At 59.9% G+C, this 56187-nt stretch carries 56 protein-coding genes and 1 tRNA gene (2 of these 57 running past the window's edge); 28 read left to right on the top strand and 29 right to left on the bottom strand.

Going from position 1 to position 56187, the window contains the following annotated elements; all coding sequences use genetic code 11:
* Nucleotides 1-197: the end of a virginiamycin B lyase family protein gene (locus tag KZO34_RS12015; protein WP_219476718.1), read on the top strand. 1504 nt of this gene lie to the left of the window's left edge; 197 of the gene's 1701 nt are visible here — the last part of the coding sequence; its start codon lies beyond the left edge, outside the window; its stop codon occupies nt 195-197.
* Nucleotides 198-260: 63 nt separating this feature from the next.
* On the opposite strand, the gene KZO34_RS12020 is transcribed toward KZO34_RS12015, so the two are convergent.
* The 7 genes from KZO34_RS12020 to KZO34_RS12050 are packed head-to-tail and all read right to left on the bottom strand — an operon-like array spanning nt 261 to nt 7987.
* A complete protein-coding gene (locus KZO34_RS12020) occupies nt 261-1526 on the bottom strand; it encodes a BatD family protein (RefSeq protein WP_219476720.1) in 1266 nt (421 codons plus the stop codon).
* Nucleotides 1523-3010 (bottom strand): VWA domain-containing protein, encoded by a 1488-nt coding sequence (locus KZO34_RS12025; protein ID WP_219476722.1) that lies wholly within the window; start codon nt 3008-3010, stop codon nt 1523-1525. The genes KZO34_RS12020 and KZO34_RS12025 overlap by 4 nt, the downstream gene beginning before the upstream one ends.
* Nucleotides 3007-4014: a VWA domain-containing protein gene (locus tag KZO34_RS12030; RefSeq protein ID WP_219476724.1), complete on the bottom strand. Its 1008-nt coding sequence runs from the start codon at nt 4012-4014 to the stop codon at nt 3007-3009. The genes KZO34_RS12025 and KZO34_RS12030 overlap by 4 nt, the downstream gene beginning before the upstream one ends.
* Nucleotides 4001-4495 (bottom strand): DUF4381 domain-containing protein, encoded by a 495-nt coding sequence (locus KZO34_RS12035; RefSeq protein ID WP_219476726.1) that lies wholly within the window; start codon nt 4493-4495, stop codon nt 4001-4003. The genes KZO34_RS12030 and KZO34_RS12035 overlap by 14 nt, the downstream gene beginning before the upstream one ends.
* On the bottom strand, nt 4492-5439 hold the full coding sequence (locus KZO34_RS12040; RefSeq protein WP_219476728.1) for a DUF58 domain-containing protein: 948 nt from the start codon (nt 5437-5439) through the stop codon (nt 4492-4494). The genes KZO34_RS12035 and KZO34_RS12040 overlap by 4 nt, the downstream gene beginning before the upstream one ends.
* An 11-nt stretch (nt 5440-5450) precedes the next feature.
* A complete protein-coding gene (locus KZO34_RS12045) occupies nt 5451-6425 on the bottom strand; it encodes an AAA family ATPase (RefSeq protein WP_219476730.1) in 975 nt (324 codons plus the stop codon).
* A gap of 14 nt (nt 6426-6439) precedes the next feature.
* Nucleotides 6440-7987, bottom strand: a complete 1548-nt coding sequence (locus KZO34_RS12050) for an arylsulfatase (RefSeq protein ID WP_219476732.1) — start codon at nt 7985-7987, stop codon at nt 6440-6442.
* A 114-nt stretch (nt 7988-8101) separates the two neighbouring features.
* On the opposite strand from KZO34_RS12050, the gene KZO34_RS12055 reads away from it, so the two are divergent.
* The gene (locus KZO34_RS12055) at nt 8102-8785 is read left to right on the top strand and encodes a Crp/Fnr family transcriptional regulator (protein ID WP_219476734.1); all 684 of its coding nucleotides are present in this window, start codon (nt 8102-8104) and stop codon (nt 8783-8785) included.
* 241 nt (nt 8786-9026) lie between these two features.
* Here KZO34_RS12055 and KZO34_RS12060 read toward each other — a convergent pair whose 3' ends face one another.
* On the bottom strand, nt 9027-10088 hold the full coding sequence (locus KZO34_RS12060) for an AraC family transcriptional regulator (protein ID WP_219476736.1): 1062 nt from the start codon (nt 10086-10088) through the stop codon (nt 9027-9029).
* Nucleotides 10089-10254: 166 nt separating this feature from the next.
* Between KZO34_RS12060 and KZO34_RS12065 the strand changes: the two genes are divergently transcribed.
* The 3 genes from KZO34_RS12065 (at nt 10255) to KZO34_RS12075 (ending at nt 13490) form a co-directional block, all read left to right on the top strand.
* Nucleotides 10255-10785 (top strand): 2,4'-dihydroxyacetophenone dioxygenase family protein, encoded by a 531-nt coding sequence (locus KZO34_RS12065; RefSeq protein ID WP_137437001.1) that lies wholly within the window; start codon nt 10255-10257, stop codon nt 10783-10785.
* A gap of 95 nt (nt 10786-10880) precedes the next feature.
* Nucleotides 10881-12506: an AMP-binding protein gene (locus KZO34_RS12070; RefSeq protein ID WP_219476738.1), complete on the top strand. Its 1626-nt coding sequence runs from the start codon at nt 10881-10883 to the stop codon at nt 12504-12506.
* 12 nt (nt 12507-12518) lie between these two features.
* Nucleotides 12519-13490: a VOC family protein gene (locus KZO34_RS12075; RefSeq protein WP_219476740.1), complete on the top strand. Its 972-nt coding sequence runs from the start codon at nt 12519-12521 to the stop codon at nt 13488-13490.
* A gap of 47 nt (nt 13491-13537) precedes the next feature.
* On the opposite strand, the gene KZO34_RS12080 is transcribed toward KZO34_RS12075, so the two are convergent.
* Nucleotides 13538-14617, bottom strand: coding sequence for a zinc-binding dehydrogenase (locus KZO34_RS12080; RefSeq protein ID WP_219476741.1), 1080 nt, complete (start codon nt 14615-14617; stop codon nt 13538-13540).
* 46 nt (nt 14618-14663) lie between these two features.
* Nucleotides 14664-15716 carry an NAD-dependent epimerase/dehydratase family protein gene (locus KZO34_RS12085; RefSeq protein WP_219476743.1) on the bottom strand — a complete coding sequence of 351 codons (1053 nt, stop codon included), beginning with the start codon at nt 15714-15716 and terminating at the stop codon, nt 14664-14666.
* 205 nt (nt 15717-15921) lie between these two features.
* Between KZO34_RS12085 and KZO34_RS12090 the strand changes: the two genes are divergently transcribed.
* From KZO34_RS12090 to KZO34_RS12120, 7 genes are all read left to right on the top strand, one after another.
* Entirely contained in the window at nt 15922-16929 is a 1008-nt protein-coding gene (locus KZO34_RS12090; protein ID WP_219476745.1) for an alpha/beta hydrolase, read from the top strand.
* Entirely contained in the window at nt 16926-18317 is a 1392-nt protein-coding gene (locus tag KZO34_RS12095; RefSeq protein WP_219476747.1) for a WS/DGAT/MGAT family O-acyltransferase, read from the top strand. The genes KZO34_RS12090 and KZO34_RS12095 overlap by 4 nt, the downstream gene beginning before the upstream one ends.
* The gene (locus KZO34_RS12100; protein WP_219476748.1) at nt 18314-19699 is read left to right on the top strand and encodes a wax ester/triacylglycerol synthase family O-acyltransferase; all 1386 of its coding nucleotides are present in this window, start codon (nt 18314-18316) and stop codon (nt 19697-19699) included. Before KZO34_RS12095 ends, KZO34_RS12100 begins: the two co-directional genes overlap by 4 nt.
* Before the next feature lie 136 nt (nt 19700-19835).
* Complete coding sequence (locus tag KZO34_RS12105) at nt 19836-21686, top strand: DUF1302 domain-containing protein (RefSeq protein ID WP_219476751.1); 1851 nt, start codon at nt 19836-19838, stop codon at nt 21684-21686.
* Nucleotides 21687-21709: 23 nt separating this feature from the next.
* Complete coding sequence (locus tag KZO34_RS12110) at nt 21710-23065, top strand: DUF1329 domain-containing protein (protein WP_219476753.1); 1356 nt, start codon at nt 21710-21712, stop codon at nt 23063-23065.
* 61 nt (nt 23066-23126) lie between these two features.
* Nucleotides 23127-24083 (top strand): YCF48-related protein, encoded by a 957-nt coding sequence (locus tag KZO34_RS12115; RefSeq protein ID WP_219476755.1) that lies wholly within the window; start codon nt 23127-23129, stop codon nt 24081-24083.
* Nucleotides 24084-24086: 3 nt separating this feature from the next.
* On the top strand, nt 24087-26528 hold the full coding sequence (locus KZO34_RS12120) for an efflux RND transporter permease subunit (RefSeq protein ID WP_219476757.1): 2442 nt from the start codon (nt 24087-24089) through the stop codon (nt 26526-26528).
* Between the two features lie 10 nt (nt 26529-26538).
* Here KZO34_RS12120 and KZO34_RS12125 read toward each other — a convergent pair whose 3' ends face one another.
* The 10 genes from KZO34_RS12125 to KZO34_RS12165 form a co-directional block, all read right to left on the bottom strand.
* Complete coding sequence (locus tag KZO34_RS12125; RefSeq protein WP_219476759.1) at nt 26539-27609, bottom strand: helix-turn-helix domain-containing protein; 1071 nt, start codon at nt 27607-27609, stop codon at nt 26539-26541.
* A gap of 140 nt (nt 27610-27749) precedes the next feature.
* Entirely contained in the window at nt 27750-27989 is a 240-nt protein-coding gene (locus KZO34_RS12130) for a sulfurtransferase TusA family protein (RefSeq protein WP_219476761.1), read from the bottom strand.
* Nucleotides 27982-28107 carry a hypothetical protein gene (locus KZO34_RS18705; RefSeq protein WP_257900425.1) on the bottom strand — a complete coding sequence of 42 codons (126 nt, stop codon included), beginning with the start codon at nt 28105-28107 and terminating at the stop codon, nt 27982-27984. The genes KZO34_RS12130 and KZO34_RS18705 overlap by 8 nt, the downstream gene beginning before the upstream one ends.
* Nucleotides 28104-29276, bottom strand: coding sequence for a formate dehydrogenase subunit gamma (locus KZO34_RS12135; protein WP_219476763.1), 1173 nt, complete (start codon nt 29274-29276; stop codon nt 28104-28106). Before KZO34_RS12135 ends, KZO34_RS18705 begins: the two co-directional genes overlap by 4 nt.
* Nucleotides 29277-29361: 85 nt before the next feature.
* Nucleotides 29362-29970 (bottom strand): formate dehydrogenase FDH3 subunit beta, encoded by a 609-nt coding sequence (gene fdh3B / locus KZO34_RS12140; RefSeq protein WP_219476765.1) that lies wholly within the window; start codon nt 29968-29970, stop codon nt 29362-29364.
* Between the two features lie 15 nt (nt 29971-29985).
* Complete coding sequence (locus tag KZO34_RS12145) at nt 29986-32871, bottom strand: formate dehydrogenase subunit alpha (protein WP_257900271.1); 2886 nt, start codon at nt 32869-32871, stop codon at nt 29986-29988.
* Between the two features lie 86 nt (nt 32872-32957).
* Nucleotides 32958-33146 (bottom strand): twin-arginine translocation signal domain-containing protein, encoded by a 189-nt coding sequence (locus KZO34_RS12150; RefSeq protein ID WP_219476767.1) that lies wholly within the window; start codon nt 33144-33146, stop codon nt 32958-32960.
* A gap of 41 nt (nt 33147-33187) precedes the next feature.
* A complete protein-coding gene (locus KZO34_RS12155; protein ID WP_219476769.1) occupies nt 33188-33799 on the bottom strand; it encodes a TorD/DmsD family molecular chaperone in 612 nt (203 codons plus the stop codon).
* A gap of 84 nt (nt 33800-33883) precedes the next feature.
* The gene (locus tag KZO34_RS12160) at nt 33884-34498 is read right to left on the bottom strand and encodes a DUF3306 domain-containing protein (protein WP_219476771.1); all 615 of its coding nucleotides are present in this window, start codon (nt 34496-34498) and stop codon (nt 33884-33886) included.
* Nucleotides 34498-35076, bottom strand: coding sequence for a DUF3305 domain-containing protein (locus KZO34_RS12165; protein ID WP_219476773.1), 579 nt, complete (start codon nt 35074-35076; stop codon nt 34498-34500). Before KZO34_RS12165 ends, KZO34_RS12160 begins: the two co-directional genes overlap by 1 nt.
* 137 nt (nt 35077-35213) lie before the next feature.
* On the opposite strand from KZO34_RS12165, the gene KZO34_RS12170 reads away from it, so the two are divergent.
* The 4 genes from KZO34_RS12170 to KZO34_RS12185 are packed head-to-tail and all read left to right on the top strand — an operon-like array spanning nt 35214 to nt 39232.
* Complete coding sequence (locus KZO34_RS12170; RefSeq protein ID WP_219476775.1) at nt 35214-37193, top strand: 4Fe-4S binding protein; 1980 nt, start codon at nt 35214-35216, stop codon at nt 37191-37193.
* Nucleotides 37194-37212: 19 nt separating this feature from the next.
* Nucleotides 37213-38058, top strand: coding sequence for an Mrp/NBP35 family ATP-binding protein (locus tag KZO34_RS12175; protein ID WP_219476777.1), 846 nt, complete (start codon nt 37213-37215; stop codon nt 38056-38058).
* The gene (locus tag KZO34_RS12180) at nt 38055-38759 is read left to right on the top strand and encodes a biotin/lipoate--protein ligase family protein (RefSeq protein ID WP_219476778.1); all 705 of its coding nucleotides are present in this window, start codon (nt 38055-38057) and stop codon (nt 38757-38759) included. The genes KZO34_RS12175 and KZO34_RS12180 overlap by 4 nt, the downstream gene beginning before the upstream one ends.
* Nucleotides 38756-39232 carry a DUF6505 family protein gene (locus tag KZO34_RS12185; RefSeq protein ID WP_219476780.1) on the top strand — a complete coding sequence of 159 codons (477 nt, stop codon included), beginning with the start codon at nt 38756-38758 and terminating at the stop codon, nt 39230-39232. Before KZO34_RS12180 ends, KZO34_RS12185 begins: the two co-directional genes overlap by 4 nt.
* Here the strand turns inward: KZO34_RS12185 and KZO34_RS12190 are convergent, their stop codons facing one another.
* The 7 genes from KZO34_RS12190 to KZO34_RS12220 are packed head-to-tail and all read right to left on the bottom strand — an operon-like array spanning nt 39233 to nt 44734.
* On the bottom strand, nt 39233-40480 hold the full coding sequence (locus KZO34_RS12190) for a molybdopterin-binding protein (protein WP_219476782.1): 1248 nt from the start codon (nt 40478-40480) through the stop codon (nt 39233-39235).
* Nucleotides 40477-40968, bottom strand: a complete 492-nt coding sequence (gene mobB, locus KZO34_RS12195) for a molybdopterin-guanine dinucleotide biosynthesis protein B (RefSeq protein ID WP_219476786.1) — start codon at nt 40966-40968, stop codon at nt 40477-40479. The genes KZO34_RS12190 and mobB overlap by 4 nt, the downstream gene beginning before the upstream one ends.
* Entirely contained in the window at nt 40965-41552 is a 588-nt protein-coding gene (gene mobA / locus KZO34_RS12200; RefSeq protein WP_219476788.1) for a molybdenum cofactor guanylyltransferase MobA, read from the bottom strand. Before mobA ends, mobB begins: the two co-directional genes overlap by 4 nt.
* A gap of 30 nt (nt 41553-41582) precedes the next feature.
* Nucleotides 41583-42452 carry a formate dehydrogenase accessory sulfurtransferase FdhD gene (locus KZO34_RS12205; RefSeq protein WP_219476790.1) on the bottom strand — a complete coding sequence of 290 codons (870 nt, stop codon included), beginning with the start codon at nt 42450-42452 and terminating at the stop codon, nt 41583-41585.
* A gap of 48 nt (nt 42453-42500) precedes the next feature.
* Complete coding sequence (locus KZO34_RS12210; RefSeq protein ID WP_219476792.1) at nt 42501-43298, bottom strand: ABC transporter substrate-binding protein; 798 nt, start codon at nt 43296-43298, stop codon at nt 42501-42503.
* A gap of 37 nt (nt 43299-43335) precedes the next feature.
* A complete protein-coding gene (locus tag KZO34_RS12215) occupies nt 43336-44046 on the bottom strand; it encodes an ATP-binding cassette domain-containing protein (RefSeq protein WP_219476794.1) in 711 nt (236 codons plus the stop codon).
* Nucleotides 44039-44734: an ABC transporter permease gene (locus KZO34_RS12220; RefSeq protein ID WP_219476797.1), complete on the bottom strand. Its 696-nt coding sequence runs from the start codon at nt 44732-44734 to the stop codon at nt 44039-44041. The genes KZO34_RS12215 and KZO34_RS12220 overlap by 8 nt, the downstream gene beginning before the upstream one ends.
* 284 nt (nt 44735-45018) lie before the next feature.
* On the opposite strand from KZO34_RS12220, the gene KZO34_RS12225 reads away from it, so the two are divergent.
* The gene (locus tag KZO34_RS12225) at nt 45019-45411 is read left to right on the top strand and encodes a glutaredoxin family protein (protein ID WP_219476799.1); all 393 of its coding nucleotides are present in this window, start codon (nt 45019-45021) and stop codon (nt 45409-45411) included.
* Nucleotides 45412-45538: 127 nt separating this feature from the next.
* On the opposite strand, the gene KZO34_RS12230 is transcribed toward KZO34_RS12225, so the two are convergent.
* A tRNA-Arg gene (locus KZO34_RS12230) sits at nt 45539-45615 on the bottom strand.
* Between the two features lie 98 nt (nt 45616-45713).
* A complete protein-coding gene (locus tag KZO34_RS12235) occupies nt 45714-46256 on the bottom strand; it encodes a YaeQ family protein (protein ID WP_219476801.1) in 543 nt (180 codons plus the stop codon).
* Nucleotides 46257-46331: 75 nt separating this feature from the next.
* On the opposite strand from KZO34_RS12235, the gene KZO34_RS12240 reads away from it, so the two are divergent.
* The 11 genes from KZO34_RS12240 to bfr all read left to right on the top strand — a co-directional run.
* Nucleotides 46332-46697 carry a CidA/LrgA family protein gene (locus KZO34_RS12240; protein WP_219476803.1) on the top strand — a complete coding sequence of 122 codons (366 nt, stop codon included), beginning with the start codon at nt 46332-46334 and terminating at the stop codon, nt 46695-46697.
* A complete protein-coding gene (locus KZO34_RS12245) occupies nt 46690-47403 on the top strand; it encodes an LrgB family protein (protein ID WP_219476805.1) in 714 nt (237 codons plus the stop codon). The genes KZO34_RS12240 and KZO34_RS12245 overlap by 8 nt, the downstream gene beginning before the upstream one ends.
* Before the next feature lie 156 nt (nt 47404-47559).
* Nucleotides 47560-49122 (top strand): ABC transporter substrate-binding protein, encoded by a 1563-nt coding sequence (locus KZO34_RS12250; protein ID WP_219476807.1) that lies wholly within the window; start codon nt 47560-47562, stop codon nt 49120-49122.
* A gap of 75 nt (nt 49123-49197) precedes the next feature.
* Nucleotides 49198-50247 (top strand): ABC transporter permease, encoded by a 1050-nt coding sequence (locus tag KZO34_RS12255; protein ID WP_219476809.1) that lies wholly within the window; start codon nt 49198-49200, stop codon nt 50245-50247.
* The gene (locus tag KZO34_RS12260; RefSeq protein WP_219476811.1) at nt 50244-51176 is read left to right on the top strand and encodes an ABC transporter permease; all 933 of its coding nucleotides are present in this window, start codon (nt 50244-50246) and stop codon (nt 51174-51176) included. Before KZO34_RS12255 ends, KZO34_RS12260 begins: the two co-directional genes overlap by 4 nt.
* Before the next feature lie 4 nt (nt 51177-51180).
* A complete protein-coding gene (locus tag KZO34_RS12265) occupies nt 51181-52179 on the top strand; it encodes an ABC transporter ATP-binding protein (RefSeq protein WP_219476813.1) in 999 nt (332 codons plus the stop codon).
* Entirely contained in the window at nt 52176-53195 is a 1020-nt protein-coding gene (locus KZO34_RS12270) for an ABC transporter ATP-binding protein (protein WP_219476816.1), read from the top strand. The genes KZO34_RS12265 and KZO34_RS12270 overlap by 4 nt, the downstream gene beginning before the upstream one ends.
* Nucleotides 53196-53252: 57 nt before the next feature.
* Nucleotides 53253-54167 (top strand): LysR family transcriptional regulator, encoded by a 915-nt coding sequence (locus tag KZO34_RS12275; RefSeq protein WP_219476818.1) that lies wholly within the window; start codon nt 53253-53255, stop codon nt 54165-54167.
* A complete protein-coding gene (gene pepQ / locus KZO34_RS12280; RefSeq protein ID WP_219476820.1) occupies nt 54160-55452 on the top strand; it encodes a Xaa-Pro dipeptidase in 1293 nt (430 codons plus the stop codon). Before KZO34_RS12275 ends, pepQ begins: the two co-directional genes overlap by 8 nt.
* Before the next feature lie 98 nt (nt 55453-55550).
* Nucleotides 55551-55757: a bacterioferritin-associated ferredoxin gene (locus tag KZO34_RS12285; protein ID WP_219476821.1), complete on the top strand. Its 207-nt coding sequence runs from the start codon at nt 55551-55553 to the stop codon at nt 55755-55757.
* Between the two features lie 144 nt (nt 55758-55901).
* On the top strand, nt 55902-56187 hold the 5' portion of the coding sequence (gene bfr / locus KZO34_RS12290; protein ID WP_219476823.1) for a bacterioferritin. The gene runs 191 nt beyond the window's last position; only the first 286 of its 477 coding nucleotides appear in the window; the start codon lies at nt 55902-55904; its stop codon lies beyond the right edge, outside the window.

Raw genomic sequence — 56187 nt, forward strand, 5'->3', positions numbered from 1 at the left:
CTGACCATATTTACCGGTTTGATCCTGAGCAGGAGAGATTCATCGCCTACCCGGCGCCCCTGCGTGGCACCTACACCCGGGACGTCACGTTCACGAAAGCGGGTTGGGCCTGCATGACCAACAACCCGATTCCGGTCCAGGCCCTGGAAGAATTTACCGGTGTGCTGATGTGTCTGGATCCGAACTACCGCCGTTGAATCAGAAGTTCCCCCTTGTTGTTGTGCTCCATGTTTCGCCCGGGCCGATTGGTCCGGGCTTTTTTATCTCTGACGGGCGTTCAGAGGAGGGAGTTGCGCGGGGTGTGGGCCACGGTCGGTCCGGGGGGCGCCTTTAATCTTTCGTATCAGAGGGATCAGTCTGCGGGTGCTCGTTTCCGGTTCCGGGTGGGTGGCATAGTAGCCGGCAATGCCTGCGAGCAGGGCCTCCCGCTGCCGGGAGTTCAAGGGACTGTGGCGCAGTGAATGCGTGCCGGTCCGTTTGTCCGTGAGCCGGTAAAGCCCCGTCAGTTCTCTGGGCGTTCCCCTGATCTGCTGGATGGCGGCCTGCTTTCGTCCAGGCACGGAATTCTGCCACCGGCTGCAGACCCGGTTGATAAAGAACCTTGTGCGTGAGCGGATTGCCCGCCGGTAGCCTGCCAGGATCGCCATCGATGCCCCGGCGGCCAGCATGAAAAGGAACCACCTTGTCTGACCCCGGCTTCCCGATGGGCCGGCTCCGGGCAGGACCGCGATCGGCAAAGCGGGTAATGTCGACTGCCGGATCCTTTCATCGTCAATATCCCACCAGGTGATTGAGAGGGCGGGCAGGCGATAAGTCCCTGGCTGGTCCGGGCTATAGCGGATGCGCTCGATGCGCTCCCCGCCCGTGACCCAGCCGCCCTCGTTGGTGACCGGCCGGATGTCTGCCGGTAGTCGCGTGCCCGCTACAGCACCGGTTGAGGACGGAATCAGGGGAGGGATCGACAGGGCCAGGGCCTGGTGGGCCTGTACCCGAATTTCCCGAACGATAGGGTGGCCGGCGACGATGCTGGCACCGGCCGTGCTGAGGCTCTGGCTCAATCGGACGTCCGCGGCCAGAAGGGAAATGGCGGAGGACTCGACGCCCGGGAGTGGCTGAACGGCAAACGATCGCTCCGGTGTAGACACGGCAACCGGGGCATCTTCCTGACCCACCGGGGCCTCAATGCGAAATGACGGCAGGGTCCTGACGCCCGGTTCCAGGGGAATCAGGCGGTAGCTGTAAGTGACTCCGAAATACCGCTTGCCCTTGATCGTTCGCTGAATGCTCCGGCCCTGGCTGCCCTCGAAAAACACCAGGGCGCCCGCGACCTCCAGAGGCCGGAATTCCGGGGTACCGGTCAGCCAGGTGTCGGTCAGGACATCCACTTCGTAGGAGACCGTCTGGCCTGAGCGGATGTCGGCGTCCGGAACCAGTCGGGTCTGGATCCTCACTTCCGCGGCCAGAGTCTGACCTGCCAGGCCGGAAAGGAACAGGGCGGCGAGAACCGGTCTTCCCGCCCATCTCATGGTTGTTCTCCGGCCTGCTTGCGCTGCTCGGCAGCAAACCTGCGTTTCAGAAAGTCTGTGGTCGAGGTATTCAGGTTTTCCAGCCAGACCGCGTCGGTGACAGCCTGCTGCTCCCGGATTCTGGTGCTGATTCCCTCCCTGGCCTCCTTGTCGAATCGGAGGTCATCGGCGCCGATGTCCGGAGCTTTCTCCCGGCCCTCATCGAGGTTTTCCGACAGGCGTTCTACCAGCGTCAGGTTCGTCCTCGCGGCTTCCAGCCCGGGATCTCTCTTCAGCGCCGTTTCAAAAGCGATCCGCGATTTTCCCAGTTCCAGTTGCCGGGCGTAACTGTTGCCAAGGTAAAACCAGGCCCGGGCGGTATCCAGCTGCCTGAAACTGTCAACGGCGGCCTCAAAATCGGCAGCGCGGTAGGCCGCCAGGCCCCGCAGGTACGGATCATGGAAACGTTGCGCAGCGTCTGCGTAGTCCCCGGCTTCGAAGGCCAGGCGCCCCTGCTGGTCTGGCGTCAGAAACGCATTGGCCAGAGCGCCCGCGTTGGCTTGTGGCGTTGGAGCCATCAGTACTGCCAGCGCAACCAGGCAGCCCTGGAGGTTCCATCCCTTGCGAATGGATACCAGGGCCAGCAGCAGGGCAGGCCAGACCAGCCAGTAACCGTAGTCGTGCCACTTGAGCGCCTCATCAAGGCTTTGCTGTCGCTGGAAATGCGACTGGACTTGGCTTTCAAGCCATTGGACATCCGCTTTCGTGGTCGTGAACGGTCGGGCTTCGGCAGAGAGTGTGCTCAGAACAGAGTGGGTTGCACTGGACGACACCGTCGCTGGCGGCAGCAGTGCCAGCACGTTCAGCCCGTCTCGATTGCTCCATGACGTTGGGAGTTGCGCAGAGGCCAGGTTGTCCGAAAACAGAAGGACTGTTTGCGGGCCACTCTCATCCAGCGCCGCCATGGCGAGATTCAGTGCGGCTGCCAGGTTGCGTCCCTGGCCCGGAATCATGCCCGCCTCAAGGGAGTTGAGATACAGGCTGAGCAGCTGCCTGTCCCGGCTATGGGGCAACACGCGATGGGCGCTTTGGGCGTATCCAGTCAGAGCTATGTGCCAGCCGGGCCGGCGTTCCGCGAGTGACTGAATACGGTCCTGGGCCAGTGCCAGCGCACCGGTGTCGGTCATGGATTCGGACAGGTCGAGGACGACGGTTACCCGGGTCTGGTCGTCGACATAGGGCGGCAGCAGTCGGTCCCAGGTGGGCCCGGCAACCGACAGCCCGGCCACCACCAGCAGCAGGCTGAAACCATGGACGGGCCGGAAACGTGTCTGGCTTTTGCTGTTCAGCGCGAGGTGTGGCAGCAGGTGCGGTGCAATCATCCGGCTGAGCGCATCCCGGCGGCGACTGGTCATGTGCCATGCTGGCAGCAATGCAAGGCCCGCGAGCACGATCAGCAGGCCCCAGGGGCGCAGAAAATGAAACTGGGCGATCGCTTCGGTCATGGTTCGTGCCTCTCCACTTCTCGCCAGCGGGCCGGGCGCTGTCCCAGCGATGGCATTAGGCCAGCCAGAACCTGCAGAAGCAGTAGCCCCGAAGCCATCAGCACGGGAATCCAGAACAACTCCCTGCGGGGGCGGGCTCTCAGTTCTTCCGCGTTATGCGGTGTCACGGCATCGATGGTCCTGTAGACCCGCTCCAGCGCCGTCCGGTCTGTCGCGAGAAATGACTGGCCACCGGTGATCCCTGCGATGCGCTCCAGCGTTGGTGCATCCACGGCTTCGTCAGTTCCTGTGTCGGTCCGGCCAAAGCCAATAGTGTGGACGGTCAGGCCCCGGTTGTTGGCGATACGCGCGGCCTGCAAAGGGTCGAGCCGGCTGCGGTTGTCGTTGCCGTCGGTGAGCAGGATCAGGAGTTTGTCGGGTCGGTCGCTTTGCTCCAGCAGTTTCAGGGTGACGCCAATGGCGTCGCCGAGCGCGGTGTTGGCGCCGGCCATGCCACTCTCGGTCATTGCGAGGATTTGCTGCAGGGAATCGTGTTCCCGGGACGGAGGTGCCAGGGGAAAGGCCCGGTCCCCGAAACCTACCAGTCCGATGCGGTCATTCGTGCGCCGGTTAATGAACTGGCTGGCGGCCCGCTTGACCGCATCCAGCCGGGTGGTGTCAGCTCCGTCCGAGGCGGTGACATCGGGTTCGGACATGGATTGGGACAGGTCGATGGCGAGAATGAGGTCCCGCCGGGGTTCAATATGCGTTATCGGTGGCTCGAGGTAGGCCGGCCGCGCGGCCGCTGTCAGCAGCAGGGCCCAGATCATCCCGCGCAGGGCGAGGCCGGCCCGGGAGATTCCCGCGGTTAATGGGCTGGCCCTCTGCTCCACCCGACCCTTGAAGGCGACCGTGAACGGCACCCGGAGTTTCCGATGGGGTGGCCGGTAGGTGGGCAACCAGCGGTACGCCAACAGGGGCAGCGGCAGCAGCAGCCAGAGCCAGGGGTAGTCAAACTGGATCATGATGGGTCTCCAGCCACTGCCGGCACTCGGCAATCAGGGCTGCTGCATCCAGGCGTCCCAGGGTCTCGTCACTGGCGTAAGCCAAATCGGCCAGGCACTCGGCAAAGGTTTCGGAAAGTGGGATGTCGGCCATGCGTTGCAGTTCGCGTTGCCAGATCGGGCCAGTCATGCGCGCCACCTCGGGGGATGGGACTCCCGGTCCGTTGAGCACCGTGCGCTTGAGCAGTCCGGGCAGATCCCTCAGGGGCGCCGGATTGACTGGGTTCCGGCGCCAACGTGCTTCCAGGACGTCGAGTTCCGCCAGGGCGGCCCGCCGATAGGCGTTGGTTCTCCAGTGCAGTCTCCAGCGAAGCAGGGCGACAGCGACCATGATCAACAGCAGGGTCAGCACCAGGGCCCAGCCCCAGGTCTGTGGCCACAGTGAAGGCATGGGCGGGGAGGGGAGTTCCCGAAGCTGTTCCAGGTCGTTGACCAGACTCATCGGCGCTGTGCCTCCACCAGTCCCAGAGCCCGCCGAAGCTGCGGCACAGTGGCTTCGCCTGTGCTGATTTTCAGATGCGGAACCCGGCTGCGCCTGAGATGTTCGTCGACGACTCGGAACCGTTCGCCGAGAAAATCCGCGAGGCTGTTTCGGACGCCGGCACGGCCAAGGTCGAGGGTCATCTCCACCTGGTCTTCGGCGACGGTCACCACCCCGGCGTCGGGTAGTCTCATAGCCAGCGGGTCATAGACTTGAATGGCAAGCACGTCATTGTGAAAGGAAAGTTGTTGCAGCAGCCCCAGGGTGCGCTCCGTTAGGCCGGCAAAATCGCTGACGATACAGACGGTCTGGTCATGGTCGGCATTCGCAAGACAGCCCGAGATGACCTTGTCCAGCTGTCCGACATTGCGCGGAGCGTCGTCATCTGCACGCAGGGCCCGGTTTTGACGGGCTATCCGGGCGAGTAGATCGGCGACCCGCCGCCGGCTTCGGTGTGGCGTGACCGTGTCCAGGCGCTGATCGTTGAAGACAATGCCACCGACCCGGTCACCGGCATGGAAGGCGATCCACGCGGCCAATGCCGCCACTTCTGCCGCCGCCGTTGCTTTCAGCAGGAGCGACGAACCGAAAAGCATGTCCATGCGTTGATCGCACAGGATCATGGTCGGACGGTCGCGTTCCTCGGTAAAGCTGCGAACCAAAGGGGTTCCGGCCCTGCAGGTGGCGCGCCAGTCCAGGTGGCGGATATCGTCACCCCGGGTATAACGCCGTAATTCGTCGAAGTCGAGCCCGCGTCCGCGCATCCTTGAGCCGTGTTGCCCCGCCAGCAGGCTGTTTGAGCGCTGGCGGCCATGGAAGTCGGGGAGCCGGCCTTCCGGCTCGAGCGCCATCAGCCGATCTGTCGTGGTGAAGACGCCGGTGTTGTCTGTGCGGCTTTTGATCATGGTGGCTCCCCTCAGGCGGGAATCGCAACCTGGTCGAGCAGTCGATCAACGATCTGATCCTCGGTGACCCCATCCGCGATGGCATCGTAGCTGAGCCTCAAGCGGTGACGCAGAACCGGTAGGGCGACGGCACGCACGTTGTCCGGGGTGACGTGGGGCTGCTGGTGGAGCCAGGCGTGAGCCCGAGCGGCCCGGTCCAGGGCAATGGCCCCTCTTGGACTGGCTCCGGTATCGATCCAGTCACGGAGGGTTGCGTCGGGCGCCAATTCCGGTCGCGTCGACTGGACCAGACTGACGACGTACTGATCGATTTTCGGGGAGACAAACAGCCGGGCGATTTCCCGGCGGGCGGCCAGCAAAATATCGGCCTGAAAGTGAGGTTCCGACATCGGGTGGGCCGATTCGTTGTCCTGCTCGGACCGGACCAGTCTCAGAATATCGCATTCGTGCTCGTGACTCGGATAATCCAGCACCAGTTTCATGAGAAAGCGATCCATCTGCGCCTCGGGCAGGGGATAGGTGCCTTCCTGCTCAATGGGATTCTGAGTAGCCAGCACCATGAACAGATCGTCCATCCGGTGGGTCTCACCGGAAACGGTAATCTGGCGCTCCTCCATGACCTCGAGCAGGGCAGACTGGACCTTGGCCGGAGCCCGATTGATCTCGTCCGCCAGTATCAGGTTGCCAAACAGCGGGCCGGGCTCGAACGCCAGGGATTGCACGCCGTTGGTGTAGTGCAGCACCTCCGATCCGGTGAGGTCGGAGGGCAGCAGATCCGGAGTGAACTGGATACGGCGCATTTGCGCCTCCAGGTGGTGGGCCAGTCGTTTTACCGTACGGGTCTTGGCCAGCCCGGGCATACTCTCGATCAGCACATGGCCATCCGAGAGCAGCGCGAGAACCAGCTGTTCGATCAGCTGTTCCTGACCAAGGACATCGGACGCTAGTCGATCGATCAGGCTGACCACCGAATCGTGAGTATTCATAACGTCCCCGATTCTCACTGCTGGTAGTTGAGGAACCGTTCCATCATCTGATCAATGGTAAAGGTCGCCGGTCTCTGGCGGGGTGGGTACTCCTTGAAGGTGTTCAGGAATTGTTTGACCTTGATCAGCGTCGCCATGCCGCGGGCCTGGATCTTCCGGTCCCACCAGACCTGGTAGGAGTTGGCGTCGATATCGGCACGCTCGAATGGATCCTGGCGCAGGTTGAATACCTTCGGAATGCGCAGTTTCACGAAAGGCTCGGACCAGACGTTAAACTTGTGCGCGCGCTGTTCGGCAAAGACCAGCTTCCAGGGGCCATCCCGCAAGGCCAGGATATCGCCACCGTCACTGGCGTAGATGAACTCGTTGCGAGGACCTTCCTCGACCTTGCCGGTGAGGTAGGGCAGGAAGTTATAGCCATCGAGATGCACATTGTAGGTTTTGCCGTTGGCCTCATGGCTTTCCAGCAGTTCCTGCTTGATGTCGGGAACGCCCGCTGCGGCCATCAGTGTCGGCACCCAGTCCAGGTGGGACATGATGTCGTTGGAAATGCTGTTGGAATCAATTTTGCCCGGCCAGCGGACCAGGGCCGGCACCCGGAAGCCGCCTTCCCAGTTGGTGTTCTTCTCGCCCCGGAAAGGGGTGATACCGGCATCGGGCCAGTGGTTGTAATGAACGCCGTTGTCCGTGGTGTACAGAACAATGGTGTTATCCGCGACCCCGAGCTCATCCAGTTTGGAGAGCAAGGCGCCAACGTGGTTGTCGTGCTCGACCATGCCATCGTTGTAGAAACCCTGGCCGGACAGGCCTCGAGTCTCGTCCTTGAGGTGGGTGTAGTAATGCATGCGCGTTGAATTGAACCAGACGAAGAAGGGCTCTTCCTGGTTGTGGGCTTTCTCCATGAAGTTCAGGGACGCCTGCAGGAATTCTTCGTCGATGGTTTCCATCCGTTTGGTGTTCAGCGGGCCGAGATCCTCGACCTTACCGTCGGCGGTGGAGCGGATGACCCCCCGTGGGGTAATCATCTGGGCAAGCTGAGGATCGTCGGGCCAGGCCGGGTCTTCCGGTGCTTCTTCGGCGTTCAGGTGGTACAGGTTGCCGAAGAATTCATCGAAGCCGTGGTTGGTGGGCAGGAACTCGTCCCGGTCACCCAGGTGGTTCTTGCCAAACTGGCCGGTGGCGTACCCCAGGGGTTTCAGCAGCTCTGCCAGGGTGGGGTCTTCCGGCTGAATGCCAATCGGGGCGCCCGGAATGCCGACCTTGGTCAGCCCGGTCCGGATCGGATGTTGACCGGTGATAAAGGCGGACCGGCCGGCGGTGCAACTTTGTTCCCCGTAGTAATCCGTGAACATCATGCCTTCATTGGCGATGCGGTCGATGTTCGGCGTCTGGTATCCCATCATGCCATGGCTGTACTTGCTGATATTGGTAATACCGATATCATCACCCATGATGACAAGAATATTCGGGCGTTCTGCGGCGGCGGTCGCCATATGGAGGCTGAGCAGGCCAACGCCCAGGATCAGGCGGGTGGCACTCCGGTAGAGGCTTCCGGTATTCATTTTGTTCTCCTGTCGAAGCTTGCAAGCGTTATTGTCAGAGGTTGGCTTTTTTCGCTTGCTTCGAGTCTACGGCAGGAGCCTCGGGCAACACTGTAACCAGAGTAACAATCCAATATGACCAATGTTCCCGACACGCTTGGAAACTGTGACCTTCTGGCCGGGCTGCCACCGGAGGGGATTGCCGAGGCCGCGCGCCTGGCGACGGTGCGGAACTTTTCCGAGGGACAGACCATTTATCGGAAGGGCAGCTCCCAGAAGACCCTGGCGGTGATTGAATCCGGGTCGGTCCGGGTGAACGCCATCAGCGGCGCCGGCAAGGAGCTGACCCTGATGATTTGCGGGCCGGGAAACTGGTTCGGCGACGGCGTGTTCTGGGCAGATACGCCGCGGCTGTATGGGGCCGTCGCCCATGAGCCCACCAAGCTGATTGAGTTCACCTCCAATACCTTCGCCGGACTACTGGAAGCCTTTCCTGAGTGCTATCCAGTGATTATCAGGGAATTGGGGCAACGGCTGCGGGCGGCTCTGATGGTCATTGAGGATGATGCACTGCGAGGAATTCCGGCCCGGCTGGCCAGACGACTGTTGTTTATTGCCACCTTTCAGCATGGCAATCCCGAGCCGCCTGTGTCGCTTCGACTGACCCAGGAGCAACTTGGCAGCATGCTGGGCATTTCCCGGCAGGCAGCATACCGGGCTCTCCAGGTATTGCTCGGCGAAGACCTGATCGAGTTTCGGTACGGCGTTATCCATCTGAAGGACCGGGAAGGTCTGGAAGCCTTCATTGCACGCGAGTAACGGCCGCGCTCCGAATGTCCCGGTTAATACTTAAAAGGTTAAGTTGTTGGCGGTTGAAGTTAAATAACCGGTCAGGCGGGTTTGTATAGTGCGAGCAGGTGAGGAGAGGGTTGCTCCGGCAATCCCGCAGGCGGAAGTTCCTACCCTTGCTGTTTGTGCCGTCTGCGCACTTCGCACCGGGCCGTTTCGGCCCAAAACTGTGTCCCTTTCAGCCCCTTCGCCCCGAAGGGGTCTTTTTCGCTCAGCGAAGCCAGCCGGGTGCTTTTTTCCGCATGGATAGCAGTCGCGGGGACGACTGGATCCCCTGATTTTTTCGCCATTGCCGCGGACTGACACCGTACCAGCGCTGGAAGGCTCGGGAGAAAGCTGCCAGGTCGGAGTAGCCGAGAATCCCGGAAAGCTGGGTCAGGCTGATCCCCGATTCCTGGAGGTAGCGTTCAGCCATGGTCTTCCGGGTTTCGTCCAGCAGCTTCTGGAACGACGTGCCCTCTTCGGTGAGGTAGCGTTGAAGTGAGCGGGAACTGAGCATCATGTAGTCGGCCACAAGATCAATGGTAACCCGACCGTTGGGGAGGAAGTTCTTCATGAGGTGCTGGACATAGGCTGGCAATTCCTGGACCGACAGTTCGTCCATTTTTTCCAGATGCTCGCGCATCAGGGCATGCAGCTTCGGATCGGAATCGCTCAGGGGCAGGTCCAGCAGGCGGGCTTCAAACACCCAGCCATTGATGGTGCTGTCGAACTGGGGAGGCAGGCCAAGCAGCCGGCTGTAGGCCTGCGGCGAACTGCTGGGCCCGTGTCGGAAATGCACGCCACTGGGTCGCCACTGGGTCCCAAGCAGCATTTTCAGCAGGGCCTTGCCCACCCCGATGGCCAGTTCCACGGCCTGCTTGCTGGCGACCCCCTCGCTCAACAAGGGTTCGTAGCTGAGAATGGCCATCTTGTCCTCGATGGTCGCCGTCACCAGTCCGCTGGAGGAATGCAGATGATAATACTGCATCAGTTCGTTCAGCGAATCGCCCACGGTCTGGGCGTTTTTGAACAGATAGAGCAAGCGGCCAAAGATGGTGGTGCCCTGGAAGATTCCGTATTCCAGGCCGAACAAGGGGTGCTCTGTCCGGTTGGCGCAGTTTTCGAGCAGTGTTGCCATCCGGGAATAGGAAATCAGGCTTTCGGGATGTTCGAGAACGTCCTCGGGCAACCTGGCTTCACGGAGCATCGCCCGGTAATCCAGGCCGTATTTGGCGCAAAACTCGTCCAGTCGTGCCAGGGACGAGGCTCTGGTGAGATCGGTTGTAACCATAATGACGTGTAATTGTTGTTCACGATTGTAACGGGTAACGCTAGCTGCATTGGCGGGAAATAACAAGAAAACGGCATTTTCTATCATGTGCCGTCATCGGAATCGGGTGACCATGAAATCTGGCAGGTATTGCCAACGGCAAAACAATCTACAAGAGAGGTCGACCATGACGACGCCAAACCAGGTTTTTGAGCACCACGAACTGCTTTATGTGAATTCCAAGAATCAGCCTGTTTATGAAGACGCCATGCCAGGCGTGCCAGGCATTGATGTACAACCGCTTTTCCTTGATCCGCATAACGGTGTCTGGGTGCTGAAAGTCTGGTTCCATCCGGGCGTGACTCTGCCCCGTCACTACCACACGGGCACGGTGCACCTGTTCACGATTTCGGGTCATTGGGAATACAAGGAATACCCCAACGATCCCCAGACCGACGGTTGCTACCTGTACGAGCCGGGCGGTTCTATTCACCAGTTCACCACACCGGCGACCAACACCGGGCCGACAGAGACCCTGATGGTGGTGCACGGCGCCAACGTCAATTTCGACGACGATGGCAACTACCTGGGCATCATGGATGCCAGCGACATCATGATCATGCTGGACAACCTGATCCGGGAACGGGGCCTGGAGCCGGCGAACTACATTACGCCGCCCCAGCCGGACCACAACGCCCGGGTCCGTAACGTCAAGTAAGACAGCCAGTGCAGAAGCGCCCTCCCGGCCAAAACAGGTTTTCCCGGGTAGGGCGTTTCTTTGTATCCGAACAGTCAATAAAGGTAGAGAAAACCATGAAACCCTGGCTTGATTCATACCCCGCGGATGTTCCCCCCACGATTGACCCTGACACCCACGCCTCCGTTACCAGCTTGTTTAATGACGCCATCAAGCGTTTCCCGGAGCACGCCGCGCTGGAGTGCTTTGGTCACACCATGACGTATGGCCAGCTTGATGAAGCCTCGGATGCCCTGGCCTGCGCCCTGCAGCAGCAATACGGGGTGAAGAAGGGCGACCGGGTCGCGGTCATGTTGCCGAATATCTTTGCCTATCCGGTGGCCATGTTGGCGATTCTCAAGGTGGGCGCCATCCAGGTGAACGTGAACCCCCTGTACACGCCGAGGGAACTTGAACACCAGCTGAATGATTCCGGCGCCGAAACGATGTTCATCTACTCGGGCTCCTTGGCGTCGCTGACCCCGATCCGTGACGCCACGCCCGTATCTCAGGTGATTGTGGTCAATCCCGGTGATGGTGCCGGCCTCCCGATTCCTGGTAGCGACATTCCCGCCGAACTGGGCGAGTTTACCGGCATGGCGGACCTGTTGGCGCACAACGCGGGTAATAAACCCACTGAAGTACCGGTGTCCGGCGATGATGTCCTGTTTCTGCAATACACCGGTGGAACCACAGGCCCCTCCAAGGGCGCGACACTGACTCACCGTAACCTGGTTGCCAACAGCCTTCAGTTCCGGAGCTTCATACCCGAGGCGAACGAACCTGGGGAGGAGGTGCTGGTGCTGGCACTGCCGATGTATCACATCTTTGGCCTGATGATTTTCGTGGCCTACGCGGCCATCGGAGCCAAAGCCATCCTGATTCCCAATCCTCGTGACATGGACGCCTACCTGAAGGCCATCAAGGATTCCGGGTTCACCGTTATTGGTGGCGTCAATACCCTGTACGCGGGCATGACCCAGCATCCCCTGTTCAAGGACGTGGACCTGTCCCGTTACAAAGTGGCATTTGGGGGTGGCTCCAAGATCTTCCCGAGCACCTCCAAGGCCTGGAAGTCTTTCACCGGGGCTCACATCCTGGAAGGCTTCGGTTTGTCCGAAACCTCGCCGATCCTCACCCTGAACCTGATGGGGCAGGAAGCATTCAGCGGCACGGTGGGCTATCCGGTACCGTCCACTGAGGTCAAGATCATCGATGAGCAAGGTAACGCACTGCCTGCCGGAACGCCGGGCGAACTCTGTGCCCGCGGACCCCAGGTCATGAAGGGGTACTGGAACCGGGAGCAGGCAACGGCCGATACCTTCACCGAGGATGGCTTTTTCAAAACCGGTGATGTCGCGGTCATGCACCCGGACGGTCAGTTCGAGATTGTTGATCGCAAGAAAGACATGATCATTGTCTCGGGTTTCAACGTTTACCCCAACGAGGTGGAAGCCGTTGCCAGTGAGTTGCCCGAGGTTGCTGAATCGGCCTGTATCGGTGTGCCGGACGAGAAAACCGGTGAGCGCATCCGCCTGTTCGTGGCGCCGACCGAGGGATCCGCGATCGACAAGGACGCGGTGATGGCACATTGCCGGCAGAGTCTCGCCGCCTACAAGGTTCCGAAGGAAATCGAGGTGCTGCAGGAGCTGCCCAAGTCAAACGTTGGCAAGATCCTGAGGAAGGATCTGCGCGTTGTCTGAGGTGGGATTCCGATGAGCACATACTGCAGTCAGATTGCCTTCGTGTGTCAGGATGCCAAGGCCCTCCGGTCCTGGTACGGCACCCTGTTCGGTTTTGTGTCGTCGGGGCGGACCATCTATGCGGGCAAGCTGTCTACCCGGGTGATGGGAATCGACGGCGTAAATACACGCTGCTATTGGTCCCTCGATGGCAATGCCGACATGTTCCAGCTGGAGTTCTTCGACTTCCGGTCGCCGGAAATGCGGCCCCGCCCGGAACACTGGAGCCCGGCGATGCCGGGTTATGCCTGTATCGGAATCTATAGCCAACGGTTCCAGTGTTGCGTTGATGCCCTGTCGGCCCAGCAGCGTCTGGAAGCCGTGGAGGGAGAGACCGGTGGCCGGGTGGCCTACGCCAGTGACCCCGAGGGTAACGCGCTGGAAATCTATGAGCGGGATCCCCTGCCGGACGCTGGCTGGAATGGCCGGAAGCAACCGTCCGCAGTGCGGCTGATCCGGCTCAATTCCCACGATGCCGAAGGCGTGGCGCGTGCCTGGTCTGGCTCACTTGGCGTCACGCCGGTGCAGATGCCCGAGGGGTGGGCTCAGCGTCTCTCCGTGGTGAAGCAGGGTCTGTCAGAACCTAGGTACCTGCGTGGCGGCGGCGTTGTGGTGGAAATCTGTCGCACCCCTGAGCCGTTTCCAGGGGGGCAGCGTCCGGCGTTGTACCAGCACGGTTTCATGAACTTTGCCCTTAACACCCAGTCCCGGATTGAATGGGACGAGGTGTATGCCCAAGCGCTCTGGTCGGGGTTTCGGGCCAATGGAAAGGCTCTGGAGGCGGGCATATTCAAAGTCATGTATATCAATGACCCGGACGGCAATAGCATAGAGCTTCTGTACCCCCGAAAATTTGCCTACCGGGTGACCGGCTTTCGCCCCAGCCTTCGCCTGGGTGCACCCCTTCGGTGGCTGCGCCGATGGCTGGCCCGGCGCGGGCAATAACCAAAAAAGCCGCTGTTTCCAGCGGCTTTTTTGTCGTATTCGACGGCTTATTCTGACGGTTTTACCAGAATCTTGACGTCGTTTTCAGGCGTGCCCAGGCGGTCGAAGGCGGATTCGATATCACTCAGGCCCACCGTGTCGGAAATCAGCCCACCGGCATCGAGCTCGCCGTTGGCAAGGTGGTTCAGGGTCGCGCCGAATTCCTCACCGCTGTAGAAACTGACAAAGCGGAGATCGATTTCTTTCATGACCGGGTAGGACGGCATCATCGCGTCCTTTTCCATGCACAGACCCACCACCACGACCCGGGCCCCGTAGGGTGCGCCGGTACAGACATTCTGGATCAGGCCAGGTACACCCACACATTCAAAAATCAGCGAGGGTCTCAGGTCGGCGCCTCCGAACAGGGGTGAGATCGGGCCGGCCTCTTCCGGATTCGCAGTCTGGGCTGCTTCTTTCCAGCTTTCATAGGGTGAATGCTCTGCCGGGTTGACCACGACATCCGCGCCCATTTTTCTGGCAAGGTCGCGACGCGCTCTCGAGAAATCCGACGCCACGATGGGGCCAATCTTCATCATTTTCAGCACGGCAATAACGGCAAGACCGATCGGGCCGCAGCCGATGACCAGGGGTACGTGGTTCCGGGTTGGCTCGCCCCGGTTAACCGCGTGCAGGGCAACGGCCATGGGCTCAGTCAGAGCCGCCATTTCCGGGCTCAGGCCATTGGGGACTTTCATGGTGAGCCGGCTGTCGACCAGCATCTGCTCGGAAAAGCCCCCGGGAACGTCGGCGGAACTGAAGCCAATCATGGCAAGACCCTCTTCCCGCATCAGGAAGGGCAGGGAGACAACCTGGTCGCCAGCCTTGAACGTCGAGCCTTGCCGGGTCTCCAGGACTTCCCCGACAAACTCGTGGCCCATCAGGATGGGTTTGTCGGCGTCGATGATGGAACTACCCACGACCTCGCGGGAGCTCTCGGCCAGTTCATGGGTGTGGTGCCGGCAATGCAGGTCGGACCCGCAGATGCCGCAAACCAGAGATTTGATGAGGAGCTCGTTCTCACGTGGTTTGGGTTCCGGCAAATCCACGATCTTCAGGTTGTTGTCTTCAACGATGGCACTTCGCATCGGGGGTCTCCTTGGTGTGTGTTGTTGGCAAAGTCAGAGGCCCGCGTCAGGTGCGGGCCTCCTGGTCAAAGGACGGACTGTCGGTTCGGCTCAGTTCTCCGATCTCTCTGAGCCATGCTTCGGAGCGTTTCATGCCCTCTTCTAGGTTGACCTTGGGTTCGAAGCCGAGGTGCTTTCGTGCGTTTTCGATGGAGAATCCGCCCTTGCGCGCGAACATCAGCATCGCGTCCGGCGTGACCTCGTTGGGGCGCTTGAGCTTGCGGTTCAGCCACCAGATGCCCTGGGTGAGTTTCAGGGCAGCAGCCAGAGGCATGCTCGGTGGGAAACCCTTGTTGCTGGCCCAGCGCCAGTGATTCATGAAGAATTCCCGGCAGGTCACGGGCTCGTCGCTCCAGAGGATAAAAATGCGGCCGCTGCCGGAGGGCAGGCCGGCGGCGAGCAAGGTGCCGTCGACCAGGTCATCGATGTACACCGGGGTGAAGATGCCCTTGCCCCGGTTGGGCAGGATCAGTTGGCCGGCCCGGGCCATCTTCAGGGGCTCCAGCAACCAGGGGCGGGAGCCCGGACCGTAGACGTCGCCCGGGCGGATGATGGTGCAGTCGATCTCGCCGGCAGCGTGGGCTGCCAGGACGGTATGCTCCGATGCGCCCTTGGCCACGCCGTAGCGGTAGTGTTCACCAATCACCACGGGCGCCGTCTCGTCCGCTCCCGGCTCGTAGTCATAGCCCATGGCTGCGATGGATGAATAATGCACGAAGCGCTGTGCGCCGCCGGCAATGGCAACGTCCAGGGCGTTGCGAACGCCGACCAGCGAGGTGGTGGTATAGGTCTCCCAGTCGGCAGCCAGAGACACCACCGCCGCAGTGTTGATAAAGAGGTCGCAGTCTTTGGCGTGATCACGCCAGCCTGACGGCTCGGTGAGGTCTCCCGCTATGACGTTGCGCTCTTCATCGGCGTGCAGATCCATACCACGGACGTCACAGCCCAGTTCGCGGTAACGGCGGTGAAGGGTGCGCCCGATGAAGCCGTTGGCGCCCGTGATGAAGACTTTTGCGGGGAGGGACGGTTTTTGCCCGTCCCGACCGGTTGGGAGAGACATGGGGGGCTCCTGTTCTGTTTATTGTGTTGCTCCTATCGTGCTCAGTTTTCAGTGCCGTTATTTTTCAATTCACGACAAATTACAGGTAAAACACGCCACGCATTCCGTGGCGTGAAATGACAAGCTGTTGACGTTGTTAGCCAAGGAGTAACTACGACTAATTGGTCATAGTGTGGGCAGAAATCACCCAACGGATTGGCTTTCCATGAATTCAGGCTCTGACCCCACCCGGTATGTAACGCGCCCGCTCGACCTCTCCTTCACGACTTGGTGCAAACTCCTTTTGCTGCGTTGGCTGCTGCGGCCAATGATGGCCTACCTGCTGCGGGGGCACCCCCGACGCGTCGCCAGGGCGCAGATTGGCATCGCCGGTCGCTGGGCAAGTGCCCGTCAGAAGGAGCGGTTTCACTATGACTACCACCGGGGCGAGGGCGGGGCGGTAGCCGGCCACTCGCTGGGTACCCCTTTCTCCCATACCGGCCATCCTGTACTTCTTTGGTTGCATGGCGGCGCCTTTGTGCTGCCGGCGATGCCCAGGGGGCATCTATCCTTCGCCGAGCGCCTCTGTGATCCCCTGGCTGCCAACGCCTTCGTTCCGGATTACCGGCTGGCGCCCGCCAACCCCTTTCCGGCCGCCCTCGACGATTGCGAAGCCGCCTACCGTCTGCTGCTCGATTCCGGGATTCCCGCTGAACGGATTGTGCTGGGCGGTGAGTCCGCGGGGGGCAACCTGCTGGTGTCGCTGCTGTACCGAATCCGGGATCGCGGAATGCCGATGCCGGCGTGTGCCATCGCGGTCTCGCCCGCCCTTGACCTTGCCCGGCTGCATGGTTCGCCTTCCCGGTTCGCCAATGCCGGTCGGGACGCCATGCTTCCGGTTGCCTCGCTGGCGCAAGCCCTGGACTGGTACCTGGACGGCGCTGACAGCGCCAACCCGGAAATATCGCCCCTGCTGGGTGAGTGCCGGGGCTTGCCACCGACCCTGATCGTCGCCAGTGAGGCGGAACTGCTGCGCGATGACAGTGTGCTATTTGCCCGCCGACTCGCCGCGGCCGGCGTCCCGACCGAACTGGCCCTGTGGCCCCATCTCCCGCACGCCTTCCCGCTGCTGGAGGACTGGCTCCCGGAAGCTGCCGGTGCCAGAGAACAAATAACAACGTTTATGAGAGAGCAGCTCCAGAGAGTAACTGGACGCTCGGGAGAGAGAGGATGACAAACTACAAGAAACTGACCCCACTGGACGCGGCCTTTGTCCAGCTGGAAAATCCCAGTGCGCCCATGCACGTTGCCGGTTTGATGATCTTCGAACTGCCGGCGAAAGCCGGCGCGGATTTCGTCACCAGGCTGGTCGAGGACTGGCGTAGTGAAACCCGGATCAAGGCCCCCTGGAACCAGAAACTGGTGTCTCCGTCCCGTTGGCAGCTGGCGCCAAGACTCAAGACCTGCCACGACCCGGATCTTGAGTACCATGTCCGTCATCTGTTTTTGCCCAAGCCGGGCGGTCAGAGGGAGTTGGGGCAGCTGGTGGCCCGTCTGCACAGTCAGCCCATGGACCTCAGAAAACTGTTGTGGGAATGCTTTATCATTGAGGGTCTGGCGGACAACCGCTTCGCCATCTACATGAAGTTCCACCACTCGATGGTCGATGGCATCAGCGCGAATATCCTGCTGATGAAGGGGCTTTCCGAGCGCCGCGCCGACAGGAAAACGGCGCCGTTCTGGGTTCACTCGGCACCGGAAAAGCCATTCCAGCCCGGTCCTTTTCGCATTCCGTCTGCCCAGGCGCTGATGAGTACTGCGGCAAACGTCCTCAAGCTCTTCGGCAAAGACGATGACCTGACCACCTTTCGTTCGGCGCCCTACACCCCATTGAATGGCCCGATTGCAGCCCAGCGGCGTTTCGCCACCCAGAGCTTTTCGATGGATCGGATCAAGGCGGTGGCCCGACGGGCGGAGGTCAGCCTCAACGACGTGCTGCTCTGCCTGGTTGGCGGTACGCTCCGCCGATACCTGCAGCGAATTACGGCGCTTCCGGGCGATAGCCTGACCGCCGCTATCCCGATATCCCTGCGCGCCGAGGGCGACCAGAGTTGCGGTAACGCCGTGGGCATGATTTTCAGTATCCTCGGCACCAACATTGCGGATCCGGTGGTGCGCCTGCAGAAAATTCATCAGTCCACCGACCTGGCCAAACAGCAGGTGCTCGGTCTGCCCACGGAAATGCGGGTGCCCTATTCCCTTCTCAGCATGATGCCTTCGGTGCTCCGGATGCTCACGGGTGTCACCGGGAAAACCCGCCCGCTGTTCAACACGGTGGTGTCCAACGTGCCGGGAGGCTCTGAGGAAAAGTACCTGAGGGGCGCGCGTCTGGTGAATTTGTATCCGGCGAACATTGTGTTCCCGGGCATGGCGGCGAGCTTCACCTGCTACAGCCATGCGGGAACCCTCAACGTGGGGATCACAGCCTGCCGGGACACCGTGCCGAACATGCAGAAACTGGCGCTCGGCATGGAGGAGGCGTTCAGAGAACTTGAGGAAAAACTGGGCGTTGTTGAGCCTGCGCAAGCAGCGGTGGTAAACGCTGTCGAGGAGGCGGTATGACCCTGAGAAAAATGCCGTTGCTGGATGCCGCGTCGCTGCAGCTGGAGGGTAAGAAGATGCCCATGCACATTGCGGCGCTGATGACCTTTTCCTATCCCGCCTCGTTGACCGATCACGAACGCAAAACGTTCGTCAGTGGCCTGGTCGCGCGCTGGCGAGAGGAAACCCGGGTTGTCTATCCGTGGAATCAGGTGCTCACGCGTCCTACCCGTTGGCAGCTCAGGCCCACGACCCGGGAAGTCTACGATCTGGACCTGGAATACCACCTCAGGCAGTGGTCCCTGCCAGCGCCCGGCGGTGAGAAGGAGCTGGGCCACATGATCGCCTGGATTCACGAATTGCCGATGGATCTGGAAAAGCCGCTGTGGGAGTGTCATTTCATCGAAGGGCTCTCCGAAAACCGATTTGCCCTCTACGTCAATATCCATCACGCGCTTGTCGATGGCATCAGTGGCACCCGTCTGGTGGTAGGCAGTCTGTCCACGGACGCGGACTCATTGAGTGCCCCCATGTGGGCAAAGGCCCAGGCCCAGGCGGAGGCGGGCACGGGCGAAGTCAAAGAGCCGGAAAGGGGCGCATTGCCACGCCTCGCTGACCTGAAGGCGGGTGCCGCAGCGTCCCTGAAGCTACGGACAAAAAACGAGACACTGACGACGTTCAGATCCACACCCGAGACCATCCTGAATGGCCCGATTGGCTCCCATCGCCGGGTTGCCACCCAGCACTTCGAATTGGCCAGGCTCAAGACGCTGGCAAAGACGACGGGTGCCACGGTTAATGATGTGGTGATGGCGATTGTGGGGGGCGCCTTGCGTGAGTACCTGATTGAGGCAAATGCCTTGCCCGAGGACTCGCTCACGGCGGCGCTGCCGGTTTCCACACGAAAACCCGGTGACGTCAGCATTGGCAATCAGGTAAGCCTGCTGTTCGGAAGCCTGGGAACCAATATTGCCGATCCGGCCCTTCGTCTGGAACACGTTAAACGGTCCACTCAGGCTGGTAAGGCCATGCTGAATGGTCTCCCTGCCCATGCCGTCAACGTCTACTCACTGCTTTCGACAGGTCCCTTTCTGTCGTCCGTGGTTCTGGGGCTCGGAAGGACAGGGCGCCAGCTGTTCAATACCACAGTCTCCAATGTCCCCGGACAGCGCGAGGCGCGCTACCTGGATGGCGCCGAATTGCTGCACGTCTACCCGGTAAGCCTGATCATGCCGGGCATTCCACTGAACTTCACTTGCGTCAGTCAGGGCGATTTCCTGAATTTCGGCATGGTGGCCTGCAGAGACCGGGTGCCTCATGTGCAGCGGCTGGCTGGGCTAATGGCCGAGGCCTTGGCCGAACTCGAAAAGAACCTCCTGCAACGCGGGGAGCGGTCGTCCTGATTGGCGCCAAAAGCCAAATTTGTGGCATTGAAGAGCAAACGCGCATAGGTATTTCTACGGAATACTGACGCTCGCACGAAAACACAAAAACAACATTCCATGCATCCCAGAGGGTGTGTGGCGGAGTGATCAAACCATGAATGATGCTAAGTCCTTCCGGGTCAACCGACTCAGTGCGGGTATTGTGATGGCGCTGACCCTCGGTGGTGCCAACACGGCCACCGCCTTTAATTTCGATGCGGGCGAGTGGGATGGCGGCCTTAACACCACCGTTTCGTTCGGATCGAGCTGGCGTATGCAGGACCCGGATCCTGCCCTGTACAGCGCACAGAATGCTGCCCTGGTTGGCGAAGAGCCGGGTACCGGTGGCAAGTCCGACGGCGGCAACCTGAACTACGACCAGGGCGACCGGTTTTCCACGGTGGCCAAGTTCCTGACCGAATTCTCCCTCGAAAAAGACTACATGGGCGCACTCGTCCGGGTGAAGGGCTGGTACGACCAGGCCCTGGAAGACGAGGATGTCCGCTTCGGCAACCAGGCCAATGGCTACCAGCGAGGGGAACCGCTGTCGGACCGCGGCTATCAGAATCTCCAGAAGTTCTCTGGCGTCCAGCTCATGGACGCGTTTGTCTACAACACCTGGGATATCAACTACAAACCTCTCCAGATCCGTCTCGGTCGCCAGGTGGTGAACTGGGGCGAGAGCCTGTTTATCCAGGGCGTGAACCAGGGCATCAACCCGATTGACGTGCCCGCGTTCCGCCGTCCCGGCACAGAACTGCGAGAGGTACTGCTTCCCACGAACATGCTCTACGCGAACATGGGGCTTGGCAGTGGCGTTTCAGTTGAAGCCTACTACCAGTTCGAATGGCAGAATTCCCCGATTGAAGGCTGTGGCCATTACTGGGCGGTCACCGAGAACCTGATCTCGCCTGACCTCAGTGGCTGCGTGAGCGCCGTGGGCGTGGGGCCGGGCAGTTCCCCGGATGACCTGCAGGGTGGCACCTATTATCCCCAGGCCGCTCGAAACGATACCAGTGACCAGGGGCAGTTCGGTCTGGCCTTGCGCTTTCCCGCCGATGCCATCGGCACGGAATTCGGTCTGTACGCCATCAACTACCACTCCAAGATGCCGGTGCTGGGCATCAATACCGGCAGTGGTCCCGGCACTGGCGTCGCGACCCTGATTCCCATGCAGCTGGATTCCCAGTTCGGCACCACGCCGGGGGATGTCTCCTGGGTCTACCCGGAAGACATTCAGCTCTACGGCATCAGCGCGGCCGCCAACATTGCCAGCTGGTCGGTGGGCGCGGAACTGACTCATTCCCGGAACTTCCCGGTGATCCTCAACGGTGCAGACCTGGTCGTTGGCGCGGCTCAGGGTGTCGGGCCACTGGGCGAAACCTTCGCCACCGCCGAAGCCAATGAGAGCGTCGACGGGTTCCGGCGCTACAACAAGACCCAGTTCCAGATCAACGGCCTGAACCTCTGGTCCAACATTCTGGGCGCCCAGACAGCCCTGCTGATTGCCGAGGTGGGTTTCCAGTACGGCGATGTGCCTGACACCTATACCGGTGTCCGTCATGGGCGCGGGTTTACCTTCGGCTTCGGCCAGCACGAGGACTTTTTCGATGGTGCCGATCCGTGCGCGGTGGGCGCCAACACCTCCCCGGCGGGCTGCAAGAACGAAGGCTACGTTACCGACTTCTCCTGGGGCTACCGGGTGCGCGGCTCCCTGGATTACCAGAACCCCTTTGGTCTGGGGCTCCTGGTGCAGCCGTCCCTGTTCGTCGGTCACGACGTCAAGGGTAACTCTCTTGATGGCCAGTTCCAGGAAGGCCGGATCTCGACCACCCTGGCGACCGACTTCACCTACCTGAAGCGACACAAGTTTGGCGCAAGCTACGTGCACTTCGCGGACTCCGCCGATTACAACGATCTGCGGGACCGTGACTATGCCTCCGTCAATTACAGCTACACCTTCTAAAACAAAAATCCGAGGATACTGACATGCAATTTTCCAGAAACAGACTGTATCGGGCGCTGGCGGTTTCTGCCGCCTTCGCCGTCACCGCTCCGGCCATGGCCGAGCTGTCCCCTGAGGAAGTGGCAAAGCTGGGAACCGAATTGACGCCGGTGGGTGCCAACCCGAACGCCAACGACGAGGGCACCATCCCGGCATGGACCGGGGGGCTGACTTCGCCCCCGGAAGGCTGGGATCCGGAGCAGGGTTACATCGACCCCTTCCCCCAGGACGAAGTGAAGTTCACCATCACCGGGGACAACCTGGACCAGTACCGCGACAAGCTGAGTGCCGGCCAGATTGCCCTGCTCGAGAAGTACGACAACTTCCGGATGCCGGTGTATGAAACCCGCCGCACCGCGGCCTTGCCCCAGAAGGTGTACGACACCATCAAGGCCGAGGCGCCGGACGTAACGCTTGAGGGTTTTGGCATCAAGAACCTGGATGGCGCCAACGTGCCGTTCCCGATTCCGGAAAACGGACTGGAAGCGATCTGGAACCACAACGTCCGTTACCTGGGTGGCGGCGTTGAGCGTCAGTACCACTGGTTCCCGGTGCAGGGCGACGGTGATTTCTACAAGGTGGGCTTCCTGGAGAAGCGGATTTTTGATGAGAACATGGACCGTCAGTCCGAGAACCGCCTGTTGAACTACACCGCCAAGTACACCTCGCCACCGACGCTGGAGGGCACGGTCCAGCTGGTTCACGAGCCAATTGACCAGGTTGAGGAAGTACGGTCGGCCTGGATTTACAACGTCGGGCAGCGCCGGGTGCGACGCGCTCCGGATCTGGCCTACGACAACGCCAACGACGGTACCGAGGGGATTCGCGTCACCGACCAGTTCGATGCCTACAACGGGGCGCCCGATCGCTACAACTGGAAACTGGTGGGCAAAAAGGAAATCTACGTTCCCTACAACGCCTATAAGCTGAGCGATAAGTCCCTGAACTACGAGAAGGACATTCTTCGCACCAACACCATCAATTCGGATCTGATGCGCTATGAGCTGCACCGGTTGTGGGTGGTCGAGGCGACGCTGCGTGAGGACAGTAGCCACATCTATGGCAAGCGTACTTTCTACCTCGATGAGGACTCCTGGAGTGTCCTGATGGAAGACGCCTACGATACCCGTGGCGATCTGTGGCGCGTGGCCATCCATCCGGTTATCCAGTTCTATGACGTGCTGGTGCCCTGGTACCGGGCCAATATCTACCACGACCTGAACAACGGCTCTTACCTGGTATCAAACCTGGCAAACGAGATTGATGATCCCTGGGAGTTCGGTGTCAAAGGTCGTTACATCGAATTCCAGCCGGACGCGCTTCGCCGCAGCGGGCGCTAATTGACCAAAGCGGGGGCCCCGGCTCCCGCTCTCCAATCTTTTCCGATCAGGTATACCTCTCATGGTTATTTCAAACTTTCGGGCCGGAGCCGTGGCGCTGGCTCTGGGGACGTGTGCGCCTGCCGTTTGGGCTGACAAGCCGCCCCTGTCCTACGACATCTCCGCCGACCGGGTGGCCATCTTCGACCTCGCGAGCAATGGCCAGGTCTATTACGCCGTTGGTGAGCGGGGCGTGCTGCTGACCAGTCCAGGGCCTGTGCCGGATGCGTGGCACAGCAAGCGCCTGCCTGCGACCGAATCGGTGATGAGTATCGCTTTCGGGCAGGATGGTCGGGGTGTCGTGGTCGGTCACGGCAGTATGATTCTGCACACCGCTGACCATGGCACCACCTGGGCGCCGGTGGATGTGTCCGAGCATGGGCGGGGGGATCCGTTCATGGATGTCGCCTACCTGGGAAACGGGCGGTTCCTGGCGGTGGGTGCCTTCGGGCTGGTCATGGAATCGGTCGATGGCGGGGAGACCTGGCAGCCTGCGAGCATTTCCGAGGACTACTTCGACCGGCATCTGTACAGCATCGCCCGGGCGGGTGATGACTGGCTGCTGATCGGCGAGAGCGGTTCGCTGTTTGTCAGCGCCGATGGCGGCGAGCAGTGGGAAAAACTGACCTCGCCCTATGAGGGCTCCTTCTTCGGTGGGATGCAGACACCGGACGGCGCCTGGCTGCTTTACGGAATGCGTGGGCAAATCTGGCGTACCGAAGACCGCGGTGCGACCTGGCAGAGAGCGAAGGTGGACATCGCCACCGCCATCAATGCCCATGAAACCGGGCCCGAAGGCCAGGTCTTCCTGTTCGGCAATGGCGGACAGGTGCTGGTGAGCGAAGACGACGGCCGTCATTTCTTGCCCGCTTCACGCAGTGGGTTGCCGGGCGATATTACCGCCGCGACCAGAATCAACGGCGAATGGCTGGTGGCCGGCACCGCGGGCGTTCGTCTTTGGAATGGTCAGGGAGAATAAGTCATGAGTTCAGAGCAGAAGAAAACGGGCTTGACCCGAGTACTGGCCCGCGGGGTGTTCCGATTCCGTATTACCTTGTTGGTGGTCATGGCCGCCATGACGCTGGCCCTTGGCTACTCCGCCAGTCAGTTGCGCGTGGACGCGGGCTTTATGAAGATGATCCCGCTCAGTCACGAGTACATGGGCACCTTCCTGGACTACCAGGGCGAGTTTGTGGGCGCGAACCGGATCATGGTGTCCCTGCGTAACGAAGATGGCACGGTGTTCGACAAGGAATTCCTGGCCTCATTAAAGCAGGCGACCGAATCCGTGTTCTACCTGGAAGGCGTTGAGCGAAGCTCTGTGACGTCGATGTTCACACCGAATGTGCGCTATTCGGAGGTCGTTGAGGAGGGCTTTGTCGGGGGTAACCTGATTGAAGCCGACTATTCCGGTACCGAGGCGGAACTGAAAGAAATCCGGGAGCGGACTCTGAAATCCAGCTGGGTTGGCCAGATTGTCGCCAATGACCTGCGATCGGCGATGGTTGTCGCAACCCTTCAGGAAGTGAATCCTGACACAGGTGAGAAGATTGACCTGCAAGCCGTTGCCAACAAGCTTGAGGACATCCGTTCCGAGCTTGAGAGCGAGTCCCTTGAAGTGAACATCATCGGTTTCTCCAAGGCCATTGGCGATATCGCCAACGGCGCCCGTGGTGTGCTCGTGTTCTTTGCCGTTGCGGTCGTTATTATCGCGGTGTTGCTGTACTGGTACACTCGCTCGAAGCGTCTGACGCTGCTCACCCTGGTCACCGCATCGCTGCCGGTTGTCTGGCTATTGGGCCTGTTGCCCCTGCTGGGGCTCAGCCTGGACCCGATGTCGATTCTGGTGCCCTTCCTGATCTTTGCCATCGCCGTATCGCACGCAGTGCAGATGTGCAATTCCTGGAAACTTGATGTGCTGGCCGGTGCCAATATCCGCACGGCGGCTGAAGACAGCCTGGCCGATCTGGTGGTTCCCAGTGTGGTCGCGTTGGCGGCCAACGTACTGGGTTTCCTGGTCATCGCATTTGTCGATATCCAGATGGTGCATGAGCTGGCCGTCACCGCGACCCTGGGGGTCGGTGTCATGATTCTCACCAACTCGTTGGTGCTGCCGCCTCTCCTGTCGTTTACCAAGATGGATCAGCACGCACTGGACCGACTGACCGGTAAAGGTTCCCACTACTGGTTCTGGGAGAAGCTCAGCATCCTGGCCACCACACCGAAGGCGTGGGTGCCCATTGCCTGTGCTCTGGGGCTAACCGGCTATGGCATCTACCAGGCGGACCAGATGCACGTGGGGGATCTCGGGGACGGCGTGCCGGAGCTGCGTGATGACGCCCGCTACAACCAGGACGTCAGGGCGGTCACCTCGCAGTATTCCGTCGGTGTTGACGTACTGCAGGTGGTGGTGGAAGCCGAGGGCGACAATATGCCCTGTGTGCAGCCTGAGCTGATGCAGCAGCTGGAAGAATTTGAACTGTTCCTTCGCCAGCAGCCGGGCGTGGCTTCCGTCGGTGCACTGCCGGGGTTCGTGAAAGGCGTTACCCAGAACTACGCAGAGACCAACCCGAAATGGCACGTGGTGCCGGGCAACCGGGCCCAGGTTGCCCAAGGTGTTGCATTCGCCACCCGCAACGGCAGCACGCTCATGAACACCGACTGTGACGCGATGGCGATTTCAGTGTTCCTGAGTGACCACAAGGCCGACACGATTTCCGGCATTGTCGCGGCCATCAAGGAGTTTAAGTCCGTCTATGACAACGACACCCTGACCTATCGTCTGGCATCCGGCAACGTCGGGGTGATGGCGGCCACCAACGAAGCGGTGACCGCGGCGAATCCGTGGGTTAACGGCGCGCTGTTTGTCTCGGTGACCCTGCTGTGTCTGGCCATGTTCCGTAGCCTCAGAATCAGCCTGTGCATCATCCTGCCCCTGGCGCTGGTGACACTGCTGTGCAACGCCTTCATGTCGTTGCTGGGCATCGGCCTGAAGGTGAACACGCTGCCTGTCATCGCCCTGGGCGTTGGTAGCGGTATCGACTACGGCATTTACCTGTTCGAGCGCATGAAGCACGAGCTGGATGCCCGCGACTGCAGCATTCAGGAGGCGTTTTTCGAAGCCCTGAAACAGCGTGGCACCGCGTCGGCGTTCACGGCGTTGACCATGACTGTCTCGGTGGCGACCTGGTACTTCTCGGACCTGAAGTTCCAGGCCGATATGGGCATCCTGCTGGCGTTCATGTTCCTGGTGAATCTGTTCGGGGCGATTCTGCTGCTGCCGGCAATCGCGGCGGTACTCTTTCGCGACCGATCATTTGCCAAGCAACCAGGTGAACCGGAATGTCCTGTTCAGAGCGAGCGTAAGGAAACCTCGACGGCTCAGGATGGTTTCTCGGGGGCCGGCGTCTATTCCAGAAGCTGACCTGGAGAACTTATCTCTGACCTTTGCCACCCCTCTCGGGGTGGCTTTTTTTATCTGGGCGGTTGTCCTGACGAAACTCAGTCGGCGTGGTCTCCATGATGTCGCGGAAGGCCCGATTAAACGAGCTCAGGGTCCGATAACCGACATCCAGGGAAATGTTCAGAATCGGTGTTTCCGGTTCCCGGACCAGTCGCATGGCCGCCTCTTCGACCCTCAGGTGGTTGATGTAATCATTGAAGTTGCGATAGCCCAACGTCTGGTTGATGGTTTTGCGTACCCGGTACTCGGGAATCTCGAGGGACTCGGCCAGTCGCTTCAGCGTCAGCTTCTCGGTGGTGTAGAAGCCGTCGTTCATCAGCCTGTTCAAGGCGACCAAATCCTGGTTGTTCTCATAATCGGAAATCGGTATCGAAGCGGGATCATCGGCTGGTCTGGATGTCAGGGGCTGTGCAGTCTGGGTCTCGGGCGACAGTTCGAGAATACCTTCGCGCGCGGACACGAAACACAGCAGGGTGGCCAGGGCTGCGAAGCTGACGATGATGCCCCGTGAATACTCGTGATACAGGCCAAAGTTCAGACTGACCGTGGCGATACCGACAGAGCCACCGACGATCAGCAGGAACGCGAGTCGGGCCCGTCGGCGGGACTCCACCAGATCCGCTCGCCAGTGCCGGATGACGTGCAGGAGTCCGTGCAGCACCACCACGTATTCGAACCACCGCCCCAGTTCCCAACCAAAGAAGACCGCCAGATCGGATGATTCGCCTGCTATGACATAGGGTCTTGCCAGGGCCGGGACGATAAAGCTGTATAACGCCATGAAGCCCCAGACCGATCGGAATCGGGGGCGTGACGCGAAAATAAGCTGGCAGACGACCCAGAACAGACCGGGCATGGCGGTTTGCAGATCGGAGGCAATCCATCGCCAGTCCTGCGGAACCAGTGGTGCAACGAGATAGGCCGTGGCAGAGGTAAGGATCAGCAGAAAAACCTGGCCCACCAGCTGGTACCGAAAATCCCGGAGAATAATGAGGAACAGGCAAGCCAGACAACCGAGACCAAATCCTGTCAGGATGAGCACAACGTTTTCCTCTGATACTGCTTTTCTTTTTGTGTCCGTCGAGCTTAATGGAAGACGTCGAATTTTACAGCATTGGTTTGGAAGAAAGCGTTGAATCTGGAGAAAAAACGAAAGGACTTCTTACTGCGGATGCCAGTCAACTAGGCCAAACAGATTCTGTAACGGAGGACACCGGCGTCCTCCTCCCGAACCCATTCAATTCGGTGGCCGGTTATCTCGCACAAGGCCTGTAAATCCCGGCGGCCGCTGGGGTCATCGGCCAGAAACTCGACCTCTGTCCCGCTGGGCAAGCCCCGGGTACGTTTTTTAAACCGCAGGATAGGGAGAGGGCACACCAGACCGACAGCATCGATTTGGTGTACCTCGCATTGGTCAGTCAAGGCGCACGCTCTCGCTGCTGGTCTGGTCGGCTGAGGACCAGCCGAACTGGTCCAGGGCAACCGGGGCGACGGCGGCAATGACCAGGGCTGCGACAAACGCGGCAATCATGACCTTCACGATGACTCTCCTTTGCCTTGTTTGGCCTCGACCTCGGCCACCCAGAGATCGTGGTGCTGACGCGCCCACTCTATATCAACCTCGCCGTTACCCATGGCATCGAACGCTCCTTCCATACCGACCGAGCCGATATAGATGTGGGCGATGATGGCCACCATCATCACGAACGCCACAATCGAGTGCCAGATGTTGGCGTATTGCATTTCCTCGTGCGGGGCCAACGCCGTTGGCAGGTCGGTTCCCAGAACGCTATTGATGACCCCGAAGGTGTCGGAGAACATGGGCATCTGGAAAGGGAATAACAGTGACAGGCCGGACAGTGAGACGGAAAAGCCCAGTACCATCACCGTCCAGAAAATGATCTTCTGGCCTGCGTTGAACTTCTTCGCGGAAGGGTGGCCCTTGGTGAAAATGCCGCCGCCTGCCTTCAGCCACTGCCAGTCGAGTTTGTTGGGGATGTTATGCGCGACCCACATCACGAACGTCATCACCAGCCCCAGCATAAAGGCCCACGCAACGTTGTTGTGAAGCCATTTGGAACCAGCGGCCAACGTCGCAAAGGCGTCAGGCCCCAAAACCGGGATCAGGAACGTACGCCCCATCAGGGTGATCAGGCCCGTCAGAGCCAGTGCGATAAACGAGCCGGCCAGCAACCAGTGCCCGAATCGTTCGATGGCTTTGAAGCGTTCAATTGTGGTGCCGGCAGGGCCTCCATCAATCTTGATTCTGCCGCGGACAAAATAAAACACGGCCAACAAAGCGATAATGCCGAGTATGGCACCGCCGCCATAGGTTATGACCGGTCCTTCCCGCAGCTTGTACCAGGCTATGCCTTCGCCCTGGATCATGACGCCGTTGGCAGGTCCAGGTGACTGAACCGTGGGATCTATCTTGTTATAGCGGACAGAACGCCAGACGTCAGCATCAGAGCGCCCCCCCAGCGTACCCAGCTGGCCACTGGTCGGTGCCGCATTGTCGGGATTACCCAGGTTTTCAGAGCGGAAGGACTCGTCGATTTTCAACTGCTCCTGACGGGCCATGATGTCTTCGAGGGTCTGGGCGCCCCCGGTAGACGTCCGATCAACCGCCGGGGCCTCTTCGGCCAGAGCCGGGTTGCAAAGCAGTGTCGCCATCGCAAGTACGGCGGCACCCAGTAATTTTATGTTCATCAGAGCACTCCAACGGAATCAACAAGAAGACTTCGGTGCCTCAATGAATTCCGGGGCCCGAGGGCCCCGGAACTATCGGGCTGGCTTAAGCGCCCTTCTTCTCGTAAGCCGTGCCCCATCCCCAGGCACCTGAACCGAAACCACGGTTCACCACGCGCTGGCGATAGATGTCCGCCACCTCGTTGCCATCACCGGCCAACAGGGCTTTGGTCGAGCACATTTCCGCACAGAGGGGTAACTTACCCTCGGCAATACGGTTGCGCCCGTACTTGGAGAACTCGGCGGTTGAATTGTCTTCTTCAGGACCACCAGCACAGAAGGTGCATTTGTCCATCTTGCCACGGCTTCCGAAGTTGCCCGCTTGCGGGAACTGGGGCGCGCCGAAGGGGCAGGCATAAAAACAATACCCACAACCGATACACAGATCCTTGGAGTGCAGCACCACACCGTCCTCAGTCTGGTAGAAGCAGTCCACCGGACAGACGGCCATACAGGGCGCATCTGAACAGTGCATGCAAGCTACCGAGATTGAGCGCTCGCCGGGTTTACCATCTTCGATGGTGACCACGCGGCGACGGTTGATGCCCCAGGGTACTTCGTTCTCATTCTTACAGGCCGTTACGCAGGCATTGCATTCGATGCAGCGTTCGGCGTCGCAAAGGAATTTTGCGCGTGCTTGTCCTTCAAGTGCCATGATCTACACCTCTCATCATGCCGGCATAATCGAACACAGGGTGGCCTTGGTCTCTTGCATCTGCGTGACCGAGTCATACCCGTATGTTTGAACTACGTTGGTGGATTCGCCCAAGACAATGGGGTCGGCTCCTTCGGGATACTTGTCCCTCAGGCTCTTACCCTCCAGCTCTCCGCCGAAGTGGAAGGGCATGAAGGCTACGCCCTCGCCAACACGTTCAGTTACCATCGCCTTGACTTTGATGCGCCCGCCTTCCGGGCCGGAAACCCAAACGTCATTGCCGTCACGGATGTTCAGGTTATTCGCATCGCGCGGATTCACCTCGATGAACATCTCCTGCTGCAGTTCCGCCAGCCAGGGGTTGGAGCGCGTCTCGTCACCACCACCTTCGTACTCGACCAGGCGGCCGGAGGTGAGAATGATGGGGAAGTCCTTGCTGAAGTCCTTCTGTTGAATGGATTCGTACAACGTCGGAACCCGCCAGAAGGTCTTGTCGGCGTAGGTCGGGTAATCCTCGACCAGGTCACGACGGGTCGTGTACAGCGGCTCGCGGTGAATCGGCACAGGGTCCGGGAAGTTCCAGACCACGGCGCGCGCCTTGGCATTACCAAAGGGGGCGCACTCGTGCTTGATGGCAACGCGCTGGATGCCGCCGGACAGATCGGTTTTCCAATTGGTCTCGGGACCGGCAACGGCCTCGATGCTGGCGCGCTCTTCCTCCGTGAGGTCGCCATCCCAGCCAAGATCCATCAGCATCTGCATGGTGAACTCCGGATAGCCATCCTTGATGTCGGAGTTTTTCGAGTAGACGCCCTCGGCAAGCAGATTATCGCCGTCGCGTTCCACGCCGAAACGGGCGCGGAAGGTAAGGCCGCCCTCGGAGACCGGCATCGACATGTCGTACAGGTTCGGTGTGCCCGGGTGGTTCATCTCAGCCGTTCCCCAGGATGGCCAGGGTAGACCGTAGACATCACCATCGCAGGGTCCGCCATTTGCACGCAGGGTGGTCTTGTCGAAGTGGTGCTGGTACTTCATGTGCTTTTTGAGACGCTCGGGGGACTGACCGGTATAGCCGATGGTCCACATGCCACGATTGAACTCGCGAGTAATGTCCTCAATCGAGGGTTCGTCGCCGTCAATCGCAATGTTGCGGAACATGCGATCGGTGAAACCGAACTTGTCCGCAAACAGCTTCATGATTTCGTGGTCGACCTTGGAGTCAAACAGCGGCTCGACGACCTTTTCCCGCCACTGGAGCGAACGATTCGACGCAGTGACTGAACCGTAGGTCTCAAACTGGGTGGTGGTCGGCAGCAGGTAAGCGCCGTCTTTGCGATCGTGCAGCACTGCTGACACGGTGGGGAAGGGATCCACTACGACCAGCAGGTCCAGCTTTTCCATGGCTTCCTTCATCTCGAGCATCCGGGTCTGCGAGTTGGGGGCATGGCCCCACAGAACCATGGCTCGGGTGTTGTCAGGCTGCTCCAGGTTTTCCTTGGCTTCCAGAACACCATCAATCCAACGAGACACGGGAATGCCCTTCTCGTTCATCATGGCTTTGGACTTGCCGTTCTTGTCCCACACGGCAAACCGACCTTTCAGCCAGTCCAGGTCCTCCTCCCAGACCCGCGCCCAATGAGCCCAGGAACCCGCAGCCAGGCCGTAGTAGCCGGGCAGGGTGTCGGCCAGAACCCCCAGATCGGTGGCGCCCTGAACATTATCGTGACCACGGAAGATGTTGGTGCCTCCGCCCGCGACGCCCATGTTACCCAGCGCCAGTTGCAGAATGCAGTAGGCTCGGGTGTTGTTGTTGCCGTTGGTGTGCTGAGTCCCACCCATGCACCAGATGACTGTGCCCGGGCGGTTGTTGGCCAGGGTGCGGGCGACGCGCTCGAGCTGGGCCGCCGGGGCGCCGGTGACCCGCTCGACTTCTTCCGGGTTCCAGCGCTTCACCTCGTTACGGATTTCGTCCATTCCCCACACCCGGGTGCGGATAAACTCCTTGTCTTCCCAGCCGTTCTCGAAGATGTGCCAGAGGATTCCCCAGACCAATGCCACGTCTGAACCCGGCCGGAAGCGTACGAACTCATCGGCATGGGCGGCCGTGCGCGTGAAACGAGGGTCGCACACGATGAGCGGCGCGTTGTTTTCTTCCTTGGCTTTCAGGATGTGCAGCAGTGATACCGGGTGCGCTTCTGCCGGGTTGCCCCCGATCAGGAAGATCGCCTGGGATTTGTGGATGTCGTTGTAGGAGTTCGTCATCGCCCCGTAGCCCCAGGTGTTGGCTACGCCCGCGACCGTGGTTGAGTGACAGATCCGGGCCTGGTGATCGACATTGTTGGTGCCCCAGTAGCCAGCAAATTTACGGAAGAGATATGCCTGTTCGTTGTTGAACTTGGCGCTGCCTAACCAATAGACCGAGTCAGGGCCGCTCTCTTCACGGATTTGCAGCATCTTGTCGCCGATCTCGTTGATGGCGGTTTCCCACGAGATCTTCTGCCACTGGCCATCGACCATTTTCATCGGGGTCTTGAGACGACGTTCGCCGTGCGCGTGCTCGCGCACCGAGGCCCCTTTTGCACAGTGAGCGCCGAGGTTGAAGGGGCTGTCCCACCCCGGTTCCTGGCCGGTCCAAACGCCATTTTTCACTTCGGCCTCGACCGTGCACCCGACCGAGCAATGCGTACACACCGATTTCTTGTGAACGACTTCCCCGCCTTCCGTCGACGGAGTTTCGGCCCGAACCCGGGTGGACGTCAGTGATAGAGCGGCCAGACCACCCACAGTGACACCGGAGGCCGCGAGAAATCCCCGCCGGTCCAGGGTTTTTGCGGCGAGGGATGAAAGTAAAGATCCCGCACGGGAGCCTTTCGCTACCCCGTTGGTTTTCTTCCTTAACATGTCAGTTACCTCTGTTTTTTGTTCTCGTTTTTCCGGAGGTGTGATCATCCAGGAGCATCACGCAATCCTGAATGACGCACGCTTCCTCAAAAGCGAGCCGATTCGAAGTATTTCCTTGTGTGCTCAGTGTCACGCAGACCGCGGCTTTTCGGGACTTCGTTAGCGACTTCGGCTACGGCGTTCGGTGCAACTGCCATGGCAACGGCAGCTGGTGCTGCGGTTGCTGCCAACTGCAAGAAACGGCGACGGCTGTGTTCATGCTTGGGGTTGTCCATTGGACACCTCCACCTGAGTTATGGGATCGGGCAGATCCCGGTTACTGAATTGCAAAAGCATCAGCTTCCACGGTCATAAAGGCCCGACCGAGCGAGCCCACAGGAGCGAAGAAGACTGCGCTTTGCGCTTCTTCCAAATCGGTAAAAAACAACGCCGCCCACTTTGCCAGGTGGGCGTCAAAAAAGGCTTTTTGTGAAGACAAACCGCTGTCGCACGGGAACTCGCCCGTGATGATGCCGGCCATGATTTCGCACAGTGTGCTGATGTGGTCTTCGGGCTCTTTAACGTCATCGCGGGATTTGATGCCCCTGACCATCAGATCGCTGCGCAAGTCTGCAAGGGGTTTTTCGTTCAGAAAACCGGTGAGGTAGTAACTGGCATAAGGCAGTAGTTCACCACGGCCGACGCCCACGAAAAGGTTGTTGAACTCTCGTTCGGCGTCATGAGGATTGGTGCGTTCGGCAAGAGCAGCGAGGTTCTTTGAAGCAGCCCCCAGTGGTGTGTCATCCCCCTTCAGCAATGCCAATCCGGCAAGTAGCTCTCTGGAGGGTGGCTCTCCCAGCAAGGCACCCAGCAACTGATACATTTGGGCTCGGGCACGATCTTCGTCGTTGATCGAGCGGGGGCACTGAACTTCTACAGCGTTGGCCAAGTTTTCTCTCTCTTGTTGTTGTTTAAATTTTCATCACTGTTTTATAGACCCGATTCAGCTCGGGAGCAACTCCGGCTCTTGGCGCTAATGGTCAAAGCGCATCCTGGGACGATAGCGAGGTGTCGTTTCCAACTCTGGCTCGGGAGCCAGAGGTTCAGAATGCCGGGCATCGATGAGGGGCTCCGCAGGGATGTCGGATTCTGAATGCCGGGCGATCTCTTCGGTGTCCTCTGCAAATGAAATCGGTTCTGGACCATCGGCCAGTTCCCGAACCGGATTCTCGGCTTGCTCGTCCTTCCTTGCACTTTTATCGATTAACCCCTGTCCAACCTTGTACAGGGTTTGCACGACGTTGCCTGCAGTAGCGGCGTCGGTGAAATCTTCATCGTAGTCATTGAGCCCGTCCAGCACCGCCAGAACGGGGTTGGATTTCCAGAGCGCGCGCAGCGCCTTACGTCGGAGGAATTCGGGAATTTCTTTTCCCATGAATCCGGTAATGTCGGTGCCCAGCACAATGGTGTCCGGGGCGGGCAGGCTGTACTTCTCGAGGATCTCATGCTCGGGCAAGGTCTCGTTGATGGCGAGTTCTTGCGCTTCACGCGATGGTTCGGGTTCGGTTGGCGAGGGCGGGGCGACCTCCGCCTCTTTGCGAGCTTCGGCTTTTTGACGCGACCAGCGCTGCAGGCGTGATTCGGCCATCAGTGCACCCTCGGTTTTTTGAGGTTGGAGGGAGCACGGTAGACGTCGCTTTGCTGGCGGATACGTGGATCGCCTTTACCTTCCTCGACAACGTCAACACGGACCTCATCGCGGCGGCGTTTCTTGAACGGCTCCTCGATGTAATGCATGTCGATAAACTCTTTGATCCAGGCCGCAAGGGACTCGGGAATCGGAACGGCTTCGACAATGCTCTCACCACTGTCCAGGGCATCCAACGCCTCATGGGCACTGGCGGTGATCGTGCTGACCATCCACCCGGAGGGAGAACGACGGGTCTGGTCTTTATCCATGATGATCCAGACGGAGGGAACGGTCATGTTCAGGGACACAAGGTAACCTTCCACATCGGCGCGAAACAGTTCCATGGTTACGGTGCCTGCGTGAAAATCGACCACCTCGCCCTCGCGAACCAGCTCTTTCCAGAACGCCTCAGGTGCGCCCGGTATAACGGCGACGGGCTTCCAGATATCGCGCGCCCACCGGGTTACGCCGGGGGAACGGCGAACGACGGCACCCACTTGTATCTCGCGTTTCCAATGCTCTGTGCGACTGCTCATGACTACATCTCTTTTTTTAAAAAGCTAGCAGAGCCGAAACAATTATCCAGTTGTCCAAAAAGAAAAGGCTGTGCCATGCTCTAGTGGAGGCATGCACACGTATACGTATAACAACAACGAAAAGAGTCAATTTCCTGATGACGGCATCCAAGACTTTACTGTTATGCACTTGCGATAAATCACAGTCTCTTGATCAAAAGGCCCTGCAAACGGCAGCGGCCGCTGAGCAGGTGATCGTGGTGGATCAACTGTGCGGCACCGATATGAAAACGGCCGCAGAGTATTTAAGTGGCAACAGTGACGTGCTCATCGCCTGTGGCCAACAGGCCGCGCTATTCGAGCGTCTGAGCGAGGACATAGAAGCTGAAACCCAGCATTCCGCTCCGCTGGGCACCATCGATATTCGGGACCGCGCGGGCTGGAGCGCACCAGACGCGAGTCCGAAGCGCCTACACGCCAAACAGGCAGCCTTGATCGCTGCCTCGCAATTACCGGCCCCCATGGCGCCGGTGAAAACCATTCAGTCCAGCGGGGTGTGTTGCATTGTCGGTCCTACCGAGCAGGCCATCAGGATGGCTGAACTGGTTCAGGACGAGCTGGGGGTGACGTGTGTTGTCAATGATTCGGGGCCGATCCAGCTACCCTCCGCTGGCTACGACGTGGCGAGAGGGCAATTGACGGCCGCCCAGGGCGCGTTGGGCAACTTCCAGCTGGAATTTGCCCAGCTGCAGACACTGAATCCCGCGGGTCGTGGCGCCCTGGGTTTTGGCGAGATCAAAGCCACTGCCCGCAGTGAGTGCGACGTTTTTATTGATCTGCGCGGTGTGGGCCCCGCGTTTCCCAGTCATCAAAAGCGCAATGGCTACTTCTGGGCCGACCCGGCGAAAACCGGAGAGCTGGAACGGATCGCCTTGACCGCCAGGGATCGGGTCGGTGAGTTTGAGAAAACCGTGTTTTTCAGATTGGAGGAATCGCTGTGTGCCCATTCCCGGGCAAACAAGACCGGTTGCACCCGGTGTCTCGACGTCTGCCCGACTGAGGCCATTTTTTCAGCGGGCGATCACATACAGATTGACTCGGATATTTGCGCCGGCTGTGGATCCTGTGCGGCGGTCTGTCCGACGTCGGCCGTGACCATGAACGAAACACCGTTCGAGGCGGTGACGCAGGCGGTGGAAACCATGGCCAGGGTCTACCGGGAGCATACCAACGAATCCCCGCGTCTGGTTTTCCACACGTTGGGCGCGGGTGCCGATGCCATTGCCTATCTGGCTCGATATGACGATGGGCTGGCGGATGATCTCATCCCGCTGGGGCTGGAGCATGTGGATCGCATCGGCCATGCCGAGATCATGGCAGCATTCGGCGCAGGCTACGCAGAAGTCCTGATCCTGGCGGACAACGAGATCGACCGCCGGGCGGTCACGGCGGAAGTTGAACTGGCCCAGGCCATGCTCAAAGGCACCCATAACTCACCCAGCCGGGTCCGGGTGATCGAAGCCAAAGAACTCTGTGCCGCCGGTGACAACGACGGGCGAGTGAGTGAGCCGGTTTTGCTGGTTGGCGGGCGGCGTGACATCACCCGGGTCACCGTTGCCGCGATGGCGGACAAGATCGAAGCGCCGATCCCTCTGCCCGCGGGCGCACCCTACGGGGCGATCGAGATTGATTCCGACAAGTGCACGCTTTGCCTGGCCTGCGTGTCCCTCTGTCCCACCGGCGCCCTCGGCGACCATCCGGATCGTCCGGAGGTCCAGTTTACGGAGAATGCCTGCGTGCAATGTGGGGTCTGTGACAGCACCTGCCCGGAGACAGCCATTGCTCTGAAGCCTCAACTGGATGTGTCCAAGGATGCCCTGAGTGCCCGGGCACTGCACGGCGAGGAACCGTTCGAATGCATCAGTTGTGGGGCTCCGTTTGGCGTCGCCAGCACCATTAACCGGATCGTTGAAAAACTGGAAAACCAGCATTGGATGTATACCAACGCTGACAACGTCCAGCTCATCAAGATGTGTGATGACTGTCGGGTGAAATCCCAGTTCCATGGGCAGAACTCACCGATGGCAGGGGGCGAACGTCCTCGAGTTCGCACCAGTGACGACTACCTGGACAGCTAACAACAAAGCAGGACACAACATGGTTCAATACGTTGACGCGGGACAATCCAACCTGATCGGCACTGACGCGCCCCGGCCACAGGACAAAAACCCGAAGGGGATTGATCGCATCATTGCCATCGCCTCGGGGAAGGGGGGCGTGGGCAAGTCCACCGTGTCGTCCAACCTGGCGGTGGCGCTGGCCTCGAAAGGGCTGAAGGTGGGCCTGTTGGACGCCGACGTCTACGGACCCAGCCAGCCCCGCATGCTGGGTGTATCCGGTCGCCCGTCCAGTCCGGACGGGCATACCATTCTGCCGCTGCGCAATCATGGCGTGACCCTGATGTCCCTGGGCCTGATGGCCCCGGACGATGAAGCCATTGTCTGGCGCGGGCCGATGCTGATGGGCGCCCTGCAACAGATGATGAACCAGGTCGATTGGGGCAGGCTGGATGTCTTGCTGGTGGATCTGCCGCCGGGCACCGGTGATGTCCAGATGACCCTGAGTCAGAAATTCTTTGTGGCCGGCGCTGTGGTGGTCTCGACACCCCAGGACATTGCTCTGATGGATGCGCGCAAAGGCATCGACATGTTCAACCGGATGGAGGTGCCGCTCTTCGGCCTGATCGAAAACATGGCCTCGTTTGTCTGTGACGGCTGCGGTAAAGAGCACCACCCGTTTGGATCCGGCGGCGCCCGGGCCGAGGCACAAAAGCTGGGCGCGCCCTTCCTCGGTGAGATTCCGCTCGACCTGGATATCCGTGTTGGGTCGGATGGCGGCGTTCCGATTGTGGTGTCGAAGCCGGACAGTCCGCAGGCGCAGGCCTTCCAGCGCATTGCCGATGAGATCGTCACCTCTGATGTCTACGCCCGGGCCATCCAATGATCGAGTCACCTCAGTTTCCGCCGTTACTGACGGGTGAAATGGTGCCCAAACACACAGATCCCTTTGACAAGGCCGTGAGCCGGGCCATCGCGGGGGTCGATTCAGGCACGATTTTTTACTCCGAGACGGTCGACAATCTGCGCGCTGCCCTGGTGCTGGCGCCGGAAACGTCCCTGGAAGAGGCGATTCAAGCCGTTTACGTGGCCCAGATAGGCTTGGCCGAGAGTCTGGGCGCACTGGCCCCGCCGGAAGTGCCTGTGCACTTTCAATGGCCCGATCGCATAAAGGTCAATGGTGCGGTCTGCGGGTCCGTCCGTTTTGCAGCGGATGTGTCTGATCCGAAGGCGCAGCCAAACTGGCTGATCATCGGGATCGATGTACCCTTTATGCATCTGACAGATGAGCCGGGTAAAACCCCGAATCAAACCTGTCTGCATGAGGAGGGCTGTGTCGAGATCACCCCCATGGCGCTGCTGGAAAGCTGGTCCAAACATACCCTGCTGTGGCTGACCTACTTCATGGACGGTGGGTTCGAGCGTGTACACAACGAGTGGCGCCCCCGTTGTGACACGCTGGGTAAAAGGATTGACCGGCCGAAGTCCGGAGTCTTTGTTGGGCTGGATGAGAAGGGCCGGATGTTATTGCGCCAAGACGTCATGACCGAGACAGTGAGCTTGATCGAATTCGCGGAGCACCTATGAAACTGGCCCGAACCCTGAGACTGGATGTATCTGATGAAAACGTCTACGAGGTGCCTGCCCCCAGTGGCGAATGGGCCATCTCCGGCGGATTTGAATTTTCCAATTGGACCGAAGCGGATATGAAAGGCAAGGCCCGTCAGGCCTTCAGTAACGGTTGGTACAGCATAGAATCGGGTGGCCGCGCCAGTTTTGTCGGTGTTTGCGACATCACCGAAGCCGAACTGGAAACGTTGCGAAAGACCCTGGCGCAAACCTTTGTCGAGCTCTACGGCGCCCCGGATATGGATGCTGCCTACCCCGTCGCCTGCGAAGAAATCGACCAGATGCGCAATATGTGTGAGGACTTCGAAGACAACAGCTTGTTGATGGTCAGCCGCACCCTGACCGAATTGGGGGTTGAGGAAACCTTCCGCTCCCGGGCTCCACAGGATGCCTCGCTGGAAGCCTTTGCCGTGCATGGCAGCGTCGAGTGATTACAGCCCGAAGCTGCCGTAGGGAATGAATCGCACCGGGGTTCCCGGCTCGATCTGCTGAGCGCTCTCATCCAACTCTACCAGACCCTCGGACCAGGCCAGGCCTGTCACCCGGCCCGAGCCTTCCGAGCCGAACACTTCAACCTGCCCATTGCGGACCCGGGCGCGCAGCATCTCGCTGCGCCCAGGCTTTTTGTTCTTGGAAAAATTCGCGGGCACGAGATAGCCCTGGGGTTCGAACCACTCCCCCCCTGCCAATAGCGCCATCGCGGGCGCGCCAAAGCGCAATGCGCAGACCCACGCGGCCACCGGATTGCCCGGCAAGCCGACCACGGGCGTACCCCGGAACATGGCCAGCGCCAGCGGGCGGCCCGGCTTGATGGCGATGCGCCAGTTGCTGATGTCGCCGTGGGCTTTCAACGTTTTCGATACATGATCCTCGTCGCCTGCAGAAACACCGCCGCTGGTCAGGATCAGGTCACACGCCTCCGCGCCTCGTTCCAGCACCGCTTCCACGTCTTCGGCCCGGTCCTGGACATGGCCCAGGTCCACCAGTTCGTAGCCAAGCTGCGTCACCAGGGCGCTCAGCATTGGGCGGTTGGCATCGTAAATTTGCCAGTCGGTGACCGATGAACCGACGGGCTTCACTTCATCACCCGTGGACAGAATGCCGACCCGCAGTCGCTGAAACACATCGACCGACGCCACACCGACACTGGCCAGCACGGAAATCTGGGTTGGCGTCAGGCGGCTTGCTGCGGTGAGGATCCGGTCCTGTGCGTTGATGTCCTCTCCGGCTTGGCGCCGGTTGGCTCCTACCTTCAACGTGCCGTTCAGATGGAGCTGGCCATCGATGACTTCGCAGTCCTCCTCCAGAACGATCGTATCAACGCCCGTTGGCATCACCGCGCCGGTCAGGATCCGGATCGCGTGGCCCTCGGGTACCTGACCGGTGTATGGCTCCCCGGCGGCGCTTCGGCCGTCGACCAGGGGCAGGGTGCAGGGCACTTGAGTCAGGGGGCCCGCGAACGCATAGCCGTCGACCGCAGAATTGCTGCTGGGGGGGTGAGCGCGAGGTGCAAAAACATCGCTCGCCAGTATCCGGCCATTTACCTGGGCCAGAGGGACGGCGCGTTCCACTTCCACCACCGGACGCAACCGTGAACGCAACCGCTCCAGGGCCTCGTCGACCGGCGTCCAGTTCACCCCGGGGGGCAGGGCAAAACAGTCATTACGAAGCGGCTTCATAATTCTCCTGTGCTCAGAATAAAATCGGCAATTCCGGGTACATCGTTCACATCAAAGCAGGGGCCCGAAAACTCCGGAGCATAGTCCGTCGCCACTGCGATGATGCTGGGGTCTTCCGGGTACAGGGGCGCACGGGAGCTCTCCTGTCTGTGCACTTCAATCTTGGGGTGGGCATGGGATTTGAATCCCTCGACCACGACCCAATCGCAAGGGCCCAGCCGGGCCAGCAACTCTTCCATGGTTGGCTCGTCGGCGCCACGCAGTTCGTGCATGATGGCGAACCGCTGTCCTCCCGCCAGAATGACTTCCTGGGCGCCCGCCTCGCGGTGCTGGTAACTATCGGTTCCGGGCTGGTCCACGTCGACGCCATGATGGGCGTGCTTGATCGAGTTAACCGTTAACCCCCTGTTCGACAGTTCGCGAATCAGCGCGCTGGCCAGAGTGGTTTTTCCGCTGTTCTTCCAGCCGACAATCCCAATAACGTTCACTGCAACTGCTGCTCCGCCCGGGCCAGATCCTCCGGCGTGTTAATGTTGAAAAAGTCGTCCTCACCAAAAATCACCAGTGTCTCGCCCTGGGCCTGCGTCCACTGGCGAATCTTGCGTACACCGTCGTTCAGGGCGGCCCTCAAATCGTGCCGCAACGCCACCTGCCAGCGGCCAAATGTCGGCTGTGGCACCCGGCCACGTTCCGGATCCGGCGTGGCCGCCAGCACCACCGGGGTATCATGCCCGGCCAATCGTTCAGCCAGATCCAGCGGAAACGACGGGGTGTCCGCAGCGACACTGATCAGCCACTCATGCCCATGCTGGGCAGCCCAATCCATACCTGCCAGCACACCCGCCAGAGGGCCCGAAAACTCACCGATCGAGTCGGCCACCACGGGCAATCCCAGATCATCAAAGCGGCTCAAATCGCCATTGGCGTTCAGCACCACGGCATCGACCTGCGGCGTGATTCGATCGATGACACGATGGATCAATGACTGATCGCCCAGCATCAATCGTCCTTTGTCACCACCACCCATTCGGTTTGCCTGGCCACCCGCCAGAATTACTGCGCAAACGCTCATGCTGCCCCTCTTTCAGTCATGGTGAGATTCTCAGTCATGCTGCGCGCCCTTGCGACGCATTTTCTTGTCGTCGTCCGGAACCTGCGACAGGTCCTGATCGTACACCAGTCGGTGCTGGCCACTGAGGCAGGTGAACTTCTTACCTCGCATCCGTCCGATCAGGGTCAACCCGACCTGTCGGGCAATATCGACGCCCCAGGCGGTGAAACCGGACCGGCTGATCAGGGTCGGGATGCCCATCAGGGATGTCTTGATCACCATCTCGGACGTCAGGCGGCCCGTAGTGTAGAGGACTTTATTGTCGGCCGGAATGTTGTTCAGGTGCATCCAGCCAGCGATCTTGTCGACCGCGTTGTGGCGCCCGACATCCTCCATGTAGGCCAGAACCTGACGGTCCTGACACAGGGCGGTGCCATGAATGGCACCGGTTTCCATATACAGACTGGGGGTATGGTTGATCTGGTAGGAGAGGTCGTAAAAGGTGCTGGTATGCACCGGTGTGTCCGGCAGTGACAACCCTTCGAGCCCCGCCATCATGTCACCAAATACGGTGCCCACGGCACAGCCGGACGTACGGGTTTTCTTTTCCAGCTTGTCTTCGACATCGGTAATGCCAGCGGTACGAACCACGGCGACTTCCAGCTCCTCGTCGAAATCGATCTTCGTGACCTGATCGGTCTCTTTCAGCATACCCTGGTTCAGTAGAAACCCGAGGGCCAGGTACTCCGGATGATCGCCGATGGTCATGGCCGTGACGATCTCCTGGCTGTTCAGATAGATGGTCAGGGGGCGCTCCTCGATCACGCTGATCGACTTCGCCTGACCCGTTTCATCAACGCCCTCAACCTTGCGGGACAGCCGAGGATCAGAGGGGTTGGGTAGAAGGGGTGTACTCGTCATTATGGTTGTAGCCCGGTTAGGAAATTCACTGGCTCGGGTCCGGACGGCCTAGTGGGCGTTCGGGAAAAACAGCTGTTTACCGTCGACCTGATAGGCGCCAATAGCGGCCTGTCCGGTTTCCGACAGCAACCACTGTGCAAAGGCTTCCGCCGCCTCCCGATTCACGTTGGGGCACTTTTTCGTACTGACCGGAATCACACCGTACTGGTTGAACAGGGCGGGATTTCCCTCAAATACGATGGTGGCGTCCTGTTTGTTGGTAAAGGCGATCCAGGTAGCTCTGTCTGTTAACACGTAGGCACCGAGGCTCACGCCGGTGTTCAGGGTTGCGCCCATGCCGCTGCCGGTTTCCAGGTACCATTGACCGGAACCGGTGTCGGGGTCGATACCGGCCTCGCGCCACAGGGAACGTTCTTTCTTGTGTGTCCCCGAATCATCACCCCGTGAGGCAAATTTAGCGCCGGTCTGCTGGATGCGCTGCAAAGCCTCGGTGGCGTTCTCAGCGCCTGCCAGATTGGCAGGATCCGCTTGAGGGCCAATGATCACAAAGTCGTTGTACATCAGGTCGCGGCGGTATTCGCCAAAGCCGTCAGCAATGAACTGTTCTTCGGCCGACTTGGCGTGAACCAGGAGCACATCGCCATCGCAGCGCCTGGCATTCTTGATCGCCTGTCCCGTGCCCACAGCGACCACGTTAACCTTATTGCCGGTTTCCTTTTCCAGTATCGGTAACAGGTAGTCATACAGGCCACTGTTCTGGGTCGAGGTGGTGGACTGGACAATGATGGTGTCGGCCAGAGCGGGAGTGCTCAGGGCTAAGGCGATGGCAATGGCAAAGTTTTTCATGGCTGTCCTCTGTTTTGTTTTTGTTGTTGTTCTTTTCTTAAAACAGGATTTCTCCTGCCAGATAGGCTTTAGCGACCCGGGTTTGGGGTGCGGCAAAGAATTGATCCGCGGGCCCCTGCTCGGCTACCTGCCCGTTCGATATAAATACGACTTCATCGGCCAAACGTCGAGCCTGGCCCTGATCGTGACTAACCAGAATAACCTTGGCCCCCCGGGCGCTATGCGCTTTGACCAGCGATTCAATTAATAGCACCGATGCAGGATCCAGGCTAGCCGTCGCCTCATCCAGCAACAATAGCCCAGGCTCACTCAACAGTGCTCGTGCCAGGGCAAGTCGTTGTTGCTCGCCGCCCGAAAGCATACGTGCGGGCTGGTCGGCCCGATCAGCCAGGTGTACAGACTCCAACGCTTTAATTAATCGCTGGGGGGCGGTTTTAGCGATCCTGGGGGCCGCAAACGCTAAATTCTGTATCACGGTTCGGCGCAGCAGTACCGGTTGCTGAAAGACCATGGCCTGTTGGTCATGGCTGTCGCTCACCGTCAGAGAGCCAAGCGTGATACTCCCCTGATCCGGAGTGATCAAACCGTGCAAAGAGCGCAGGAGCAGGCTTTTACCCGCGCCGTTAGAGCCCATGATCACAGTAATGCCGGGCTCATCAATGACGAGGTTCACGCCTCCCAGCACGGCTCGATCGCCTTTGGTCAGGCGCAGATCGCTGATGTGTATGGGCAGGAGTGAACTAGGCATATTGACGCCTCGCGGCATATTCACGGACACCAATCACCAGGGCGTTGACCAGCAACGACAGCGTCAGCAGTATGGCACCCAGGCCCAAGGCCAGGGTCAGGTTGCCTTTCGAGGTTTCCAACGCGATGGTGGTCGTCATCACGCGGGTCAGATGATCAATATTGCCGCCGACGATGATGACGGCGCCAACCTCGGCGATGGCCCGGCCGAAACCCGCGAGAATGCAGGTGGTCAGTGCGTAACGCGCATCCACCAGGTAGGCCACCACCGCACGGCGTCCGGTGACACCCATCGAGTGAAACGTATCGCTGTATTCCTGATGAAGGTGCTCGATCACCTGATTCGCCAGGGCCGCAATAATCGGGGTGATCAGCACCACTTGCGCGATGATCATGGCGGTGGGTGTGTACAGCAGCCCCATCCAGCCGAGCGGCCCGGACCGTGACAGGAACAGATATACAATCAGCCCTACGACCACTGGGGGCATGCCCATGAGGGCGTTAAGCAAAAGGATGCAGAACTTGCGTCCGGGAAACGTCGTGATCGCCAGCCAGGTTCCCAGGGGGAGGCTGATGAGTGCGGAGATGGCCAATGCGGTCACACTGACACGAATGGAGAGCCAGAGAATTTCGAAGAGATCTGCATCCAGCGTGACGATCAGTCGGAAGGCTTCTGCCAAAGCGTCCATTTATAATTGTTGTCCTGCAGTGGTGACTCGAAGATTGCACGCGCTTTTAATCAGATTCGCAAGGGGTGCGGGCGGAGTCAACCCGGGCGAAAGGAATCGAACCTCTCGCCGTCAGAATGGCGGTGATTTTGTGCCCGAAGGGGCTTTATACGGGGGCGGGTCCCGGTTGGTACCTGATTAACCGGATGAAGTGATACCCTTACGCACCGCTACCAATCACGCAAATCCAACCTGAATGCCGACACCCGGCATGCCATCTTCAATCCGGAGTTTGAGCCTTACCCATGAGAGTTATTATTCGTTATTTTTTCCGCACCCTGCGCCTGGTCCTGACACCGTTCATGCTGCTCACCGAAAAGCTCAGCACGCCAAAAAGCGTGGCCCGCACCGCTGAAGAGCAGGCCCGCGTCGACGAGGCCAGTAAACATCTCGCTCTTTACCAGTTCAGAGCCTGCCCGTTCTGCATCAAGGTACGCAAGGAAATCGCCCGACTTGGCCTGAACATTGAAACCCGCGATGCCCAGCATGATCCGCAGCATCGTGCCGCGCTGGAAGCCGGTGGAGGCCGCGTCAAAGTTCCCTGTCTGAAGATTCACCAGGAAGATGGCAGTGAGCGTTGGTTGTACGAGTCTGGGGAGATCAAGGCATGGCTGCAGGAGCGATTCGAGCTGGCCTGATTGCAGTCGCTGATGTGGTGCTGGCTTCCATCATCACTGTATTGCTTGGTCCGTGCACACACCATGGAAAGGATTTCGACACAACCAATAAAAAAGGCCCGCGTTTTCACGCAGGCCTTTGAAATAATGGCCCGCCCGAGAGGATTCGAACCTCTGACCTCTGCCTCCGGAGGGCAGCGCTCTATCCAGCTGAGCTACGGGCGGAACGAAAGTTAACGGCAGTGCGTCAATTTCGAGTGCGCAATCTTACGTGCGCAGCAGGAGTCTGTCCAGCCCCCTGTTGCATCATCTGAACCGGGGGGTTACCGGAGGTCCATCGGCTCCGGCGTCAAGTTTACCAGCGCGTCTTCGTTGCTGACGGAGACCTCGCCGTCCTGAATGGTCACCTGGAAATTCATGCTGCGCTGCGCCAGTTGCCCCAGTGCCTCGGTGGCGTCCTGGGGCAGGTTGATAAGGGTCAGGTTATCGAAACGGTTCAACTTGTTGTGATGCTTCTCCCACCACAAGGGCACGGCGCGGCCCCCGTAGGTGTATAGAATCACCTGCCTCGCCCGGTTGCAGGCTTTGCGCAGACGGCCCTCCTCGGGCAGCCCCAGCTCAATCCAAAGCTCGATCTCATCGCTCAGGCTTTTACGCCACAACTCGGGTTCGTCGTCGGTGCTCAGACCCTTCGTGAACTCCAGGTGCTCGTCGGCATTCAGCGCGAACGCCAACAGGCGGATCATCATCCGCTCGTCGGTTTCCGACGGGTGCTGGGCGATGGTGAGGTGGTGGTCCGCGTAATAATGCCGGTCCATGTCGGCGATGTTGAGCGTGGCCTTGAAGATTGTTGCTTTGAGCGCCATGAGCCTTCCGGAATGGTATGAAACGGTAAGTATGCGCTAGTGTAGAGCAATTCTGTCCCTGATGAGCATGACAGCATGCCGATGTTGCGCGGTTTTTTGATTCTGGTCCTGTTTTTCCTGTTCGGCGAAGCCCTGCGCCTGCTATTCCTGGTGCCGGTCAGCGGTGGCGTACTGGGCATGATCTGCATGACCTTGACGTTAATGATGAATGGCAGCGTCAGCGAGCCGTTGGCAACGGCGAGCCAAGGTCTGATATCGGTGCTGGTGTTGCTGATCATGCCCGGGGTGGTCGGGGTGTTCTTCACCGCCGACCAGTTTCAGGGCCAGTGGCTGGCGGTGGCGATGGCATTGCTGGCCGGTACCTTTCTGAGTGTGCTGACGACGCTGGTGCTGATGAAGTGGCTGGTTCGGGGCTCCGGCCGGGGGCCGGCCAATGACTGAGCGTTTGCTGTCGCTGGTGGAGACGTTGTCGGACGGCCCGGCACTGGCCATTGGCCTGACGCTGGGTGCGTTCTTCGCCGGCAACTGGGTCTTCGCCCGGATCGGCCGTCCGCTCTGGCTGCCGCCGGTGGTGCTTGCGGCCGTCCTGCTGTCGGCGACCATTGCCGTTCTACCCCTGGATTACACCCGCTATCAACTGGGCGCCCAATGGCTGACGGTGCTGTTGGGGCCGGCGACGGTCGCCCTGGGCATTCCGCTCTATCAACAGATGCACCACATTCGGGCCCTGTGGCGTCCAATCCTGTGCACCCTCCCGGTGGCGGCGACGCTGGCGGCGGTCTACGCTGTGGTGATTGCCTGGGCGCTGGGTGCAACCCCGGAGGTGTTGGCGTCGCTGGCGCCGAAGTCGGTTACCGCACCGATTGCCATCGGGATCACCGAGCAACTCGGTGGTTCGGTGCCACTGATGATGGGCGGTCTGTTGATCACCGGTGTGGTGGCTACCCTGTTCGTTGACCTGCTGGCAGGTCTGCTGCCGGTGGAAGACGAGCGCATCCTCGGATTTGCCCTGGGCCTGAATGGGCACGCGGTGGGTACCGCCCGGGCTTTTGAGATCAGCCACACGGCGGGCGCGTTTGCGTCACTCGGTATGGGGCTGACGGGGGTGTTCACGGCCCTGATTCTGCCCCTGGTTTTCCATCTCTGAACGTCGCCCCAAATCAGGTCATTCACCTCACGAATAAGGTCATGTCGCAATTTCGATTGCTGTTCCGGGTTTCCACGACTAGCTTTTAGCGCAGTCATCTGGTGCGAATGTGCGCCGATGCGCCGCAAAATTCTTAAAACAGCGACGGAAAACGCGATGAAAAAACTACTGACAGCTTTTGTTGGTTCCATGGCCCTGGCCGCCGCCCCGGTAGCAATGTCCGCCGAGGCGAACAAGGAACTGAAAATGGCGTACGACGCCGACCCCGTAACCCTGGATATCCATGAACAGCTCTCCGGCGGCATGTTGCAGCTGAGCCACATGACCTTCGACCCGCTGCTGCGCTGGACCAAGGACCTCGGTTTCGAGCCGCGCCTGGCTGAGAGCTGGGAGCGTGTCGATGAGAACACCATGCGCTTCAAGCTGCGTGAGGGTGTGACCTTCCATTCTGGCAACGAGCTGACCACCAAGGACGTCAAGTTCACCTTTGATCGTCTGAAGCAGAGCCAGGACTACAAAGCGATTTTCAAGCCGTTCAGCGAACTCAAGGTGATCGACGATTACACCTTCGAGCTGGTTACCAGCGAGCCCTATCCGCTGCTGCTGAATACCGCGACCTATATCTTTCCGATGGACAGCGAGTTCTACACCGGCGAGACCGAGAACGGCCAGAGCAAGAGCGCCATCGTCAAGCACGGCAACTCCTTTGCTTCCGAGAATCTGTCCGGTACCGGCCCCTACGTGATCACCGGGCGCCAGCAGGGCGTGCGCGTCGAGTTCGAGCGCTTTGACGACTACTGGGATACCGAATCTCCGGGTAACGTCGGCAAAATCGTGCTGACTCCCATCAAGGAGAACAACACCCGTGTTTCCGCGCTGCTGTCCGGCGGTGTGGACTTCATTGCACCCGTGCCGCCGACCGACCTGGAACGTATCCGTCGTGACAAGAATGCGGACCTGGTGACCATGAGCGGTACCCGCATCATCCTGTTCCACATGAACCAGGACCGGGTGGAAGCGTTCAAGAACCCGAAGGTGCGTGAAGCCATTGCCTACGCCATCAACCAGGAAGGCATTGCCGCCAAGATCATGAAGGGCTTTGCCACGCCGGCTGCCCAGATGTCCCCGGCAGGCTACCAGGGCCACAACGACGCCCTGGCACCCCGGTTTGACGTGGCCAAGGCCCAGGAGCTGATGAAGGAGGCCGGTTACGAGGACGGTTTCACCATCACCATGATGGCGCCCAACAACCGCTACGTGAACGATGACAAGATCGCCCAGGCAGTGGCCGCCATGCTGGCACGGATCAACATCAAGGTGGATCTGAAGACCCTGCCGAAAGCCCAGTACTGGCCGGAGTATGACGCCCGCGCCGCGGACATGATGATGATCGGCTGGCACGCGGACACCGAGGACTCCGCCAACTTCTTCGAGTTCCTGACCTTCTGTCCGGATGCCGACAGTGGTGCCGGTCAGTACAACGCCGGCAATTACTGCAACCCGGAGATCGATGCGCTGGTGAACAAGGCCAACGTCGAAACCGATCTCGACAAGCGGGCTGAAATGCTGAAGGAAGTTGAGCAGCGCCTATACGACGACGCAGCCTTCGTGCCCCTGCACTGGCAGGACCTGGCCTGGGCCAGCAAAAAGAATGTGAAGATCGAGCCGATCCTCAACGTGATGAACTTCCCGTACCTGGGTGACCTGGTCGTGGAATAACCGCCTTTATGGCAGGCCGGCTTCGGATACGTCCGGAGCCGGTCTTTTGTTTGCAGAATTATCCGGTAAATTTTCATGTTAGCGTTTCTAGTTCAGCGGATTTCCCAGGCAGTACTGGTCATGTTTGTGATCAGCGTGATTGCCTTTGCCATCCAGGATGGCCTTGGTGACCCGCTTCAGCAGATGGTGGGCATGTCCGTTTCCCAGGAGGAGCGGGAAGCGCTCCGCGACGAAATGGGCCTGAATGATCCACTGGTGGTGCAGTACCTGCGATTTGCCGGTAACGCCCTGCAGGGCGACCTTGGCACCTCCTATTTTTATGGCAAACCCACTCTCGATGTCATTCTCGAGCACCTTCCGGCGACGCTGGAACTGGTGATCGGTGCCAGCCTGATTATTCTTGTGTTCTCGGTGCCCATTGGCGTCTATGCCGCCATCCGGCCCCAGGCCTGGCTGTCCAAATTCTTTATGGGGGTCAGTACCGTCGGGATATCCATCCCGGTGTTCCTGACCGCCATTGTATTGATTCAGCTGTTCTCCATCGGCGTCACCGTGGACTGGTTCCCGGAAGATGCCGGCTGGGGGCAGTGGCTCAATGCCGCCCTGTCCACCCAGGGTGGCTTGCCTTCCTATGGACGCGGCGACGACCTGACGCCCCTGTTCGGCACCTGGAACTCCGGCTTTTTCTCCCAGGGTGGCATCCTGCACCTGGTGCTGCCGTCGGTGTCGCTGGCGTCCATCATGCTGCCGCTGTTCATCCGCCTGATCCGGGCGGAGATGATGGAAGTGCTGCAGAGCGACTACATCCGGTATGCCCGGGCCAAGGGTCTGAGCTCGCCCCGCATTAATTTCCTGCACGCGCTCAAGAACACCATGCTGCCGGTGATTACCGTCGGTGGGGTACAGATCGGCATCATGGTGGCCTACACCATCCTGACCGAGACCGTGTTCCAGTGGCCGGGTGTCGGCCTGATGTTCCTGGAAGCCATCACCCGCAGCGACATCCCCCTGATCGTGGCCTACCTGATGGTGGTAGGGCTGATCTTTGTGATTACCAATACCGTGGTGGATCTGGTCTACGGCCTGGTCAACCCCACTGTAAAACTGACAGGTAAGAAAGCATGACGACGGCGACTCTTTCACGCTGGGATCGCTTTCGCGAGTCCTTCCTCTGGTACAGCTTCAAGCGGGACAAGGTGGCGATTGCCAGCTTCGTGGTGCTGATGCTGATGGTGTTGGCGGCCATCTTCGCACCGCTGCTGGCCCCGGCCGATCCCTACGATCTGGCCCAGATCAACATCATGAACTCGGAGCTGCCGCCGGTCGGCCTCGACGGCTCCGATCCGGCCTTCCCGCTGGGCACCGACGCTCAGGGTCGGGATCTGCTCTCCACGATTCTCTACGGCACCAGGGTGTCGCTGCTGATCGGGTTTGGTGCCGTCCTGCTGCAGGCGGCGCTGGGCATCCTGTTTGGTCTGTTGGCGGGCTACCTTGGCGGCCGTGTGGATTCCATCCTGATGCGCATCGCCGACGTTCAGCTGTCATTCTCCACCCTGATGGTGGCGATCATCGTGGGGGCCGTGTTCAAAGCCAGCTTCGGCAGCCTGATGTTTGGCGAGATTGCCATCTACATGTTGATCTTCATTATCGGTGTCTCGGAGTGGCCGCAGATTGCCCGGACCGTTCGTGCCTCGGTGTTGGCGGAGAAGAAAAAGGAATACGTGGACGCGGCCAAGGTGATGGGTTTCCGTACCGGCCGGATCATGTTCCGCCACATCCTGCCCAATACCCTGTCGCCGATTTTTGTCATCGCCACGGTGCAGATCGCCAACGCGATCATCTCCGAGGCGGCGCTGTCGTTCCTCGGTCTGGGCATGCCGGAAACCCAGCCGTCGTTGGGTTCACTGATCAAATCCGGTTTTGACTACATCCAGAGTGGCTCCTGGTGGATCACCCTGATTCCCGGCCTGGTGCTGGTGGTACTCGTTCTGGTCATCAACCTGTTGGGTGACTGGCTGCGGGATGTCATGAATCCACGGCTGTACAAGGGGTAACGTCATGTCATTACTGGAAGTAAAAAATCTCGACGTCCGCTTTGCCGTGCGCGGCGGTGACCTCACCGCCTTGCGCGGCATCAGCTTCAGCCTGGATAAGGGCGAGCGCCTCGGGCTGGTGGGGGAATCCGGTGCCGGTAAATCGGTGGCGGCCTTCTCCATCCTCAACCTGATCGCCCGGCCCGGTTACATCGCCGGTGGCCAGATCCTGTTTGAAGGGAAGGACCTGGCGGCCATGAGCGAGCGCGAACTGCGCAAAATCCGTGGCAACCGTATTGCCATGATTTTCCAGGATCCGATGATGACCCTGAATCCGGTGCTGACCATCGGTACCCAGATGATCGAGGCCATCAAGGCGCATCGTCGGATCAACACGAAAGGCGCCCGGGACATCGCCCTGGACAAGTTGCGCAAGGTGCAGATTCCGTCCCCGGAAAAGCGCCTGGACCAGTATCCCCATGAGCTGTCCGGGGGCATGCGACAGCGGGTGATAATTGCCATCGCACTGCTGCTGGACCCGGAGATCATCATTGCGGATGAGCCGACCACGGCGCTGGATGTCACCATCCAGGCGGAAATCATGGCGCTGTTGCTGGAGTTGTGTGAGCAGGAAAACGTGGCGCTGATGCTGATCACCCACGATCTGGGGGTGGTTTCCCAGGTGACCCAACGCATGCTGGTGATGTATTCGGGCCGGATCATCGAGCAGGGCCCGACCCGGGAAATCATCAACGATGCCCAGCATCCCTACACCCAGGGGCTAATCAACGCACTGCCCCAGATGGGCGAGCCGGGTGAACGGCTGTTCCAGATTCCCGGTTCCATGCCGTCCCTGAAGAACGTACCCACAGGCTGCCCCTTCCATCCGCGTTGCAAGTTTGCCACTGACCAGTGCAAGCGTGTCATGCCGGAGTATGTCCGCTCCGGAAATGTGGATGTGGCCTGTTACGAAGTCAGCAATCTCATAGAGCAGGAGAAACGCATGCAGGAGGTGGAATCGTGACCTCCCCGTCATCCACACTGGTAGACATTCGCGGGCTGGAGAAGAAGTTCGACCTTTCCGGCAGCCTGCTGGAGCAGATCTCATTCAAGGGTGGCCGCCTCCACCGCAAGCAGGAAGCCGTGCATGCGATCAATGGCGTCGATCTGCAGGTGCAGAAGGGCGAGGCCCTGTGCGTGGTGGGTGAGTCCGGCTGTGGCAAATCAACGGTCGCCCGCACGGTCATGGGGTTGTTGTCCCCCAGCGCTGGTGAAATTCATTACGACGGCCAGCGCATCGATCACCTGGATGGCAAAGAGGTGTTGCCATACCGTCGCAAGATGCAGATGATTTTCCAGAATCCGTACGCATCCCTGAACCCACGGATGACCATCCAGAAAACCCTGGAAGAACCTATCCGGTTCCACCAGCCCGACGCCTCGGACATCCAGGTTCGCGACAAGGTGCATGAAGTCATGCACTCGGTCGGTATTGATCCCGACTGGGGCAGCCGGTTCGGCCACGAGTTTTCCGGCGGCCAGCGTCAGCGGATTGCCATTGCCCGGGCGCTGGCGGTAGACCCTGAGTTTATCGTCGCCGACGAGCCGATTTCGGCCCTGGACGTGTCCATTCAGGCACAGGTACTCAACCTGCTGATGGATGCCCAGGAGAGCCGCAACCTGACTTACCTGTTCATCACCCATGATCTGGCGGTGGTTGAACACTTCGGAACCCGGGTCGCAGTGATGTACCTGGGCCGGGTTTGTGAGCTGGCGGACACCAAAACCCTGTTCAGCACCCCACGGCATCCATACACCCAGGCGCTGCTCTCGGCCATTCCCAAGCTGGAGGACGACCGGCCGAATCACATCCGCCTGCAGGGGGAGGTGCCGACACCGGTGCAGTTGCCATCGGGGTGTGTCTTCCATGGCCGCTGCCCCTACGCCAACGAACGCTGTCGGCAGGAAATTCCGCAACTGATTGCCACCGACGGGGGCGCCCGGGTGGCGTGTCACGCCGTAGAAGAAGGGCGGTTGTAACAGGGTCATCGCGATAGGCTATGATGCCAAACACTATCTTGCGACCCTGGTGACACCATGGAAATACGTTGGCTTGAAGACTTTATGGCGCTGGCTCGAACGCGCCACTTTTCACGTGCTGCTGAATTGCAGCACGTGAGCCAGCCGACGTTCAGTCGCCGCATCAAGCTCCTCGAAGAAGCCATGGGCGCCACCCTGATCAATCGCCAGACCCTGCCGCTGTCCCTGACACCGGCGGGGGAGGCGTTTGTTGAGCTGTGTGAACGGGTCACCCGGGACGTCCGGGATACCAAGGACCGCATTCACGACATGGAGGCCGAAGCCTCGGCCCGGATCAGTGTCGGCTCCACCCAGGGCCTGTTCTCCCACTTTTATCAGAAGTGGGCACGAGAGGCGGGCGTGGCGGACCGGCTGCAACTGAACCTGAAGGCCACCAACTGGGTCGGGGAGCAGTTTCTGGATGCCCTGGACAGCGGCGAGTGCGATCTGGTGCTGTGCTATTGGCACAAGGACCTGCCCTGGGGCGAGCGTCTGAATCCGGACCGCTACGAGTCGGTCGTCCTGGCCCGTGAATCGCTTGTGCCAGTGAGCGTCGTAGATGACACCGGCCAGCCGCGCTTTGCCTTGCCGGGCACCCCGGAGCAGCCGGTGCCCCTGATTGCCTATCACCCGCGCGGATTTCTGCAGTCGGCGATTGAGGCCCACCTGAGTCGCCGCAAGGTATCGGCGAATCTGCTGCCGCTGAACGAGAATACCCAGTCGGCCAGCATCAAAGCCCTGGTCAAACAGGGCTTTGGCATGGGCTGGTTGCCCCAACGAATGACGGAGAAAAGTGAGCAGTTCGGTAGCCTGGCCCGGTCCGGCGGCGAGCAGTGGGATGTGCCCCTGGAAATTCGTCTGATCCGACTGGTTGAACCGCGCTCCGACGACCTTTTAACACTCTGGAAAACACTGGAAAGCCAACATGCCTGACACCGAGTTACTGTTCCTGCAGCCGGATCACATCCAGACGCTGCAGCAACGCTATGAACGCGCCATGGCGGTGCATGGATACGACAGCCTGCTGATCAGTTCCGGTGCCGCGCCCATGCGCTATGGCGACGATCAGTCCTGGCATTTCCAGGGTTATGGCCCGTTCCTGCACTGGACCGGTCTCACCGGCCAGGAGCACAGCTGGCTGCTGATCCGGCCGGGACAGACACCGCTGCTGTGGTTGTACCAGCCGGTGGATTTCTGGCATGCCAACCCGGAGTTGCCGGACGAGCCCTGGCAGCAGGTCATGGAAGTGCGGTTCATCCAGCAGCGCGAGGCGCCCCGCATGGAGCGGGCGGGCAAACTGGCTGTTATTGGCGATCCGGCAATGCTTGCGCATGTGCCGGGTGATCACAACCCGGAACCGCTACTGGCCGATCTGGACGAAACCCGGGTGCACAAAACGCCTTACGAGATCGCCTGCCTCGCCCGGGCCAACGAGATTGCCGTGCGCGGGCACCAGGCTGCCCGGGAGGCCTTCCTCGGTGGTGGCAGTGAATTCGAGATCAGCCTGGCCTATCAGCGGGCTACGCGCCAGCGTGAGGCGGAAGCGCCGTACCACAGCATCATCGGTCTGAATGAACACGCCGGCACCCTGCATTACCAGTATTACGACACAGAGGCACCAGCCACAGCCCGCAGCCTTCTGATCGATGCCGGTGTCCGCTTCCGGGGCTACTGTTCCGACATTACCCGCACCACGTCCGCAGGCGGCGAAGGCCGGTTCGCCGCCCTGATCCAGGGCCTTGAACAGCTGCAGCGCCGTCTGTGCGAAATGGTGGCCCCGGGTGTCGACTATGTGGCGATCCACCGCAAGACCCACGAGGGCATTGCCGCCTTACTGAACGCGGCCGGCGTCGTCTCCGGGCTGGACGACGAGGCTCTGGTGGAACAGGGGGTTACCCGCGCCTTTTTCCCCCACGGTATTGGTCACTTTCTCGGAATTCAGGTGCACGACGTCGCCGGTAAGCGCGAACCGGCACCCGCAGACGCGCCGTTCCTGCGCCTGACCCGGACCCTGGAACCGGGCATGGTTGTCACCATTGAGCCGGGGCTCTACATCATCCCGTCACTGCTGGACTCGGTGCTGGACGGGCCGCTCGGTAGACACGTCAATCGCTCGGTGCTGGACGAACTCCGGGGCTGTGGCGGTATTCGTATTGAGGACAACGTGGTGGTCACCGCCGACGGTGCCCGAAACCTGACCCGGGAAGCCGGGGGTTGATGCACCCTGTTGCACAAATTTAACCCGAAAGGGTTGTAATTAGAGACGCAAATGACAATAATTATCACTACCTTTATTGTCGTTAGTGAGAAAAGACTATGTACGTGTGCCTTTGCCACGGGGTCACTGACCGGGAAATTCGCGAAGCCGCCGAGAATGGTGTCAGCTCCATGCGCCAGCTTGGCAAGGAAATGGGGGTCGGCCGGCAGTGTGGTCGCTGTGCCAGTACTGCGCGCGAGATCCTGAGGGAGTCTTCCACTCCGGATTACCTGTCGTTGGCCAACCTGCTGGCCCAGCCGGCCTAGGTGAACCGTTCACCTGGGCTGTCCGCACCAGGCTGGCTTTCCCTGCCGGCTTTGGATGCGAATCTTTCCCGCCTGCAATTTTTTATTGAGCTATAACCGGCTATCCTTGAAAGCGGATTCAATACCTCACAAGGGAGCCACGCTATGAAAGGCGATAAGAAGGTTATTCAGTATCTTAACAAGGTCCTCGCCAACGAGCTGACCGCCATCAACCAGTACTTTCTTCATTCCCGCATGTACAAGGACTGGGGTATTACCAAGCTGGCTGCCAAGGAATACGAGGAATCCATCGACGAGATGAAGCACGCCGATCAGCTGATCGAGCGCATCCTGTTTCTCGAGGGCCTGCCGAACCTGCAGGACCTCAACAAGCTGCTGATCGGCGAAAATGTCGAGGAAATGATCTCCTGTGACCTCAAGCTGGAGCAGA

The organism is Marinobacter sp. F4206 (assembly GCF_019392195.1).
GTDB lineage: Bacteria > Pseudomonadota > Gammaproteobacteria > Pseudomonadales > Oleiphilaceae > Marinobacter.

Bases quoted from the DNA above. Each gene is read 5' to 3' on its own strand.
- KZO34_RS12030 (WP_219476724.1), bottom strand. From the start codon at position 4,014: ATGATCCAGTTTGACTACCCCTGGCTCTGGCTGCTGCTGCCGCTGCCC.
- KZO34_RS12250 (WP_219476807.1), top strand. From the start codon at position 47,560: ATGAAAAAACTACTGACAGCTTTTGTTGGTTCCATGGCCCTGGCCGCC.
- KZO34_RS12090 (WP_219476745.1), top strand. From the start codon at position 15,922: ATGAATTCAGGCTCTGACCCCACCCGGTATGTAACGCGCCCGCTCGAC.
- KZO34_RS12135 (WP_219476763.1), bottom strand. From the start codon at position 29,276: ATGAACATAAAATTACTGGGTGCCGCCGTACTTGCGATGGCGACACTG.
- KZO34_RS12175 (WP_219476777.1), top strand. From the start codon at position 37,213: ATGGTTCAATACGTTGACGCGGGACAATCCAACCTGATCGGCACTGAC.
- KZO34_RS12275 (WP_219476818.1), top strand. From the start codon at position 53,253: ATGGAAATACGTTGGCTTGAAGACTTTATGGCGCTGGCTCGAACGCGC.
- KZO34_RS12095 (WP_219476747.1), top strand. From the start codon at position 16,926: ATGACAAACTACAAGAAACTGACCCCACTGGACGCGGCCTTTGTCCAG.
- KZO34_RS12240 (WP_219476803.1), top strand. From the start codon at position 46,332: ATGCCGATGTTGCGCGGTTTTTTGATTCTGGTCCTGTTTTTCCTGTTC.
- KZO34_RS12045 (WP_219476730.1), bottom strand. From the start codon at position 6,425: ATGAATACTCACGATTCGGTGGTCAGCCTGATCGATCGACTAGCGTCC.
- KZO34_RS12100 (WP_219476748.1), top strand. From the start codon at position 18,314: ATGACCCTGAGAAAAATGCCGTTGCTGGATGCCGCGTCGCTGCAGCTG.
- KZO34_RS12020 (WP_219476720.1), bottom strand. From the start codon at position 1,526: ATGAGATGGGCGGGAAGACCGGTTCTCGCCGCCCTGTTCCTTTCCGGC.
- KZO34_RS12040 (WP_219476728.1), bottom strand. From the start codon at position 5,439: ATGATCAAAAGCCGCACAGACAACACCGGCGTCTTCACCACGACAGAT.
- KZO34_RS12110 (WP_219476753.1), top strand. From the start codon at position 21,710: ATGCAATTTTCCAGAAACAGACTGTATCGGGCGCTGGCGGTTTCTGCC.
- fdh3B (WP_219476765.1), bottom strand. From the start codon at position 29,970: ATGGCACTTGAAGGACAAGCACGCGCAAAATTCCTTTGCGACGCCGAA.
- KZO34_RS12255 (WP_219476809.1), top strand. From the start codon at position 49,198: ATGTTAGCGTTTCTAGTTCAGCGGATTTCCCAGGCAGTACTGGTCATG.
- KZO34_RS12120 (WP_219476757.1), top strand. From the start codon at position 24,087: ATGAGTTCAGAGCAGAAGAAAACGGGCTTGACCCGAGTACTGGCCCGC.
- KZO34_RS12235 (WP_219476801.1), bottom strand. From the start codon at position 46,256: ATGGCGCTCAAAGCAACAATCTTCAAGGCCACGCTCAACATCGCCGAC.
- KZO34_RS12085 (WP_219476743.1), bottom strand. From the start codon at position 15,716: ATGTCTCTCCCAACCGGTCGGGACGGGCAAAAACCGTCCCTCCCCGCA.
- KZO34_RS12205 (WP_219476790.1), bottom strand. From the start codon at position 42,452: ATGACGAGTACACCCCTTCTACCCAACCCCTCTGATCCTCGGCTGTCC.
- KZO34_RS12260 (WP_219476811.1), top strand. From the start codon at position 50,244: ATGACGACGGCGACTCTTTCACGCTGGGATCGCTTTCGCGAGTCCTTC.
- KZO34_RS12115 (WP_219476755.1), top strand. From the start codon at position 23,127: ATGGTTATTTCAAACTTTCGGGCCGGAGCCGTGGCGCTGGCTCTGGGG.
- KZO34_RS12050 (WP_219476732.1), bottom strand. From the start codon at position 7,987: ATGAATACCGGAAGCCTCTACCGGAGTGCCACCCGCCTGATCCTGGGC.
- KZO34_RS12105 (WP_219476751.1), top strand. From the start codon at position 19,836: ATGAATGATGCTAAGTCCTTCCGGGTCAACCGACTCAGTGCGGGTATT.
- KZO34_RS12190 (WP_219476782.1), bottom strand. From the start codon at position 40,480: ATGAAGCCGCTTCGTAATGACTGTTTTGCCCTGCCCCCCGGGGTGAAC.
- KZO34_RS12060 (WP_219476736.1), bottom strand. From the start codon at position 10,088: ATGGTTACAACCGATCTCACCAGAGCCTCGTCCCTGGCACGACTGGAC.
- KZO34_RS12215 (WP_219476794.1), bottom strand. From the start codon at position 44,046: ATGCCTAGTTCACTCCTGCCCATACACATCAGCGATCTGCGCCTGACC.
- KZO34_RS12145 (WP_257900271.1), bottom strand. From the start codon at position 32,871: ATGTTAAGGAAGAAAACCAACGGGGTAGCGAAAGGCTCCCGTGCGGGA.
- KZO34_RS12025 (WP_219476722.1), bottom strand. From the start codon at position 3,010: ATGACCGAAGCGATCGCCCAGTTTCATTTTCTGCGCCCCTGGGGCCTG.
- KZO34_RS12245 (WP_219476805.1), top strand. From the start codon at position 46,690: ATGACTGAGCGTTTGCTGTCGCTGGTGGAGACGTTGTCGGACGGCCCG.
- KZO34_RS12160 (WP_219476771.1), bottom strand. From the start codon at position 34,498: ATGGCCGAATCACGCCTGCAGCGCTGGTCGCGTCAAAAAGCCGAAGCT.
- KZO34_RS12225 (WP_219476799.1), top strand. From the start codon at position 45,019: ATGAGAGTTATTATTCGTTATTTTTTCCGCACCCTGCGCCTGGTCCTG.
- KZO34_RS12210 (WP_219476792.1), bottom strand. From the start codon at position 43,298: ATGAAAAACTTTGCCATTGCCATCGCCTTAGCCCTGAGCACTCCCGCT.
- KZO34_RS12285 (WP_219476821.1), top strand. From the start codon at position 55,551: ATGTACGTGTGCCTTTGCCACGGGGTCACTGACCGGGAAATTCGCGAA.
- pepQ (WP_219476820.1), top strand. From the start codon at position 54,160: ATGCCTGACACCGAGTTACTGTTCCTGCAGCCGGATCACATCCAGACG.
- KZO34_RS12185 (WP_219476780.1), top strand. From the start codon at position 38,756: ATGAAACTGGCCCGAACCCTGAGACTGGATGTATCTGATGAAAACGTC.
- KZO34_RS12265 (WP_219476813.1), top strand. From the start codon at position 51,181: ATGTCATTACTGGAAGTAAAAAATCTCGACGTCCGCTTTGCCGTGCGC.
- KZO34_RS12070 (WP_219476738.1), top strand. From the start codon at position 10,881: ATGAAACCCTGGCTTGATTCATACCCCGCGGATGTTCCCCCCACGATT.
- KZO34_RS12035 (WP_219476726.1), bottom strand. From the start codon at position 4,495: ATGAGTCTGGTCAACGACCTGGAACAGCTTCGGGAACTCCCCTCCCCG.
- KZO34_RS12180 (WP_219476778.1), top strand. From the start codon at position 38,055: ATGATCGAGTCACCTCAGTTTCCGCCGTTACTGACGGGTGAAATGGTG.
- mobA (WP_219476788.1), bottom strand. From the start codon at position 41,552: ATGAGCGTTTGCGCAGTAATTCTGGCGGGTGGCCAGGCAAACCGAATG.
- KZO34_RS12065 (WP_137437001.1), top strand. From the start codon at position 10,255: ATGACGACGCCAAACCAGGTTTTTGAGCACCACGAACTGCTTTATGTG.
- KZO34_RS12165 (WP_219476773.1), bottom strand. From the start codon at position 35,076: ATGAGCAGTCGCACAGAGCATTGGAAACGCGAGATACAAGTGGGTGCC.
- KZO34_RS12075 (WP_219476740.1), top strand. From the start codon at position 12,519: ATGAGCACATACTGCAGTCAGATTGCCTTCGTGTGTCAGGATGCCAAG.
- KZO34_RS12055 (WP_219476734.1), top strand. From the start codon at position 8,102: ATGACCAATGTTCCCGACACGCTTGGAAACTGTGACCTTCTGGCCGGG.
- KZO34_RS12080 (WP_219476741.1), bottom strand. From the start codon at position 14,617: ATGCGAAGTGCCATCGTTGAAGACAACAACCTGAAGATCGTGGATTTG.
- KZO34_RS12150 (WP_219476767.1), bottom strand. From the start codon at position 33,146: ATGGACAACCCCAAGCATGAACACAGCCGTCGCCGTTTCTTGCAGTTG.
- KZO34_RS12170 (WP_219476775.1), top strand. From the start codon at position 35,214: ATGACGGCATCCAAGACTTTACTGTTATGCACTTGCGATAAATCACAG.
- KZO34_RS12220 (WP_219476797.1), bottom strand. From the start codon at position 44,734: ATGGACGCTTTGGCAGAAGCCTTCCGACTGATCGTCACGCTGGATGCA.